At 68.5% G+C, this 42,600-nt stretch carries 34 protein-coding genes and 3 tRNA genes (1 of these 37 cut by a window edge); 15 read left to right on the top strand and 22 right to left on the bottom strand.

All coding sequences use genetic code 11. The features are described 5' to 3' along the window. The 3 genes from PKE75_RS03200 to PKE75_RS03190 all read right to left on the bottom strand — a co-directional run. A partial coding sequence (locus tag PKE75_RS03200; RefSeq protein WP_246685181.1) for a GTP-binding protein occupies positions 1-124 on the bottom strand: 124 nt, incomplete at its 3' end. Positions 125-267: 143 nt separating this feature from the next. Beyond that, positions 268-341, bottom strand: a tRNA-Gly gene (locus PKE75_RS03195). Positions 342-373: 32 nt separating this feature from the next. Continuing rightward, positions 374-458, bottom strand: a tRNA-Tyr gene (locus PKE75_RS03190). A 196-nt stretch (positions 459-654) separates the two neighbouring features. On the opposite strand from PKE75_RS03190, the gene PKE75_RS03185 reads away from it, so the two are divergent. Further along, on the top strand, positions 655-1,515 hold the full coding sequence (locus tag PKE75_RS03185; RefSeq protein ID WP_271167245.1) for a TrmH family RNA methyltransferase: 861 nt from the start codon (positions 655-657) through the stop codon (positions 1,513-1,515). On the opposite strand, the gene PKE75_RS03180 is transcribed toward PKE75_RS03185, so the two are convergent. Continuing rightward, positions 1,478-2,698 (bottom strand): MFS transporter, encoded by a 1,221-nt coding sequence (locus PKE75_RS03180; protein WP_271167244.1) that lies wholly within the window; start codon positions 2,696-2,698, stop codon positions 1,478-1,480. The genes PKE75_RS03185 and PKE75_RS03180 overlap by 38 nt on opposite strands. 736 nt (positions 2,699-3,434) lie before the next feature. On the opposite strand from PKE75_RS03180, the gene PKE75_RS03175 reads away from it, so the two are divergent. The 4 genes from PKE75_RS03175 (at position 3,435) to PKE75_RS03160 (ending at position 7,543) form a co-directional block, all read left to right on the top strand. Beyond that, positions 3,435-5,123 (top strand): MFS transporter, encoded by a 1,689-nt coding sequence (locus PKE75_RS03175; RefSeq protein WP_271167243.1) that lies wholly within the window; start codon positions 3,435-3,437, stop codon positions 5,121-5,123. Between the two features lie 310 nt (positions 5,124-5,433). Further along, positions 5,434-6,861: a mannose-1-phosphate guanylyltransferase/mannose-6-phosphate isomerase gene (locus PKE75_RS03170; protein WP_271167242.1), complete on the top strand. Its 1,428-nt coding sequence runs from the start codon at positions 5,434-5,436 to the stop codon at positions 6,859-6,861. Positions 6,862-6,997: 136 nt separating this feature from the next. Further along, positions 6,998-7,285 (top strand): hypothetical protein, encoded by a 288-nt coding sequence (locus tag PKE75_RS03165; RefSeq protein WP_428979095.1) that lies wholly within the window; start codon positions 6,998-7,000, stop codon positions 7,283-7,285. 183 nt (positions 7,286-7,468) lie between these two features. Beyond that, positions 7,469-7,543: transfer RNA gene (locus PKE75_RS03160), tRNA-Thr, on the top strand. A 36-nt stretch (positions 7,544-7,579) separates the two neighbouring features. Here PKE75_RS03160 and PKE75_RS03155 read toward each other — a convergent pair. Continuing rightward, positions 7,580-8,476, bottom strand: a complete 897-nt coding sequence (locus PKE75_RS03155; protein WP_271167240.1) for an aldose 1-epimerase family protein — start codon at positions 8,474-8,476, stop codon at positions 7,580-7,582. Between the two features lie 377 nt (positions 8,477-8,853). Here PKE75_RS03155 and PKE75_RS03150 point away from each other — a divergent pair, with 377 nt between their 5' ends. Continuing rightward, the gene (locus tag PKE75_RS03150; RefSeq protein WP_271167239.1) at positions 8,854-10,254 is read left to right on the top strand and encodes an ethanolamine ammonia-lyase subunit EutB; all 1,401 of its coding nucleotides are present in this window, start codon (positions 8,854-8,856) and stop codon (positions 10,252-10,254) included. 11 nt (positions 10,255-10,265) lie between these two features. After that, complete coding sequence (eutC, locus tag PKE75_RS03145) at positions 10,266-11,039, top strand: ethanolamine ammonia-lyase subunit EutC (RefSeq protein WP_271167238.1); 774 nt, start codon at positions 10,266-10,268, stop codon at positions 11,037-11,039. A gap of 7 nt (positions 11,040-11,046) precedes the next feature. Here the strand turns inward: eutC and PKE75_RS03140 are convergent, their stop codons facing one another. The 11 genes from PKE75_RS03140 to PKE75_RS03090 all read right to left on the bottom strand — a co-directional run bounded on the left by PKE75_RS03140 (position 11,047) and on the right by PKE75_RS03090 (position 26,426). Beyond that, entirely contained in the window at positions 11,047-11,841 is a 795-nt protein-coding gene (locus PKE75_RS03140; protein WP_271167237.1) for an adenine nucleotide alpha hydrolase family protein, read from the bottom strand. Beyond that, the gene (locus PKE75_RS03135) at positions 11,838-13,025 is read right to left on the bottom strand and encodes an electron transfer flavoprotein subunit alpha/FixB family protein (RefSeq protein ID WP_271167236.1); all 1,188 of its coding nucleotides are present in this window, start codon (positions 13,023-13,025) and stop codon (positions 11,838-11,840) included. The genes PKE75_RS03140 and PKE75_RS03135 overlap by 4 nt, the downstream gene beginning before the upstream one ends. After that, positions 13,022-14,905 carry a DUF3483 domain-containing protein gene (locus PKE75_RS03130; protein WP_271167235.1) on the bottom strand — a complete coding sequence of 628 codons (1,884 nt, stop codon included), beginning with the start codon at positions 14,903-14,905 and terminating at the stop codon, positions 13,022-13,024. The genes PKE75_RS03135 and PKE75_RS03130 overlap by 4 nt, the downstream gene beginning before the upstream one ends. Before the next feature lie 270 nt (positions 14,906-15,175). Beyond that, positions 15,176-17,218: an NADH:flavin oxidoreductase gene (locus tag PKE75_RS03125; RefSeq protein WP_271167234.1), complete on the bottom strand. Its 2,043-nt coding sequence runs from the start codon at positions 17,216-17,218 to the stop codon at positions 15,176-15,178. Then, a complete protein-coding gene (locus PKE75_RS03120; RefSeq protein WP_271167233.1) occupies positions 17,215-18,336 on the bottom strand; it encodes an FAD-binding oxidoreductase in 1,122 nt (373 codons plus the stop codon). Before PKE75_RS03120 ends, PKE75_RS03125 begins: the two co-directional genes overlap by 4 nt. A 4-nt stretch (positions 18,337-18,340) precedes the next feature. After that, entirely contained in the window at positions 18,341-19,600 is a 1,260-nt protein-coding gene (locus PKE75_RS03115) for an aromatic ring-hydroxylating oxygenase subunit alpha (RefSeq protein WP_271167232.1), read from the bottom strand. Positions 19,601-19,809: 209 nt separating this feature from the next. Then, positions 19,810-21,162, bottom strand: coding sequence for an L-serine ammonia-lyase (locus PKE75_RS03110; protein WP_271167231.1), 1,353 nt, complete (start codon positions 21,160-21,162; stop codon positions 19,810-19,812). A gap of 151 nt (positions 21,163-21,313) precedes the next feature. After that, positions 21,314-21,886 carry a sarcosine oxidase subunit gamma gene (locus PKE75_RS03105; RefSeq protein ID WP_271167230.1) on the bottom strand — a complete coding sequence of 191 codons (573 nt, stop codon included), beginning with the start codon at positions 21,884-21,886 and terminating at the stop codon, positions 21,314-21,316. Next, on the bottom strand, positions 21,879-24,863 hold the full coding sequence (locus PKE75_RS03100) for a sarcosine oxidase subunit alpha family protein (protein ID WP_271167229.1): 2,985 nt from the start codon (positions 24,861-24,863) through the stop codon (positions 21,879-21,881). Before PKE75_RS03100 ends, PKE75_RS03105 begins: the two co-directional genes overlap by 8 nt. Continuing rightward, positions 24,863-25,156 (bottom strand): sarcosine oxidase subunit delta, encoded by a 294-nt coding sequence (locus tag PKE75_RS03095; protein ID WP_271167228.1) that lies wholly within the window; start codon positions 25,154-25,156, stop codon positions 24,863-24,865. The genes PKE75_RS03100 and PKE75_RS03095 overlap by 1 nt, the downstream gene beginning before the upstream one ends. Positions 25,157-25,172: 16 nt before the next feature. Further along, positions 25,173-26,426 carry a sarcosine oxidase subunit beta family protein gene (locus PKE75_RS03090; protein WP_271167227.1) on the bottom strand — a complete coding sequence of 418 codons (1,254 nt, stop codon included), beginning with the start codon at positions 26,424-26,426 and terminating at the stop codon, positions 25,173-25,175. Positions 26,427-26,715: 289 nt separating this feature from the next. On the opposite strand from PKE75_RS03090, the gene PKE75_RS03085 reads away from it, so the two are divergent. Further along, positions 26,716-27,681: a GlxA family transcriptional regulator gene (locus tag PKE75_RS03085; RefSeq protein ID WP_271167226.1), complete on the top strand. Its 966-nt coding sequence runs from the start codon at positions 26,716-26,718 to the stop codon at positions 27,679-27,681. 19 nt (positions 27,682-27,700) lie between these two features. Here the strand turns inward: PKE75_RS03085 and PKE75_RS03080 are convergent, their stop codons facing one another. Further along, positions 27,701-28,555, bottom strand: coding sequence for an NAD(P)H-binding protein (locus tag PKE75_RS03080; RefSeq protein ID WP_271167225.1), 855 nt, complete (start codon positions 28,553-28,555; stop codon positions 27,701-27,703). 87 nt (positions 28,556-28,642) lie between these two features. Between PKE75_RS03080 and PKE75_RS03075 the strand changes: the two genes are divergently transcribed. Then, positions 28,643-29,035: a winged helix-turn-helix transcriptional regulator gene (locus PKE75_RS03075; protein WP_271167224.1), complete on the top strand. Its 393-nt coding sequence runs from the start codon at positions 28,643-28,645 to the stop codon at positions 29,033-29,035. Between the two features lie 14 nt (positions 29,036-29,049). Here PKE75_RS03075 and betA read toward each other — a convergent pair whose 3' ends face one another. From betA to PKE75_RS03050, 5 genes are all read right to left on the bottom strand, one after another. Then, positions 29,050-30,753, bottom strand: coding sequence for a choline dehydrogenase (betA, locus tag PKE75_RS03070; protein WP_271167223.1), 1,704 nt, complete (start codon positions 30,751-30,753; stop codon positions 29,050-29,052). Positions 30,754-30,920: 167 nt separating this feature from the next. Further along, on the bottom strand, positions 30,921-32,435 hold the full coding sequence (gene betB / locus PKE75_RS03065) for a betaine-aldehyde dehydrogenase (protein WP_271167222.1): 1,515 nt from the start codon (positions 32,433-32,435) through the stop codon (positions 30,921-30,923). Beyond that, on the bottom strand, positions 32,432-33,598 hold the full coding sequence (gene choV, locus PKE75_RS03060) for a choline ABC transporter ATP-binding protein (RefSeq protein ID WP_271167221.1): 1,167 nt from the start codon (positions 33,596-33,598) through the stop codon (positions 32,432-32,434). The genes betB and choV overlap by 4 nt, the downstream gene beginning before the upstream one ends. Further along, complete coding sequence (choW, locus tag PKE75_RS03055) at positions 33,595-34,452, bottom strand: choline ABC transporter permease subunit (protein WP_271167220.1); 858 nt, start codon at positions 34,450-34,452, stop codon at positions 33,595-33,597. Before choW ends, choV begins: the two co-directional genes overlap by 4 nt. 169 nt (positions 34,453-34,621) lie before the next feature. Beyond that, positions 34,622-35,596, bottom strand: coding sequence for a choline ABC transporter substrate-binding protein (locus tag PKE75_RS03050; RefSeq protein WP_428979094.1), 975 nt, complete (start codon positions 35,594-35,596; stop codon positions 34,622-34,624). Between the two features lie 205 nt (positions 35,597-35,801). On the opposite strand from PKE75_RS03050, the gene betI reads away from it, so the two are divergent. The 6 genes from betI to PKE75_RS03020 form a co-directional block, all read left to right on the top strand. Beyond that, positions 35,802-36,533: a transcriptional regulator BetI gene (betI, locus tag PKE75_RS03045; RefSeq protein ID WP_271167219.1), complete on the top strand. Its 732-nt coding sequence runs from the start codon at positions 35,802-35,804 to the stop codon at positions 36,531-36,533. Between the two features lie 291 nt (positions 36,534-36,824). Further along, positions 36,825-38,324: a phosphomannomutase/phosphoglucomutase gene (locus PKE75_RS03040; RefSeq protein ID WP_271167218.1), complete on the top strand. Its 1,500-nt coding sequence runs from the start codon at positions 36,825-36,827 to the stop codon at positions 38,322-38,324. A gap of 21 nt (positions 38,325-38,345) precedes the next feature. Next, a complete protein-coding gene (locus PKE75_RS03035) occupies positions 38,346-38,918 on the top strand; it encodes a MarR family winged helix-turn-helix transcriptional regulator (protein WP_271167217.1) in 573 nt (190 codons plus the stop codon). 211 nt (positions 38,919-39,129) lie between these two features. After that, complete coding sequence (locus tag PKE75_RS03030; RefSeq protein ID WP_271167216.1) at positions 39,130-40,746, top strand: GMC family oxidoreductase; 1,617 nt, start codon at positions 39,130-39,132, stop codon at positions 40,744-40,746. After that, positions 40,743-42,218, top strand: coding sequence for an aldehyde dehydrogenase family protein (locus tag PKE75_RS03025; RefSeq protein WP_271167215.1), 1,476 nt, complete (start codon positions 40,743-40,745; stop codon positions 42,216-42,218). The genes PKE75_RS03030 and PKE75_RS03025 overlap by 4 nt, the downstream gene beginning before the upstream one ends. A 75-nt stretch (positions 42,219-42,293) precedes the next feature. Further along, positions 42,294-42,600, top strand: partial view of a purine-cytosine permease family protein gene (locus PKE75_RS03020; protein WP_271167214.1) — the 5' end (the start) only. Its footprint extends 1,100 nt past the window's final position; 307 of the gene's 1,407 nt are visible here — the first part of the coding sequence; its start codon is at positions 42,294-42,296; its stop codon lies off the right edge, out of view.

The following is a 42,600-nucleotide window of genomic DNA, read 5'->3' as shown; positions in this document are numbered from 1 at the left end:
CCCCGCCCGTCTCCGCCAAAACCTTCGTGATCGCAGCCGTCAAAGACGTCTTGCCATGGTCAACATGGCCAATCGTCCCGATGTTGCAATGCGGCTTCGTCCGCGCGAACTTTTCCTTGGCCATGGCTTTAAACCGGTTTCCCTGGGGTGTCGCAGAACCGGGCCTTACCGGCGCGGATCAATTACGGATGCGCCGCATACGGCGCCTTTGGCCTGCTTATCAAGCCCGACGCGTCGTGCCGCATCGCTATCGAGGTCGAAGAAGGCTGGAGCGGGTGAAGGGAATCGAACCCTCGTATTCAGCTTGGAAGGCTGCTGCTCTACCATTGAGCTACACCCGCGCGCCGCTGGTTATAGCGCAAGTCAGGCGGGATGGTGGAGGGGGTTGGATTCGAACCAACGTAGGCTGAGCCAACGGATTTACAGTCCGTCCCCTTTAACCACTCGGGCACCCCTCCATGCTGAGGTCCGGACCGGCTCGGCCGGGCTGGATCGGACATCGGCGCATGCGCCGACGACCGCCTTAGCGGGGGGTGCTTTAGGGGCCGCCTTGCCCCGGTGTCAACCGCAAAACCACGCAGGGGTTTGCCAAGCCCTCGGGCGCGTGACAGAACGCGCGCTCCCCGACAGCCTCCGACCACAAGACGCCAGCCGATGCGCCCGCCCCGTCCCCCACGCCCAGCCGGCGGCTCCGACGCAGGCCGATGGAAGCGGCGCGACGCCAAGCCGCGCGGCGGCGACCAGCATCGCGCCTTCCCGCGCGACCATGACGGCCCGGTCGTGCTTTACGGCCATCACAGCGTGGCGGAGGCGCTCGCCAACCCCCGCCGCAAGCTCATCCGCCTGATGGCGACCGAGAACGCCCTGGCGCGCCTCGCCGAAGCCGGCCTCGCCGACCGCATCACGCCCGAAATCGTACGGCCCGGGGCGATCGATCGTCTGCTCACGCCCGACGCCGTCCATCAGGGCCTCTACCTCGAGGCCGAGGCGCTGGACGGCCCGACGCTGGAGACCATTCCGGAGGACGGGCTCGTGCTCGTGCTCGACCAGATCACCGACCCGCACAATGTCGGCGCGATCGTCCGAACCGCCGCCGCCTTCGCGGTCGACGCGATCGTCACCACCGCGCGCCACAGCCCCGAGGCGACTGGGGTGCTGGCGAAGGCCGCGAGCGGCGGGCTCGAACATGCCCCGATCGTGCTGGTCCAGAACCTCGCCCGCGCGCTCGACAAGCTGGGCGAGCGTGGCTTCGTGAGGATCGGGCTCGATTCCGACGGCCCCGCCCCGCTCGACGAAGCCACGCTCGGCAAAGGCGGAGTCGCCCTGGTGCTCGGAGCGGAAGGCAAGGGCCTCCGGCAGCTCACGCGCGAAACCTGCGACCGCCTCGCCAGGCTCGACATGCCCGGCGAGATCCGCAGCCTCAACGTCTCGAACGCTGCGGCGATCGCGCTTTACGTCGCGCGTCGCGCTCGGACGGTCAGCGCGGCCGGCGCCGCGGCCCAAGGGCTGGAGTAAGCGCGAGCATCGCAGCGGCCACGGCCGCCATGAGAAAGATCGCCGGCCGGAAGTCGCCGGCGACGTCCCGAATTGCTCCGACAAGGAGGGGACCCGTCGTCGCGACGAGGTAGCCCACCGTGAGGACGAAGGCGTTCCAGACGTTCGCCTCGTCCACGGTGCGGGTGTTGTCGAGCGGGAGCGTCATGCCGAGGGTGAAGCCGCCCCCCAGTCCGACGGCGCAGATCGGCACGAACAGGAAGGGCGCCGCGCCCGGCCAGATCGCGAGCGGAAGCAGGCCGGCCAGGCTCAGCAGACCGCACAGGGCCAGGAACGGGCGCCGGTCTTCCGAGCGGCTGAGCCAGCCGAAAACCGGATTGGAGCACATGAAGACCGCCGTGAAGCTCGCCAGGATCAGCCCTGCGGTGGTCGCCGAATAGCCGAGCTCCTGATGGATCGGCGAGGTCCAGGACAGGATCGCGTAGAAAAGCCAGTTGTCGCAGGCGAAGAACAGGGCGACCAGCCAGGCCTTGGGGTCCCCCAGCGGCAGCGCCGTCCGCGGTTCGCCCGCGACTTTGACTTCGCCCATCCCGCGCTCACTGGCGACGACGACGCTCCACGCCAGGATCGCGACCACGCCCAGAACGCCCCACATGCCCGAAGCCAGCCTCCAGCCCGAGGCGGAAGCGGCCGCAACGGGGCCCGTAGCCGCCGCCGCGAGAGTGCTGCCCAGCGATAGCGCGGTCGCATAAATCCCCATCATCATCGCCGCCTTGGCGGGAAAGCGCGCCTTGACGAAGCCCGCGATGAGCGCGCCGACGACGGCGATCCCGGCGCCGACGCCGATTGTCGCGCCGAGGAGGGTGAAAGGACCGGCGGCGAAGGCGCGAATGACGATCGAGGCGCAAAGCAGCGCCAACGCCCCCAGAATGACCCTGTCTCGGCCGAAACGGCGCGCAAGCCATGGAGTCGGCAGGGCGAGGAGCCCCATCAGCAGATCGGGGATCGCGACAAGCAGCGCCGCCGCTGCGTGAGACAGACCGAATTCAGCGCTGACCGCGGGCAAAAGCGGCCCGGTGGAGACGATGCCCGGCCGCAGGCTGAGGGCCACCAAGACGACGCCCACGATCGCGAGGGTCGCGCTCGGCGCATCGAACACGGTCCGCGGACGGTCGGCGGCCGCGTCGACCTGCTCATCCAGCATGTTCGATTATCCCCGCAGCCCGCCGCACGACTTATGATTTTTCGCGCCGGCCCCCCGGCGGTCGCCAAAACCTGGCCGGCGAGGCTCCGCCGAGGCCACCGCGTCAGATCGTGATCGGTCTCTACGAAATAAAATGACGCGGGGTCAATGACCTAGCGCGGCGGGAACTGGTTGATCCGGGTCGCTGCGTCGGTACGCACCGTCGGACCGCTCTGGACGATCGGCTCTCGCTGCAGTCCGATTCGAGATCGGCCGAAAGCGTCGAGCGTGTCGGGCCTTCCCGGCACATTGACGCGCCGGCCGTTTGCGCCGTAGCGCGGCGGATCGAGGGGACGGATCGTGGTCTGGGGCGCAGTCACAATTTCGGGAGACCGCCTGCCCCGCCGCGCAGCGCGATCCGGCGCGCCGGCCGGCCGCGTCACGGCGCCGGGGCGTTGATCGCTCGGTTCCGCGATAATTGAGGGCGTGCGGTACTCGGCGCGGGCCGAAACCGCAAAACCAAGCGGGATCAAGGCCGAAGCCGCCAAAAGTCTCATAAACCAACGTCGCATCGCGGCTCCTGTCGACGAGTCGTCGTCCCTGCCTGTATCTATGGACCTGCGACATTCTGCGCCAGCCCTCCCCCGGAGACGGAGCGGCGCCGTCGGTTGCGGAAAGCCGTCCGTACGAGGCGGCGAGACAAGGCGAACGCCGCACTGCGCGGACGAGGCCGGAAGGACGTCGGGGGTAAAAAATTATGGCGGTGGCGAGCACGACTCTGGCGCCCGAGAGGGCGAAGCCGATGACGCGTGAGGAGAAGAAGGTCATCTTCGCCTCGTCGCTCGGCACAGTCTTCGAATGGTACGATTTCTACCTCTACGGGTCGCTCGCCGTGATCATCGGCGCGCAGTTCTTCAGCCAGTATCCGGAATCGACGCGCGGGATCTTCGCGCTGCTCGCCTTCGCTGCGGGCTTCCTCGTGCGCCCGTTCGGCGCCTTGGTGTTCGGCCGCGTCGGCGACCTTGTCGGCCGCAAATACACCTTCCTCGTCACGATCCTGATCATGGGCCTGTCGACCTTCGTCGTCGGCATTCTGCCCAACGCCGCGACGATCGGCATCGCGGCCCCGATCATCCTGATCGCTCTGCGGCTGCTGCAAGGGCTCGCGCTGGGCGGCGAGTACGGCGGAGCCGCGACCTACGTGGCGGAGCACGCTCCCCAGGGCCGCCGCGGCTTCTACACCTCGTGGATCCAGACCACCGCGACGCTCGGACTTTTCCTATCGCTTATCGTCATCCTGACCACCCGCACGATCATCGGCGAGGCGGCGTTCGCCGACTGGGGCTGGCGCGTGCCGTTCTTGATTTCGGTCGTGCTGCTCGGCATCTCGGTGTGGATCCGGATGTCGCTGAGCGAGTCCCCGGCCTTCCAGAAAATGAAGGAGGAAGGCACGCGTTCGAAAGCGCCGCTGACCGAGTCCTTCGGCCAGTGGCGGAACGCGAAGATCGCCCTCATCGCGCTGCTCGGCCTCACCGCCGGCCAAGGCGTCGTGTGGTACACGGGCCAGTTCTATGCGCTGTTCTTCCTGCAATCGATCCTCAAGGTCGACGGTTATACGGCGAACCTGCTGATCGCCTGGTCGCTGCTGCTCGGGACCGGCTTCTTCGTGTTCTTCGGGTGGCTCTCCGACAAAATCGGCCGCAAGCCGATCATCCTCGGCGGCTGCCTGATCGCCGCCCTCAGCTTCTTCCCGATCTTCACCCAGATCACCACGCTGGCGAACCCGACGCTCGAGCGCGCCATCGAGACCATCAAGGTTTCGGTGATCGCCGATCCGGCGGAATGCGGCAGCCTGTTCAACCCGGTCGGCACGCGCAAATACTCTGCGCCGTGCGACCTCGCCCGCGACTTCCTGTCCAAATCGTCGGTGCGGTACGCGACCGAAGCCGGAGCGGCCGGCGAACCGACCAGGGTCCGGATCAACGACCAGGAGATTCCCTACGTCGCGGGCGCCGCGACGGCGGAAACCAACAAGGCGGTGCTCGCAGGTCTCCAGAGCGCGGGCTATCCGAAGGCGGGCGACGCGCAGATCGTGAAGATGGCGCATCCGTTCGACATCTTCCGCGCGCAGACCGGCGGCATCATCGCGATGCTGTTCATCCTCGTGCTGTTCGTGACGATGGTCTACGGCCCGATAGCCGCGGCGCTGGTGGAGCTGTTTCCCACCCGCATCCGCTACACCTCGATGTCCCTGCCCTACCATATCGGCAACGGCTGGTTCGGCGGCCTGCTCCCGGCGACCGCCTTCGCCATGGTGGCCGCCACGGGCGACATCTATTACGGCCTCTGGTACCCAATCGTGTTCGCGCTCATGACGGTCGTCATCGGCCTGATCTTCGTGCCGGAGACCAAGGACCGCGACATCAACACCTACGAGCACGCCTGAACGAACGGGCGGCCGCGCGGCCGCCTGATCACGAAACAAAAGGGCCCTGCGCTTACGGCGTAGGGCCCTTTCATTTCCGCGTTCCGTCCTGACGCGCATATCGCGGGGAGGCCGGGCCGCAGATGGCTGAAACACCTCCCGAAGGGCGGTCAGGCGCCGTTGCGGAGAGATATGCGCTGGCGCTACACCACCGATTTGTCGCTCAAGCCACTTTCCAAGCGCCTCGCCGTAAAGCTCGCCTAAAGTTTCCCGCCGCCATGCTCTGAGACCGGTTCGCCGTCCAGTTCATGAGAAAGCGTCCAGGAGCGAGATGAGCACGTCCCTGATCCATCCGGTCCTCCTGTCGGGGGGCGCAGGCAGCCGTCTCTGGCCGCTGTCCCGCGAGACCTATCCGAAGCAGCTGCTGATGCTGAACGGCGAGGACACCATGCTGCAAGAAGCGGCTGTTCGGGCGACCGACGCCACGCGCTTCGCGCCGCTGGTGGTGGTGGCCAACACCGAACATCGCTTCGTGATCGCCGAGCAGCTTCGCGCAAAGAAGATCAACGACGCCCGCATCGTTCTCGAGCCGGAGGGCCGCAACACCGCGATGGCGACCGCCGTGGCGGCTCTGATCGCAAGCGACAGCGATCCGGACGCCCTCATGCTGCTGATGCCGGCCGATCACATCATCAGCGACCGCGCCGCCTTCCTCAGGGCGGTCGACGCCGGCGCGGCGGCCGCGCGCGCCGGACGCCTCGTTCTGTTCGGCGTGACGCCCACCGAGCCCGCGACCGGCTACGGCTACATCCAGCGCGGCGCAGCGCTCGACGGCGCGCCGGGCGTCGCCGACGTCGCACGTTTCGTCGAGAAGCCAAGCCTCAGCGTCGCGGAGGGCTACCTGCGCGCCGGCGACTATGCCTGGAACAGCGGCATCTTCCTGCTGAACTGCCGAACCTTCATCGCGGAGCTCGAACGCCACGCCCCGGACGTGCTGGCCTCCGCCAGGACGTCGATCGCCGACGCCACCGAGGACATGGACTTTCTGCGCCTGTCGCCCGCGGCCTTCGCCAGCGCGCCGTCGATCTCGATCGACTACGCGGTGATGGAGAAGACCGACAAAGCGGCCGTTGTGGAGGCGGGCTTCGCCTGGACCGACGTCGGCAGCTGGTCGGCGCTGTGGGGCCTAGGCGACAAGGACGCACAGGGCAATGTCCGCGTCGGCGACGCCTATGCGCTCAGCTCCTCCAACTGCTACCTGCGCAGCGAGGGTCCTGCGATCGCGGCCTATGGCGTCGATGACCTCATCGTCATCGCGACGCCTGACGCGGTCCTGGTGCTGCCCAAACATCATGACCAGCAGGTCAAGGCGCTGGTCGACCTTCTGAAGAAGGAAGGCGTCGCCTCGGCCACGCAGACGCCCCGCAACTACCGGCCTTGGGGCTTTTACCAATCGATCGAGGCGGGCGACCGCTTCCAGGTGAAACGCATCACCGTCAATCCGGGCGCGAAGCTCTCGCTGCAGAAGCATTTCCACCGGGCCGAGCACTGGGTGGTGGTCAACGGCACCGCCCTCGTCACCCGCGACGAAGAGAAGATCCTGCTGCGGGAAAACGAGTCCGTGTTCCTTCCGCTCGGCTGCGTGCACCGCCTCGAGAACCCTGGCAAACTGCCGCTCAATCTGATCGAGGTGCAGTCGGGGCCCTATCTCGGGGAAGACGACATCGTCCGCTTCGAGGACGTCTACGCCCGCGTCTGACGACATCGCGAAAGCCAAGCCCCAGCGTTTTGCGTGAGCCCCTCGGCGTCGCATCAAGAGGCGCCGCCTGCCTCCGGAGGATGCTAATCGAGGGCTTCTCCGCGCCGATTCCCGGCGCCAATAGAATGGGCTTGGAATGAAAGTTGGTATGCGCGCGCTTCTCGCCGCACTCGTCGGCGTCGCCGTCTATGTCGGAGCGATGCTCTACGATAAATCTCGCGGAGCTGAATGGGTCGTCTCCCCAGAGCAGATCGAAGCCGCGAAAGCCGAGGGCAAGGCCGGCGTCGAATCCCGGCCGGGCTCCATCACCGTTCTGCCAATCCGGTCGGAGACCGCCGACGCGCTTCCGCTCAAGTGGGCGCTGTGGGGGATCGGCGCGGCGGCCATGATGTTCTACTCGCTCCGGAAGCGGAAAGTGGCCTGACGGACAGACGGGACCCGACGCCAAGAAGGGCCGAGCGCGAGGCTTGACCAAAATGGCCGTTCGGGCGATGAGCGTTCGCCTTCAGCGGCGAGCGGGTAGTCACGAAATACGGCACAGGACAATCGGACTGCGATGTGCTGCATTGCTCCAAGTAGCTGACGCCGCTCGTAAATTAGAAGGTGCGCCGGATTAGCTCAGCGGTAGAGCAGCGGTTTTGTAAACCGAAGGTCGGGGGTTCAATCCCCTCATCCGGCACCAGTCCCGCGCGGGACGCCTGGATCGGGCGCCGCCTTCTCATGGCCGTCCGGCTGGCCCGATAGAAAACCGGATCTCGAACTCCATGGTCGCGCCGGGCTGAAGCCGGACGACGCCGGGCTTGTCCTCGAACGCGCCGTCCCAGCCGATCGGGCTCGCCATGCCGCGCCAGGGCTCGATGCACAGGAAGGACGCGCCGGACGGCTTGGACCAGACGCCGAGGTCGCCATAGCCACGCCAGGATACGGTGAGCGCCCGCACGACGCCGCCCTCCGGCGCCTTCGCCACATAACGGACCGACCGGCTGGCGACGTCGGGCAGCACCAGGGCGTCCTTGGCGAACAGGTCCGGCGAGAGCGCCAGCGTCACGCCGTCGAACGGCAGGGGCTCCTCCGGGCCGAGCAAGCCGTCCTCTACGGAGCGCGCGACGCCCCTCTCCTGGGTCGCGAACTCGAGCGCATGACCGTCTTTCGCAACGCCCTCCGCGAGCGGCCATCGAAAGGCCGGGTGCGCGCCGATGCAGAACGGCAGAGCCTCGGCGCCCGGGTTCGTCACGCGCGAGATCATCGACAGGATCCCTCCTTCGACCGCGTAGACGAGCTCCAGCCGGAAGGCGAACGGATAGGCCGCCCGGGTCGCGGCGCTGTCGGCAAGCGAAAGCGCAACACGGGATTCGGAGCGCTCCGTCCACTCGAACAGGCTGTCTCGGGCGAAGCCATGTTGGGTCATGCGGTAAGCGGCGCCGTCATGGCGCAGCAGGTCTCCCGAGAGTCGTCCGACGATCGGAAACAGGACCGGCGCATGGCGCGGCCATTCCGGGCCCGCCTGCCAGAGCAGCTCCTCGCCTGCGGCGTCTTTCAGGCTGACGAGCTCCGCGCCCTTCGCCGACACCTCGGCGGAGACGCTTGCGGCGCGGATGCGGCAGGTGTCGGTCATCGATGCATCCACATCCAGAAGCGCCAAGCGCCGGGAAACGCTAACGGAGCGCGCGCGGCGCGGCTTGGCAACCGATCTCCGTTCCGCTGACGGCCTTTTGGCTCGACCGCGATGCGCGTTCCAGACGATCCTGAACGCCGTTACGCTCGCAGACGATCGGTCAGCGCGCCAACCTGTGCGAAGCGGTTAGGCAGAGACCGGAACCGGCATGCCTAAAACATTCCCCGGCTGATAGAATTCAGCGATGGCGCCGCATGGCGGTCAAGGCTTGGTCTCGCCCTTGCTTTCGTCACAGGAAAGATCATCGTCTCACGATCTGACCCGGAACCTGCGCCACGCGCCGGCTCCGAACCGACCAGCGACGGAGAACGGCGCCAATGGCTGCTCTGACATGCGATCTCGGCGGCGATCGCTACGTCTTCGACGATCTTAAGGACGTTCTCGCCAAGGCGTCGTCCCGCAAGTCCGGCGATGAACTCGCGGAGATCGCGGCCGAGACCGACGCCGAGCGGATCGCGGCCCGCATGGCGCTCGCCGACCTTCCGCTGAAGACCTTCCTGAGCGAGACGGTCGTGCCTTATGAGGATGATGAGGTCACCCGCCTCATCATCGACAGCCACGACGCCGAGGCGTTCCGGCCGATCTCGCATCTGACGGTCGGCGGTTTGCGCGATTGGCTGCTCAGCCACGAGGCCGACAGCGCGGCGCTCGCCGCCGTCTCCCCCGGCCTCACGCCGGAGATGGCGGCGGCCGTCTCGAAGCTGATGCGGAATCAGGATCTGATCGCGGTCGCGAAGAAGCGACGGGTCGTCACCGCCTTCCGCACCACGCTGGGCCTCGAGGGCAGGCTGGGCTCGCGGCTGCAGCCGAACCATCCGACCGACGACCTGCGCGGCATCGCGGTCTCGGTGCTCGACGGACTGCTCTATGGCGTCGGCGACGCGGTGATCGGGATCAATCCGGCGACCGACAACGTGCCGAACGCAATCTCGCTGATGAAGATGCTCGACGACCTGCGCCTGCATTACGACATCCCCGCGCAGACCTGCGTTCTGACCCACGTCACCAACACCATCGAGATCATGAACCGGGGCGCGCCCGTCGACCTCGTGTTCCAATCGGTTGCGGGTTCGGAAGCCGCCAATAACGGCTTTGGCGTCGATCTCTCGGTCCTCAAGGAGGCCCATCAGGCGGGCCTCTCGCTGAAACGCGGCACGGTCGGCCAGAACGTCATGTATTTCGAAACCGGACAGGGCTCGGCGCTGTCGGCGGAGGCGCATCACGGCGTCGACCAGCAGACGATGGAGGCGCGCGCCTACGGCGTCGCCCGCGCCTACGATCCGATGATCGTCAACACCGTGGTCGGCTTCATCGGCCCGGAATATCTCTATGACGGCAAGCAGATCATCCGCGCAGGCCTGGAGGACCATTTCTGCGGCAAGCTGCTCGGCCTGCCGATGGGCGTCGACGTCTGCTACACGAACCACGCCGAAGCCGACCAGGACGACATGGACAGCCTGATGACGCTGCTCACTGTCGCGGGCTGCACGTTCCTGATCGCGGTGCCGGGCGCCGACGACATCATGCTGAACTACCAGAGCCTGTCGTTCCACGACATGCTGTACCTGCGCGGCGCGCTCGGGGTTAAGGCGGCGCCGGAGTTCGAGGCGTGGCTGGAGCGCATGGACATGGTGACGCCCGAGGGCCGCATCCGGGAGCTTGGCCTGCGCGACCCGCGCGTCGCCCGGCTCGTCGACCAGACCCGGCTGGTGGCCTGATGGCGCGCGACATGGCGAACGACGCGGTCCCCCCGCCCATCGACCTCTGGTCTTCGATGCGGCAGGCGACCAGCGCCCGCATTGGCCTTGGCCGCAGCGGAGACGCGATGCCGCTGAAGGCGGTCCTCGACTTCCAGCTCGCCCACGCCAAGGCGCGCGACGCCGTCCACGCGCCGCTCGACTTCGACGCTCTCGAAGAGCAGCTCGCCCCCTATGAGACCATCCGCGTCGCGAGCCTCGCGCCGGATCGCCCGACCTATCTCCGGCGCCCGGATCTCGGACGACGGCTCGACAAGGAATCCGCCGCAAAGCTCGACGCCGTGCAGCACGGCTACGACATCGTCTTCGTGCTGTCCGACGGGCTGTCGTCGATCGGCGTCCAGATGCACGCCGCTCCGATGATCCGCGCCTGCATGGAGCGGCTCGGCGACCTCAAGGTCGCGCCGATCGTCATCGCCCGTCAGGCCCGCGTCGCGCTCAGCGACGACGTCGGCGAGCGGCTCGGCGCGCGGCTCGCGGTCTCGCTGATCGGGGAGCGTCCGGGCCTCAGCGTGGCGGAGAGCCTTGGCGTCTACCTCACCTACGAGCCGCGGGTCGGTCGGCGCGACTCCGAGCGCAACTGCATCTCGAACGTCCACGGCCTCGGCGGCCTGTCCTACGACCTTGCCGCCGAGAAGCTCGCCTGGCTCGCTCGCACGGCGCTGAAGCTGCAGCTCACCGGCGTGAAGCTGAAGGACGACGTCGCCGCGATCGCTCCGCCGGAGATCGCGGGGGAAATCGGCTGAGGAGCGCTCAAGCCGCCGGCTTGTTCGCGACGGCGGGCGCCAGCACGCCGATGCGCCGCAGATGCTCGAGGATGGCGCGGGCCGCCTCGTCCGGCGTCGGCTGGACCAGGACGTTCGCGCCGGATGAAGCCATCCCCCCAGTCGCCGCCGCCAGCCGTTCGGCGGCGGAGCCGGTGCCCGGCGCGCTGCGCATCAGCTTCGGCCGAGGGCGGTAGGGGCGCTCCTCGACGGCGATCGGATTCGGCTCCGCAGCGGACCCTGCGACTCCCCAGATCGTGTCCACCCGGCCCCGGCGCGCGACGCCATAGGCATAGGCGCCCGGCGCCGGCGCGCCGGGATGCACCGTGACGAGCGCCGGCAGCCGTACGACGAGCCGTCGCCTGGCACCTTTGGGAAGGGCCTGCTCGACGACGAGCGAGCCCGGCGCAGCGCCGGGCGCAAGCGCGACGGCGTCGGCGACGATCGTCACGCCGAGCGCGGCGGCGACTGCATAGGGCGCCAAGCCGGTCTCCTCGCCGCCCTGCCCCCTGCGTCCGGCAAGCACCAGGTCCGGCGTCTCGGCCTTCAGCGCCGCGACGAGCGCGGGGATCGGATCGTCGCCCTCGCGCGTGGCGAGATGGGTCAGAAGCCCAAGACCGTGGCCGAGGGCGTCCGCGGCCGGCGCGGCGGAGGGTCCTGCGTGGAGGCCTGTGGTTTCGCCCAGGGCGAGCGCGAGGCGCAGCGCCTGCGCTTCGAGCCGCGGCAGGACCGGAGCGCTGGAAACCGGATGCGCGCCGGCCGACAGCAGGACGACGATCTTCATGACGCCCTCTCCGATTCGAGGGCTGCGATCAGCGCGGGCATCACGAGCTGCGCGTCCTGCACGATCGCGAGCCCCGCCCGTTCGATCATGGCGGCGTGGAGGTCCGTGTTGACGGCGACCACATGCTCGCAGCCCGCCACGCCCTGCAGGTGCTGCGGCGCGCCTGCGACGCCGAGCGCGAGATAGCATGTGGCGGTCAGCACCGAACCGGAAGCGCCCACCTGCGAGGCCCGCGGCATCAGTCCGGCGTCGCAGAGCACGCGGCTCGCGCCGGGCGTCGCCCCGAGCGCCTCGGCGAGCCGCCGGAAGGCTTCGATATCCGTCACGCCGTTTCCCGCCGACACCACAAAATCGGCGACCGTCAGCGGCGTCGTCGCCGGATCCGCCGGAATGCGCCGCGCGTCGGTGATCGCTGGCGCCGAAACCTCCGCTGTGGGAAGCGGCTCAGATCGCCCCTCACGGGCTGGGCCGCTGTAGGGCGCGACGACATCGGCGCCGAGCGTCATCAGCCGCGCCGGCGCCGCGCGCTGCGCGACGCGCTTGCCACGCGCGGCGCGCGAGACGGACGTCGCGGAAAGCTGCTCGACGTCCGGGAACAGAGGTTCGCCCGTCAGCAGCGCCAGGCGCCGCGCGAGGTCCCCGCCGTCCGGCGTCTCGGGGAACAGCAGATGGCGCGGCGACAACGCCGCGAAGGCCGAGGCGAGCGCTGCGGCGGTGACGTCCGGCGCATAGTTTTGCGTGCTGGCGAGCGCCGCGACCCGATCCGCGCCGATCGCGCCGAGGCCCTCGATCTCGCCCGCGACCAGCGCCGCCACCGCTCCGTGGGCGCCGGCGAGCGTGCGCGCCGCGCCGAACAGCTGCCGGTCGTGCTGGGTGAGGCGACCGCCGGGCGCATCGGGCACGACAGCGACGAGGAAGGCCGGCGCGTCGACCACGATGACATTCGGCGTGGAGGCGGCGGACACGACCTGCGCGACCGCGCCCTCGCCCCGGTGTTGTCGGTCGAAGCGCGGCCGGGCGGCGCCCGTCACGCGCAGCGCAGCGAATTCCGTGCGGGGGTTGCGTCTGGGGCGGCCGGGGCCACCGTCTGCGGCGCGGCCGGCGAGATCGAAACGCGGCCTGTCGAGCGAAGCGATCTGCGCCGCGCGGCGATCCGCACGCGGATCACGCCGTACGCGGGTCATGCGCCCAACTCCATAGATGCCAGAAGGAGTTCTGCGATGTCTTTAACGTCCGGTCTTACGCCTGTGACGCCTTCCAGCATGGCGGTGCAGGTGGGACACGCGACGGCGACGACCGCAGCGCCGGTCTCGATCGCCTGCCCCATCCGGATGTCGGGGATGCGCCTGTCGCCGGCCACGTCGGAGATCGGTGCCCCGCCCCCGCCGCCGCAGCACATCGAGCGCCGGCCCGAGCGCGCCATCTCCACACGCGACGCCCCGATCAGGTCGAGCACCTTGCGGGGCGCCTCCGTCTCACCGTTATAGCGGCCGAGATAGCACGGGTCGTGGTAGGTGACCGACAGTCCACCGAGGACTCCCGGCTTCAGCCGGCCCGCCTCAATCAGCTCCAGCAGCAGCGCTGTGTGGTGCACGACCGTCCACTCGCCCCCGAAGACCCGGTATTCGTTGCGCAACGCGTGCAGCGCATGCGGATCGGCGGTGACGATACGGCCGAAACGGTAGCGGCCGAGCGTCTCGACGTTGGCGCGAGCGAGCTGCTGATAGGTCGCCTCGTCGCCGAGACGCCGCGCGAGATCGCCGGTGTCCCGCTCCTCCGCGCCCAGCACTGCGAAGTCGACGCCAGCGTCCCGCATCAGGCGCACGAGCGCGCGAAGGGTGCGGCCATAGCGCAGGTCGTAGGCGCCCTCGCCCAGCCAGAGCAGGACGTCGGCCTCTCCGCGGGCGGAGATCACCGGCAGATCCAGGCCCGCCGCGAAATCCGTGCGCGCCGAGAGCGCCCGCCCGCCCGGCTCGCCGGCGCCGCGCAGGTCGGACAGGATGTCGGCGGCCTTTTCCGGGGGGCGGGCGAACTCCATCGTCTCGTTGCGGCGCAGCGAGACGATGGCGTCGACGTGCTCGATCATCATCGGGCATTCCTCGACGCAGGCGCGACAGGTGGTGCAGGCCCAGAGCGTGTCGGGGTGGATGCGCGCGTCCGGGCCGATGAGGCGGGCGAGCGGCGCGGCCGGGGGGTCGACCTCCCGGGCGTTCGGATAGGGACTGCCGGCGTAGGGCGGCTCGTCCGCCGTCATGCCGGCCACGAGGTCCTGGATCAGCCGCTTCGGGTTGAGCGGCTGCCCGGCCGCGAAGGCCGGGCATGCCGTCTCGCACCGGCCGCACTGGATGCACGAGTCGTAGCTGAGCAGCCGGTTCCAGGTGAAGTCCGCCGGTGTCTCGGCGCCGAGCCTTGCTGCGTCGAGGTCGAGCGGCGCCAGGGCCGTGTCGAGCCGGCTCCGGAAACGGCCGGGTCTGGGATGGGCGACGAGATGAAGCGCGCCAGCGACGGCATGGCGCATCGGCCCGCGCCGCACCTCGTAGGCGAGGCCGAGGCCGCCGACGCCCGAGAGCGCGAGCGCCGCGATCAGCGCCGGCGTCGAGGCCGCGCCGAGGGCGAGCAGCAGCGCGCCGGCGAGGCCGCCGAGCGCATAGGCCAGCAACAGAAAGGGCAGGATCTGAAAACGCCCGCCCGAGAGCCGTCGGGGCTTCGCCGGGTAGCGCCGCGCCCCGACGAGCAGCGAGCCGGCGGCAGTGACGCCGAAAGCGAGCGCGACGATCGCCCAATAGAGCCGCGAACCGCCGAGCGACGGCAGGATCGCGAGCCCCGCGAGGACCGTCGCCACGATCAGCCCGCCTGCAACCACCGCATGCATGCGCGAGGCGTATGCGTCGCGCGCGACGACGTGGTGGACGTCGACGAGATAGCGCCTGGGAAGCGCGAGCAGCCCTGGCCCCCAGGCGACCTCAGCGGCTGCGCCCTGCCGCCACCATGCTGCGCGCCGCAGCGCCTGAGCCGTCGCGAGCGCGACCATGACGAAGACCAGGACAGGAAGGGCGTAGGTCATGGCGCGCCGTCCGCCTTCAACCCGCAGCCGTCATGGTCCGGCCTGGCCGGACCATCCATGCCGGACGTGGCGCTCGACGCCGGACATGGGTCCTCCGGTCAAGCCGGAGGACGACGGCGAAAGCGGCCCGGACGGCGCGTTCGAGCGTCATGCCCGGCGCAGCCGGGTATCCACGACTTCGGCGTCGAGCGTCCCGACCGCCGGTAAAGGCGTGGATGCCCGCGAAGGCGGGCATGACGGCGGCGGTTCCGCGCCCGCTCGCCACGACGCTCACAGGTCCTTGCAGAGTCGGAGAGCGTCGTAGATCGCGGCGTGGATGTTACGGCCGGCGACAGCGTCACCGACGCGATAGAGCGCATAGCCCGCCGACAGGTCGTAGGGCTGCGGCTCGCCGCGCACGATCGCGCCCTGGTCCAGCACGCCCTTGTTAACCGAGGCGTTCTTGAGCCCGAAGAACAGCGCATCGACAGGCAGCGTTCCGTGTTCGACCACCACCCGGTCGACGACGCGCTCCTCCTCCGCGTCCGTCATGGTGTTGCGGAGCGCCGCCACCAGCCGGTTGCCTTCGGGGTAGATCTCGATCAGCTCCATGTTCGGCGTCATGACCACGCCGAGCTTGTAGAGCTCGCGCAGGTGGACCGGCTGGTTCGTGGCGCCGAGCTCCTCGCCGACCATCCGGTCATGCGTCGCGATCTCCACGAAGCAGCCGCGCTTCGCGAGCAGCTCGGCGGTGGAGGCGGCGTTGTGCTGGCCCATCTCGTCATAGAGCAGCACGGAGCCGGTGGGCTCGACGGCGCCGGTCAGCACGTCCCAGGTCGTGACGGCGTGCGCCTCGGCGCCCTTCGCGGGGCCGCGGCTGGGCAGGCCGCCGGTGGCGACGATCACGACGTCCGGCCGCTCGGCGAGGATCAGGGCCTCGGTCGCGGCGACGCCGAATCGGAGGTCGACGCCGAGCTTCGTGACCTGGCCGACGAGCCACCGCGTGATCCCCGACAGCGCCTCGCGCCAGCCAGCCTTTGCGGCGACGCCGATCTGCCCGCCTGCAAGCGCCTGCTTTTCGAACAGCACGACCTGATGTCCGCGCTCGGCCGCCACCCTCGCCGCCTCGAGCCCGGCCGGTCCGGCGCCGACCACGACCACCTTCCGCCGCACGTCCCCCTTGGCGATCACGTGCGGCATGGTCGCCTCGCGGCCGGTCGCGGCGTTCTGGATGCAGAGCGCGTCGCCGCCGACATAGATGCGGTCGATGCAGTAGCCGGCGCCGACGCATTGGCGGATGTCGTCCGCGCGGCCCTCGGAAAGCTTCTTCACCAGATGTGGGTCGGCGATGTGGGCGCGGGTCATCGCGACCATGTCGACATGGCCGTCGTGGACGGCCCGGGCGGCGGTCGCGAGGTCGGTCACGCGCTGGGCGTGGAAGACCGGCACGTCCACCTCGCGCTTAATCGCGGAGGGCAGGAACAGGAACGGCGCGACCGGGAAGCTCATGTTCGGCAGCGAGATCGCGTGGGCGATGTGGTCGCGCGCCTGGCCGCCGAGGATGTTGAGGAAATCGACCAGCCCACGACGGGCGTATTCCGACGCGATCGCGAGGCAGTCGTCATGCGAGAGCCCGTCGGCGATCATCTCGTCGCCGGACATGCGGATGCCGATGACGTAGTCGTCGCCGACTTCCGCGCGCATCGCCTCAAGGGCTTCGATACCGAAACGCATGCGGTTCTCGAGACTGCCGCCGTATCTGTCCGTGCGCTGGTTCACCCCGGGCGACCAGAACTGGTCGATCAGATGACCATGGGCCGCCGAGACCTCGCAGCCGTCGAGACCGCCCTGCTTGCAGCGCCGCGCGGCGGCTGCGAAATCGCGGACGACGCGGTCGATGTCCTCCTGCTCCATCTCCTTCGGGATGGTGCGCGAGGCCGGCTCTCGGCGAGGCGAGGCGGAGAGCGTCGGGAACCAGTTCTCGGTGTCGTATTTGGTGCGCCGGCCCATGTGGGTGAGCTGGATCATCAGCTTGGCGCCGTGCTTGTGCACGCGGTCCGAGAACTCCCGGAAGAACGGCACCACGCTGTCGTCGGCGACCGAGACCTGGTTCCAGGGCGCGGCCGGGCTGTCGAGCGCCACCGAGGACGAGCCGCCGAACATCGTGAGCCCGATGCCGCCCTTGGCCTTTTCCTCGTGATAGAGCTGATAGCGCTCCTGCGGCTTGCCGTCCTTGCCGTAGCCGGGCGCATGGCTCGTCGACATCACGCGGTTGCGGATCGTCAGGCCCTTGATTGTGAGCGGCTTCAGAAGCGCGTCGGCGTTTGCGATCATCGGTCGACCACGAGGTCGCTGGTGGGCTTCGAGCAGCACAGCAGCGCCATGCCGGCGTCGATCTCACGCTGGCGGATGCCGCCGCCATGGCTCATGTCGACCGTGCCAGAGACCAGCTTCGACTTGCAGGTGCCGCACAGACCCTTCGAGCAGGATGACGGCAGACGCACGCCGGCCCTACGCGCCGCGGCGAGCACCGTGGTGTCCTCCCCACACTCGATCACGCGCTTCGTCTTGGCGAACTCGACCTTGTAGGTCCGCACGGTCGGCCGAGAGTCCAGCTCCGCCTCGGCGACCACCGCGGCTTCCGTATCCTGCGCGGAGAGCGCGTCGAAATCGAAGCTCTCCTCATGGCGCCGCGCCATGTCGAAGCCGAGCTCGACCAGCATCGACTCGACCGCGGCCATATACGGCGCGGGTCCGCACACGAAAACCTCGCGGTCGCGTAAGTCGGGGACGAGGAGCTTCAGCGCCGGGCGGCTGAGCCTGCCCCGCACGCCCGGCCAGCGCTCGGCGGGACCGTCGGTCTTGCAGATCGCCGAAAACCGGAAGTCGGGGTTGTGGCGCGCCATCAGCTCGAGCTCGTCGCGAAACACGATGTCGGCCGGGGTGCGGGCGGAATGCACGAAGGCGACGTCGCGCGCCTCGCCCAGGTCGTGGAAGGTGCGCGCCATCGCCATCATCGGCGTGACCCCGCTCCCACCCGAAAGAAACAGATACTTTTCCGCCGGATGCCGGAAGCAGGTGAACTCGCCCATCGGGCCCATCGCGCGAACGACCGAGCCCGGCTTCATCGTGTCGTGCAGCCAGTTCGACACCGGGCCGCCGGGAACGCGCTTCACCGTGATCGCCACCGTATCCGGCGTCGTCGGCGCGGAGGCGATCGTGTAGCAGCGGTTGATGGTCTCGCCGCCGATCTCGAAGGCGAAGGTCAGGAACTGGCCGGGCTGGTGCGCGAAACGACGGGGACTTTTCGCCGAGAACACGAAGGTGCGGACGTCGTGCGTCTCCTCCCTCACGGTGCGGCAGATCAGTTCGTCGTCCGCGTCGGCGTCCCATGGCCGCGGATTCGCGAGCCGGGCCTCCGCGGGCTCCATTGGGCCGACGATCGCATCCATCGCGTCAGCGGCCGATGTGCTCGGCCATGCGGCCGGCGTACCAGTTGACGAACTTGTCGACGAGCATCTCGGTGTTCGGCGAGTACGGCCCTGGCCGGTAGGCCGGGCTGCGGGCCCCCTGCTGGCATAGGCCGACGAGCTCGCTGTCCTGGTCGTTGGTCGCGAGCCAGACGCTGGTCAGGTTCTCGAGGTCGTAGTCGACCCCTTCGACCGCGTCCTTGTGGACGAGCCATTTCGTGCGCAGCAGCGAGCGCTCCGCGTCGAGCGGCAGCACCGAGAAGGTCACGATGTGGTCGGCCAGGAAGTGGTGCCACGAGTTCGGCTGCGTCCAGAACGACAGGCCGCCGAGCTTCGCGCTCGTGAGGTCGCCAAGCAGCTTCCCGCAGGCGGCCTTGGTGTCGAGCGTGTGGGACTCGCCGTCGCCGTCGAGCGGCAGGCGCTCGGTGCGGAAGCCCGTCACCATCGTGTCGAGCTCGTCGATCTCGCGCGACGGCAGACCCTCGGCCTCCCAGTCCGCGTGGTTCTTCGCGATCAGGCAGCCGTAGCGCTCGGCGTTGGCGCGGTCGAACTCGTCCATCTCCTCCGGCGCGAAGCCGAATCCATAGGCGAACAGCGGAACCGTCAGCTCCGGATGGTTGGCGCCGCAGTGATAGCACTCACGATTGTTCTCCATCGTGAGCTTCCAGTTGCCGGGCTCGATGATGTCGCTCTGGAAGGCGACCTTGGTGTTCCGCACATTGTGGGGCGCGATGTAGGGACCCATGCGCTTCGCCATCTCGTCGAAGTCCGTTGGCGGCTCGTCGGCGAGGCAGACGAACAGCAGACCTTCGAGAGAGCGGACGTGGACCGGCTTCAGGCCGTGGCAGGAGCGATCGAACGCCGGGCCCATATGCTCGGCGTGGATCAGGTCGCCGCCGAGGTTGTAGGTCCAGGAGTGGTAGCGGCAGACGAGGTTGCCGACGGTGGTCTTCTCGTCGGTGACGAGCCGCGCGCCGCGATGGCGGCAGACGTTGTGAAAGGCGCGGACCTCGTTGTCGTCGTCGCGGACCACCGCGATCGACGCCTTGCCGATGTCGAAGATCGCGACGTCGCCCGGCTCCGGAACGTCGGGCTCGACGCCGACATAGATCCAGTGCTTGCCGAAAATGTGCTCCATGTCGGCCTCGAAGACGTCGGGGCTGAGATAGAACGCCGCCGGCAGGCTGTGCCCGGACTGACGCTGCCGCAGCAGGCTCCGGAGCGGCGTGGTCAGGACGTCGAGCATCGGGATCCTCCGAGGCCATCGCGGCGCGAGCGGCGCTGTCTGGAAGGATTATGATCGCGGGCCGCATGACCGCTGTTCCGCGAGCGACATTGTCTGAGGGAAACGCGACTTGGATCGCTCAGACGCTGCTGGGAACCAAGCCCGGGACCCGCGTTTGCTGCCTTGCTCGTAGCTGACCGCTCTGTGTCAGAGCCTTTCGGCCCAAGCCCTCAGCAGGCCGCGACGTTGACCGCGAGACCGCCCTGGGAGGTCTCCTTGTATTTCGCCTGCATGTCCGCGCCGGTCTGCTTCATCGTCTCGATCACCTCGTCGAGGGTCACGCGATGGATGCCGTCGCCGCGGAGCGACAGGGAGGCGGCGACGATCGCCTTGTTGGCGCCGAAGGCGTTGCGCTCGATGCACGGGATCTGCACCAGCCCGCCGATCGGGTCGCAGGTCATGCCGAGATGGTGCTCGATCGCGATCTCGGCGGCGTTCTCGATCTGCTCGGCGGTGCCCCCAAGCGCCGACGTCAGGCCCGCCGCGGCCATCGCGGCAGCCGAACCGACCTCGCCCTGACATCCGACCTCCGCGCCGGAGATCGACGCGCGGCGCTTGATCAGGCCGCCGATCGCGGCGGCGACCAGCAGGAACTCGCGGCCGCGCTCGGGCGTCCAGCCGGGACAGAAATCGCGGAGGTAGCGCAACACGGCGGGCACGATGCCAGCGGCCCCGTTGGTCGGCGCGGTCACGACCCGGCCGCCGGACGCGTTCTCCTCGTTCACGGCGAGAGCGAACAGGCTGACCCAGTCGACGATCTCATGCGGAGGTCGGCTGTTGATCAGGCTGCGCTCGTTCAGCGCCGCATGCATGCGCTTGGCGCGGCGGCGGACCTTCAGGCCGCCCGGCAGCATTCCGTCCTGCACCATGCCGCGGTCGATGCAGTCGAACATCGCCTGGATGATGGCGTCGAGGCCGTCATCGACTTCGGCCTGAGAGCGCGTCGCGAGCTCGTTGACGAGTTGGATTTCGGGGATGGTGCGGCCGGTCTCGGCGCAGAGCGTGAGAAGATCCTCGCCGCTGCCGAAGGGAAGCGGATAGGCGATCGGGTCCGCCGCGGCCGCATCCTGCTCGGTGACGACGAAGCCGCCACCGATCGAGTAGCAGACGTATTCGTCCAGCATTTCGCCGCAGCCGCCGTAGCTGCGGAAGCGCATGCCGTTGGTGTGCAGCGGCAGCATCTCGGTCCGATTGAAGACGAGGTCGGTCGCGGGGTCGAAGGAGACGCCAACGAGCATTCCTTCGAGCCGACGGGATTCCCTCAGCGCCGCGACATAACCCTCCATCGCATCGGGATCGACCGTCGCGGGCTCGTGCCCGAGCAGACCGAGGCACAAAGCGGCGTCGGTTCCATGCCCCTTCCCCGTCCAGGCGAGAGACCCGAAGATCTCGGCCGTGATCCGGGCCAGGCCGTCGAAGCCGGCCGCCCGCGCACGATAATCCCGTGCGGCGATCATCGGGCCGACAGTGTGGGAGCTCGACGGGCCGACGCCGATCTTGAAGAGGTCGAATGCGCTGATCATGAAATGCTTATGAGCAAGTGCGAGGCCAAGCGGCGCAGATGATCCGAACCGCCGCCGATCGTGAGGAATGACAGTCGCGAAGCGATCCGGCGCGCCATCTGATGAGACGGCCGTCTCTTCCGTGCGCCGCTTAGCGTCAGGCTTAAGACTCTCAGACGGCGACGGTGGAGTCCGCCGCTTCGACGAGGAAGCCGTGCACGTAAGCCGCGAAGGAACGCCAGCAGTCAACGCGATAGACCGGAGCGTCGGATGGACGCAGGAGCACGATCTCGACCTTGCCGAGCAGTGTGCGGGCGGCCGAGCCGGCGGGGAACGCGGCGTCGCCCAGATCAAGCGGGCAACCGGCGTTGAGCGCCTGGGCCGCGGCCGCGCCCGAGATTTCGAAGCCCACATCGCGATGCGAGACGTCGACCAGCGAATGGAAACAGCCCTCGAGCGCCTGCTCGATCTCGCCCTGAATCAGCTCGTTGTCGGCCTCGGGGGCGCCGGTGAGCCATTCGTCGGGACCAAGCCGGGCGCACCACCGCTCGCCGGTTCCGACCATGCGGTTGATCGCGAGGTCGAGGCCCGCAAGCTTGGGCTGCGCGTCGCCCAATCGGACACGGAAAGAAAGCCGGGTGGCTGGTCCAAGCGCACGAACCTCGACGCCGGAAGACGGCGACACGGCGCGCGCGGCCGTATCCAGCGCCCCGACGCGGCGGGCTAGGAAGCGGCTCTCAAGCATTGACGCGGCTCCCGTCGGGATCGAAGAACACTGGCTCTCTCACGGTGACTGCGGTGAAACCGTCCGGCGTCGTGACGTGGAGCGTCCGCCCGGTCAGCGCGCGGCCGTCTGCGACGAGCGCCATCGCGATCGAGCGGCCGCAGCTCGGGCTGAAGTAGCTCGACGTGACGTGCCCGAGCATCGTCATCGGGATCGGTTGGTTCGGATCGGCGACGATCTGCGCGCCCTCGTCGAGCACCAGCGACGGGTCACTTGTGGCGAGCCCCACGAGTTGCTTGCGGCCCGCCGCCAGGAGATCGGGCCTCGCCAATGAACGTTTGCCGACGAAGTCGGGCTTGGCCCTGGCGATCATGCCCGCGAGGCCGACGTCGTCCGGCGTCACGGTGCCGTCCGTCTCCTGGCCGACGATGATGTAGCCCTTCTCGGCGCGCAGCACGTGCATGGTCTCGGTGCCGTAGGGCGTGATCCCGAACGGCGCGCCGGCTTCGACCACCGCCTCCCAGACCGCGCGGCCGTAGTCGGACGGCACGTTGATCTCGTAGCCGAGGTCGCCCGTGAAGGAGACGCGGAACAGCCGGCACGGCGCGCCGCAGATGTGCCCCTCGCGCACCGACATGTGCGGGAAGGCCTCGTTCGAGAGGTCGATCCCGGCCACCAGCCCCGCGATCGTCTCGCGCGCCTTCGGGCCCTGGACGGCGATCACCGCCCACTGCTCGGTGGTGGAGGTCAGGAAGACGTCGAGCTCCGGCCACTCCGTCTGGAGGTAGTCCTCCATATGCGCCAGAACCCGCGGCGCGCGGCCGGTCGTGGTCGTGACGTGGAAGCGGTCGTCCGCGAGCCGTGCGACGACGCCGTCGTCGAGAATGTAGCCGTCCTCCTTCAGCATCAGCCCGTAGCGGCAACGGCCGACGCCGAGCTTGATCCACGCGTTGACGTAGAGCCGGTTCATGAACTCGGCGGCGTCGGGCCCGACGACCTCGATCTTGCCGAGCGTCGAGCCGTCGAACACGCCGACGCCCTCCCGCACAGCCCTGCATTCGCGCGCGACCGCGGTCTGCCGGTCCTCACCGGGGCGCGGAAAATACCAGGCGCGCCGCCAGAGGGCGACGTTCTCGAACGTCGCGCCATGCTCGGCGGCCCACTCGTGGATCGGCGTGGTGCGGATCGGATCGAACAGCGCGTGGCGAGCGGGACCGACCAGCGCGCCGAAGGTGACCGGCGTATAGGGCGGCCGGAACGTCGTCGTGCCGACCGACGGCAGCGGCCGGCCAAGCCCCTCGGCCACGATGCCGAGCGCGTTCATGTTCGACGTCTTGCCCTGATCCGTCGCCATGCCGGTCGTGGTGTAACGCTTCACATGCTCGATCGACTCGAAGCCCTCGCGCATGGCGAGCTTGAGGTCCTTCGCCGTCACGTCGTTCTGGAAGTCCACGAAGGCGCGGACCTTGGCCGGATTGGCGTCGGTCGGCAGCGCGCGCGCCGGCTTGAAGCCGATCCGGGTCTCGCTCGCGGCGAACGTCCGGCGCGCCGACGAGCCCGCCGCCCGCGTCCCGGCCGTGAAGCCGCTGTCGAGGCAGGCGGCGAGATCGTAGATCCCGCTCGCCGCGCCGGCGGAGCGCTCGGCCTGAGCCGAGACGCCCGGAACGAAAGCGTCGAGCGCGGCGTCGAAGGCGAGCTTCCCGCGGGACTGGGAGAACAGGTGAACGGCCGGGGTCCAGCCGCCGGACATGCCGACGCAGTCGCAGGCGATCACGCGCCGCGCGCCGACCCCGCCGTTGGAGAGGGGCGCGACGACGAGGCCCTCGACGCGTTTGCGGCCCTGCGTCCCAACGATCGTATGTCCGGTCAGCACGTCGACGCCCGCGGCGCGGAGCCAGGCCGCTTCCGGCCCGCATTCCCGCTCCTCACGGATGTCGACCAGCGCGACGTCGATCCCTGCGGCCTTTGCGTCCGCCGCCGCCACATAGGCCGATGCGCCGCTGGTGGCGAACACGGTCCTCCGGCCCGGCGCGACGCCATAGCGGTTGATGAACACGCGCACGCTCTCGGCCAGCATCACGCCCGGTCGGTCGTTGTCGGCGAACACAAGCGGGCGCTCGTGACTGCCGGTCGCGAGCACGACCTCGGCGGCCCGCACCTGCCACAGCCGTTCGCGCGGCGTCCCGGCGGGCGCGTCGGAGCGGTGGTCAGCGACGCGCTCCACCATCGCGACGTGATTGTGGTTGTAGTAGCCGAACACGGTGGTGCGCGGCAGCAGCACCACGTTCTCGCGCGCGTCGAGCTCGCCGATCGCAGCGGCGCGCCATGCTTCGGCGCCGCGACCGTCGATCAAGGCGTCCGGCTGATGCAGCAGCGCGCCGCCGGGCTCGGCCTGCTCGTCGGCGACGATCACCCGCTTGCCCGTCTCGGCGGCGGCCAGCGCCGCAGCGAGGCCGGCGGGTCCGGCGCCGACGACCAGCACGTCGCAATGGGCGTGGCGGTTGGCGTAGCGGTCCGGGTCGGCGACCTGTGGCGCGACGCCGAGGCCCGCGGCCGCGCGGATCACGGGCTCGTAGACCTTGTCCCAGAAGGAGCGCGGCCACATGAAGGTCTTGTAGTAGAAGCCCGCGACGAACACCGGCGACAGCAGGTCGTTCACCGCGCCGACATCGAAGGCGAGCGACGGCCAGCGGTTCTGCGAAACGATCTTCAGCCCGTCGCGCGCCTCGACGACGCTCGCGCGGTTGTTGGGGTCGACGCGCCCCGGCCCGCGATCGACCGACAGCAGCGCGCTCGGCTCGTCCGAGCCATGGCTCAGAATTCCGCGCGGCCGGTGATACTTGAACGAGCGGCCGACGAGGTGGACGCCGTTCGCGAGCAGCGCGGAGGCGACGGTGTCGCCGGTGAAGCCGTCGATCATGCGGCCGTCGAAGGTGAAGCGGATCGGTTTCGACCGGTCGATACGGCCGCCCATGGGGAGTCGGAACGCCTGCGCCATCACGCCCTCGTCTCGGTCAGCGGATGCTTCGGCTGTTCGCCGGCCTTGTAGGTCTCGACGAAGCGGTCGGTGTAGGTGTCACGCAGCGCGTTGAACCATTGGCCGCAGCCGTGGAGATGCCGCCAGCGCTCGGCGTGCAGACCGCGCGGGTTCTTCCGCACGAACAGGTGCTCGGCCCAGATCGCATCGTCCACCTGCGCGGGATCTGCGGGCCGCGCGATATGGGCCTCGCCGCCGCAGTGGAACTCGACCTCGGGGCGCTTTCCGCAGAACGGGCAGTCGATCAGCAGCATGGCCTCGGCCCCTCGTTCAGTGCGCGACGGCGGCGGCCGCCGCTTCGTCGATCAGGCGGCCCGTCCGGAAGCGGTCGAGCGTGAACGGCGCGTTGATCGGGTGCGGCTGTCCCGTCGCGAGCGTGTGCGCGAACACATGGCCGGAGCCCGGCGTCGCCTTGAAGCCGCCGGTGCCCCATCCACAGTTTACGAATAGGTTGTCCACAGGCGTCCGGCCGATGATCGGCGAGCGGTCCGGCGTCACGTCCACGATGCCGCCCCAGGAGCGCAGCATCCGCATGCGCGTGAACTGCGGGAAGATCTCGCAGATCGCGTCGAGCGTATGGGTGGTGATATGGAGGCCGCCCTGCTGGCTGTATGAGGTGTATTGGTCGGTGCCGGCGCCGATCACCAGTTCGCCCTTGTCAGACTGCGAGATGTAGGCGTGGACCGCGTTCGACATGACCACGCAGGGGAACACCGGCTTCACCGGCTCCGACACCAGCGCCTGAAGCGGATAGCTTTCGAGCGGCATGCGCACGTCCGCCATCGCCATGACCCGCGAGGTGTTGCCGGCCGCGACCACGCCGATGCGCCCCGCCCTGATGAAGCCGCGCGTGGTCTCGACGCCCGTCGCCGCGCCCGACGCGTCGCGGCGGACGCCGGTGACCTCGCAGTTCTGGATGATGTCGACGCCGCGCGCGTCCGCGCCGCGGGCGTAGCCCCAGGCGACCGCGTCGTGGCGCGCGGTGCCGGCCCGGCGCTGCAGCGCGCCGCCGACGACGGGGTAGCGGACGTCAGGCGAGATATCGAGCGGCGGGCAGAACGCCTTGCACTCCTCGGCCGACAGCCATTCATTGTCGATTCCGTTCAGCCGGTTGGCGTAGACGTGCCGCTTGAAGCTCTGAACGTCGTGGGCGTTATGCGCAAGCATCAGCACGCCGCGCTGCGAGAACATCACGTTGTAGTTCAGCTCCTGGGACAGGCCCTCCCAGAGCTTCAGCGCGTGCTCGTAAAGATGCGCGCTTTCGTCGTAGAGGTAATTCGAACGGATGATCGTGGTGTTGCGGCCGGTGTTGCCGCCGCCGATCCAGCCCTTCTCCAGCACCGCGACGTTGGTGATCCCGTGCACGGTCGCGAGATAGTAGGCGGTCGCGAGCCCGTGTCCGCCGCCGCCGACGATGACGACGTCATAGGCCGGCTTCGGATCGGGGGCGCGCCACTGCCGGCCCCACCCCTGATGACCGTCGACGGCTTCTTTCAGAAGGGACGCAAGTGAGAAGCGGCGCATTGGTCGACCTCTGAGGACGGCAGGATCGTGCCGTTGCGTGCGCCTGCAGGCTTGACCGACGGCGACCGCGATTTGGGGTTTTGCGACGGCGCGGCGAAGCAGGCTCCGATCCTTCATCTCATCGGCAATGAGGGACTCGGCGCGCCATCTTTTAACCGCTCCAATCCGCGATTGACCTCGTCGCCGCGGCTGCGAAAATAGATGCCGCATAGCGGCGCCCGAGGGCACGCGCGAGAGCCTGGACATGGACGCGACGACTGCTGCGAACCGCTCCGTCCCGGAGCGTCCGATGACCATCGGATTCATGCTGGTCGAGCGGTTCTCGATGATCGCCTTCGCCTCGGCCATCGAGCCGCTTCGGCTCGCAAACCGCGAGGCCGGGCGTGAGCTTTATGCGGTCTCGATCTATTCGGAGACGGGCGGCCCGTGCGCCGCCTCGAATGGCGTCGCCGTCGGCGTGGAGCGCAGCTTCGCTCAGGCGCCGGATCTCGACATGGCGCTCGTCTGCGGCGGGATCGACGTCCACCGCATCGACCATGGCGCGCTCACCACGGTCCTGCGTCGCCTGGCGTCCCGCGGCCGCGCGCTCGGCGCCCTCTGCACCGGGCCTTACGTGCTCGCACGCGCCGGCTTGCTCGACGGCTACCGCGCCACCATCCACTGGGAGAACATCCCGAGCCTGGCCTCCGAACACCCCGAGACCGAGGTCGAATCGGAGCTGTTCGAGATCGACCGCGATCGACTGACCTGCGGCGGGGGCTTCGCGGCGGCCGACATGATGCTGGCGCTGATAAGCCGCGATCACGGCAATGCGCTGGCGTCTGAAGTCGCCGAGCAGTTACTGCATCCGCGCATACGCGAGGCCGGGGAGCGCCAGCGGATGGACCTCCGCATGCGCCTTGGCGTGTCGCATCCGAAGCTGCTGAAGGTCGTCGCTCTGATGGAGAAGACCATCGAGGATCCGCTCAGCAGCCAGGAATTGGCTGACTCCGTTCGGCTCTCGACGCGTCAGCTGGAGCGACTGTTCTTTAAATATCTCGGCCAGTCGCCGGCCAAGCATTATCTGCGGATACGCCTCGAGCGCGCGCGCACGCTGATCCGCCAGACGTCGATGCCGATCCTCTCGGTCGCGCTTGAATGCGGGTTCTCCTCCGCCTCGCACTTCTCGCGCGCCTATCTCGACGGCTTCGGAAAGCCGCCGAGCGCGGAACGGAAAGCCCCGGTTCCGCAGGCAGCCGCGCGCGCCGCGGAGTGAGCGCGCGGCCTGAGCAGGGTCAGCCCTTCAGCGCCTGGGCGACGCTGTCTGCAAGCGGCGTCGACGCACGGCCGATCAGCCGGCGGAGATCGTCGCCGGAGCCGTCGAGCGCGCCCTTCGCCGCAGCGGCGTCGCTGTCGGCCAGCAGCCGCGCGACCGGCTCGGGGAGCCCGGCCTGCAGCAGCGCCGCGGCGTAGTCCGCCTCGCTCAGGTCGCGGTAGGGGATCGTCCGTCCGGTCTGGCGGCTGAGCTCGGCGGCGAAGTCCGCCAGCGTCCAGCTCGGCGCGCCGGCGAGCTCCCAGACCGCCCCGGCCTGGTCGTCCCGCGTCAGCACGGCGGCCGCGGCCGCCGCGTAATCCACGCGGGCGGCGCCGGCGATGCGGCCCTCGCCGGCCGCGCCGAAGACGGCGCCGTGCGCCAGCGCCGCCGGGACGCTCGCGAGATAGTTCTCGGCGTACCAGCCGTTGCGGAGCAGGGCGTGGGCGAGGCCCGATGCGCCGAGCGCCGCCTCGGTACGGCGGTGCTCCTCGGCGAGGCCGAGCTGCGAGGTGGGCGCGCGCAGGACGCTGGTGTAGGCGACGAAGCCGACGCCGGCCGCGCGGGCGGCGTCGATCGCGGCCTGATGCTGGGCGACGCGCCGGCCGATCTCGCTCGACGAGATCAGCAGCAGCTTTTCGACGCCTGCGAAGGCCGCGGCCAGGGTTTCGGGACGGTCGTAGTCGGCCTCGCGCACGACGACGCCCCGAGCGGCCAGATCCGCGGCCTTGGACGACGTGCGCACGGCGGCGACGATGCGTTCGGCGGGGATGGTGTTGGTCAGCGCGTCGATGACGAGGCGGCCGAGCTGGCCGGTGGCTCCGGTGATGGCGAACATGGCGGGTCCTTCCGTGGTTTGCCGTTGTGTTCGCTTAGGTACGGCATTAGCTTACTTTTCGTAAGTACGCACACAAAGGTAAGCGTCATGGCGACGGATCCCCTGACCGCGGGCGCGCCGCTCGAGGAGCGCATGGCGCGTGGCGACGTGTTTTCCCCGCGCTGCCCGTCGCGCAAGATCATGCAGCACGTGACGAGCCGTTGGGGGGTGCTGGCGCTGGTCGCGCTCCGGTCCGGAACGCTGCGCTTCAGCGCGTTGCGCCGCCGGGTGAACGGCGTCAGCGAGCGCATGCTCGCGCAGACGCTGAAGGCGCTGGAGGAGGACGGGCTGGTGGAGCGCCGCGCCCTGCCGGTGGTGCCGCCGCACGTGGAGTACAGCCTGACGCCGCTCGGCCGCGCGGCCGCCGAGAAGGTCAACGCGCTTGCGGACTGGATCGAGACCAACCTGTCGGAGATCCTCGCCGAGCGCGCGGGCCGCTGAACGACGCGTCGCCGTCAGGCCGCCCGCTGCGCCGGGCGCTTCGCCGGCGCGTCGCCGGCGACGAAGTAGGGCGCGTCGCTGCGGGGAAGGGGCGTCCGGCCGCGGATCCGGTCGGCGATCTTCTCCGCCATCATGATCGTCGTGGCGTTGAGGTTGCCGGTGATGATCAGCGGCATGATCGAGGCGTCGACCACGCGTAGACCGTCGATCCCGCGCACCCTGCCCTCGCCGTCCACCACCGCCATCTCGTCCTCGCCCATCTTGCAGGAGCAGGAGGGATGATAGGCGGTCTCGGCGTGAGAGCGCACGAAGCCGTCGAGATCGGCGTCGGTCTGCAGGTCGTCGCCTGGTCCGATCTCGCGGCCCCGATACGGGTCGAGGGCGGGCTGACGCATGATTTCGCGGGTGATGCGGATCGCGTCCCGGAACTCGCGCCAGTCCTGCGGCTCGCTCATGTAGTTGAACAGAATCGAAGGGTGCTCGCGCGGGTCCTTCGACTTGAGAGCGATCCGCCCGCGGCTCGGCGAGCGCATCGAACCGACATGCGCTTGAAAACCGTGCCCTTCGAAGGCGTTGGTCCCGTTGTAGCTGATCGCGACAGGCAGGAAATGGAACTGAATGTTCGGCCAGGCGAACTCGGAGCTCGACCGAATGAAACCGCCGGCCTCGAACTGGTTTGAGGCTCCGAGCCCGGTTCCCAGGAACATCCACTCCGCGCCGATTTTCGGCTGGTTCCACCACTTGAGCGCCGGCGCCAGCGAGACCGGCTTCTCGCACTCGTACTGCAGGTACATCTCGAGATGATCCTGCAAATTCCGCCCGACGCCGGGCAGGTCGAGCACGAGCTCGACGCCGACGTCGCGCAGCAGGTCGGCGGGGCCGACGCCCGAACGCTGAAGGATCTGCGGCGAGGCGATCGCTCCGGCGGACAGCAACACCTCACGCGTCGCATGAGCAGTCGCCGGCTCGTCGCTGGACCCGTGGAGATAGGCGACCCCGATCGCGCGCTTGCCAGAGAACAGGATCCTGTCGGTCGTCGCATGTGTGACGATGGTGAGGTTCGGGCGCGCCTTCGCAGGATCGAGATAGCCGCGGGCGGTCGAGGAACGGCGGCCTTTCGGCGTCACCGTCCTGTCCATCGGACCAAAGCCCTCCTGCTGGTAGCCGTTCAGGTCGTCGGTCCGCGGATAGCCGGCCTGCACGCCCGCGGATACCATCGCCTCGAACAGCTCGTTGTTGCCGGGCTTCGGCGTCGCCACGCTCACGGGTCCGTCGCCGCCGTGGTAGTCGTTCGCGCCGGCGTCTCGCGTTTCGGCCTTGCGGAAGTAAGGCAGGCAATCGGCGTAGGACCAGTTGCTGAGGCCCGGCGCCTGCGCCCACCCGTCGAAGTCCATGGCGTTGCCGCGGATGTAGCACATGCCGTTGATGAGCGAGGAGCCGCCCAGTCCCTTGCCGCGCCCGCACTCCATGCGGCGGCCGTCCATATGCGGCTCGGGATCGGTGTAATAGGCCCAGTTATAGCGTCGGCCTTGCAGCGGATAGGCGAGCGCCGCCGGCATCTGCGTGCGAAAGTCGAGCCGATAGTCCGGGCCGCCGGCCTCGAGCAGCAGGACGGAGACGTGCGGATCCTCGCTCAGCCGCGCGGCCAAGACAGCGCCCGCGGAGCCGGCGCCGATGACGATGTAGTCGTAGTCCTTGCGCTTATCGTTCTGGGCCATGCGGCTGGTCCGTTCGACGTTGGCCGGCGTGACGGCTGAGATGGCCTGCGCGCTTCGAGGCGGCCCAATGGGGCTTCTCAGCATAAGGCCCGTTGCGGAACTCCACGGCCTTTGCCGGGGAGCCTGCTTCAGCGGGCGTCTCGAAACACGCGCCGCTGCTCCGCCGCTCAAAACACCGGGGTGAAGTCGCCGAGCTCGACTTGGACTGACTTGGTCTGGGTGTAGCGCTCCAGCGTCTCGACGCCGTTCTCGCGGCCCACGCCGGAGTGCTTGTAGCCGCCGACCGGCATCTCGGCCGGCGACTCGCCCCAGGTGTTGATCCAGCAGATGCCGGCTTCGAGCTGGTGGATGACACGGTGGGCGCGGGCGACGTCGCGGGTCACGACGCCCGCCGCCAGGCCGTAGCTCGTGGCGTTGGCGCGAGCGACCGCCTCGTCCTCGCTGTCGTACGGCAGGATGCTCATGACGGGTCCGAAGATCTCGTCGCGCACGATCGCCATGTCGTCGGTGCAGTCGCTGAAGACCGTCGGGGCTACGTAGGAACCGAGGCCGAGAGCGCCTTCGGTCAGCCGCGAGCCGCCTGTCAGCAGCCGCGCGCCCTGCGCCTTGCCGCGTTCGATGTAGCCGAGCACCTTCTCCATATGGGGGATGCTCGAGAGCGGACCGAAATTGACGGTCTCGTCGAGCGGATCGCCGATCCGGATGCGCCGCGCACGCTCGACGATCCTGGCCTCGAAGCCCGCGAGCAGGGCTCGGGGGACGAAGACACGGGTGCCGTTGGTGCAGACCTGACCGTTGGAGAAGAAGTTCGCGGCGGCGGCGATGTCGGCTGCGCGTTCGAGGTCGGCGTCGTCGAAGATGATCAGCGGCGACTTGCCGCCGAGCTCCATCGTGACCTCCTTGAGCGTGGAGCCGGAAGCGCTCGCGATCACCTTCTTTCCAGTCACCGTTCCGCCGGTGAACGACACCTTGGCGATGCCGGGATGTTCGGTGAGCAGGGCGCCGACCGCTCCGCCGACGCCGTTGACGACATTGAACACGCCCGCCGGAAGGCCGGCCTCGGCGTAGATCTCGGCGAGCTTCAGCGCCGTGAGCGGAGTCACCTCGCTCGGCTTGAAGATCATCGCGTTGCCGGCGGCGAGCGCGGGCGCCGATTTCCATAGCGCGATCTGGATCGGGTAGTTCCACGCGCCGATGCCTGCGACCACGCCGAGCGGCTCGCGTCGCGTGTAGACGAAGGAGGTCTCGCGCAACGGCATGGAGCGGCCCTCGAGCCCCGGGATCAGGCCGGCGTAGTATTCGAGCACGTCCGCGCCGGTGACGACGTCGACCAGCCGCGTCTCGGAGAACGCCTTGCCGGTGTCCATCGTCTCGAGCCGGGACAGCTCGTCGTTCCTCTCGCGCAGGATGTCGACCGCGCGACGCAGGATGCGGGAGCGCGCCATCGCGGTCATCGAGGCCCAGACCTTCTGGGCTTCGGTCGCCGCCGCGACCGCACGGTCGACGTCGGCGGCGGACGCCTGCTGAACCTCGGCCAGAACCTCTCCGTTCGCGGGGTTCAGCGTGAGGAAGGTCTCGCCGCTCGTCGCGGCCACATAGGCTCCCCCGATGTGAAGCTTCTGCAGGCCGAAAAGCGAGGCGGGCGCCGTTTCGCGCTGGGCGTGCGATGCGGAGGCGGTCATGTCTTCTGCAGCAGTCCCTTGTAGATCTCGGAGTGGTCGCAAAGCCCGGCCAGACGGCCGAGCTGGTCGACCAGCGCGATCGGGTAGTCGGTGCCGCGGCGGACGTCGATCGCGGTCTTCAGCGGCAGCTCGGCGGGCGCGACCATGAGGTCTCCCGGCGACGAACAGGCTCCGTCGAGGCCGATCTGGCCGATCGGCGCATCGCGGCCGTCGATGCTGAGGCTGAGCGGCTTGCCGGCGCTGTCGAGCGTCAGGCGGGCCGAGCCGCCGTTCAGCACGACCTCGCCCCGGTCGCGGCGGAGATCTGCGAGCGGCGTCATGACGGCGTCGGCGCAGAGCACCTCGAGCGGGTTCATGCGCTTCACGAACTCGGCGACATAGGCGTCGGCCGGCCGCAGCATGATGTCGGCTGCGGTGCCGAACTGCACGACCCGGCCGCCCTCCATGATCGCGATCCGGTTGCCGAGCTTCAGCGCCTCGGAAAGGTCGTGGCTGACGAACACGATCGTTTTCTTCAGCCGCTGCTGCAGGCTGAGCAGGTCGTCCTGCAGCTTGTCGCGGATCAGCGGGTCGAGCGCGGAAAACGGCTCGTCCATCAGCAGGATGTCCGCGTCGGTCGCGAAGGCGCGCGCGAGGCCGACGCGCTGCTGCATGCCGCCGGACAGCTCCTGCACCTGTTTGTCGGCCCAACGGTCGAGGCCGACCATCGCGAGCTTTTCGTCGACGATGCGGGTGCGCTCGGCGACGGGCATGCCGCGTATCTCGAGCCCGAAGCCGACATTGTCGCGGACCGTGCGCCACGGCAGCAGGCCGAACTGCTGGAAGACCATCGACACCGTCGTGAGGCGGATCTCGCGCAGCGTCGCCGCATTGCAGGAGGCGACGTCGACCTGTTTGTCGCCGTGCCGCACGAGCACCTTGCCGCGAGCGGTCTTGTTGAGCCCGTTGATCGCGCGCAGCACGGTCGACTTGCCCGAGCCCGACAGCCCCATCAGCACGCAGATCTCGCCTTGCTTGATGTCGAGATCGACCTTGTAGGCGCCGAGGATCGCGCCGGTCTGATCGCGGATGGCGTCCCGGTCCCCGCCGGCGTCGGCGACGGCGAGCGCGGCCTTCGCCCTGCCGAAGACGATGGCGAGGTCCTGAAGCTCGACCGCGTTCATGCCGACCTCCTCCGGGCGCGCGCCTCGGGCCGCTTGCAGACGCGGTCGAGGATGATGGCGAGCACCACGATCGCGATGCCGGCCTCGAAGCCCATGGAGATGTTGACCGAGTTCAGCGCGCGCACGACCGGCTTGCCGAGCCCGTCCGCGCCGACCAGCGCGGCGATCACCACCATCGAGAGGCTGAGCATGATGCACTGGGTGACGCCCGCGAGGATGGTCGGCATCGCGCTCGGCAGCTCCACCTTGAAGAGCAGCTGACGCTTCGTCGCGCCGTAGGCGAGCGCCGCTTCCCTCAGGCTCTCCGGAACCGAAGAAATGCCGAGCTGCGTCAGGCGGATCGGAGCGGGGAGCGCGAAGATGACGGTCGAAATCACGCCGGGCACCGTTCCGAGGCCGAACAGCACCAGCGTCGGGATCAGATACACGAAGGTCGGGATCGTCTGCATCAGGTCGAGCACGGGACGGATGGCCTGGTAGAGCCAGGGCCTGTGCGCCGCCATGATGCCGACGGGCACGCCGATGACGATGCAGGTGGCCGTCGCCCAGATGATCAGCGAGAGCGTCTGCACCGTCGCTTCCCAGTAACCGAGGTTGATCACCAGGAGCAGCGACAGGACGATGAAGACGACAAGCCCGATTGACCTGTGCAGAAACCATGCGCCGGCGGCGAAGACGGCGATCAGCGCGAGCGGCGGGATGAAGAGCAGAAACGCGGTCAGACCGTCGATCATCGTCGACAGCGCGACCGAGATCAGGTCGAAGAAAGCCTGACCGTGATCGGTCAGCCATTCGATCCCGGTCGCAAGGACGGGTCCGAGCGGGATTTTGTGGGCCACCAGCCAGTCGTACATATGCCCTTGCCTCGATGCTGGAGTGACGGCACGGGCGAAGGCCGGGGCGCGCCGACCGTCGCGGATCGCTTGCGGACCTGAGGTCCCCTCGCCCGCCGCGGCGCGGACATGGCGGCAGCGGGACGCAGTGCGGGATGACGGCGGAGCGGGTCGCGCCCCGGCGGCCTGCTCAGTTCACTCCAAGGCTCTTCTGCACGACCGGCAGCGCCGGCTGCCCGTCGAGCGTCGTGACCCCGTCGAGCCAGCCCTTCCATTCCTCGGGCTCGGCCTTCAGCCACTTCTCGGCGGCCTTGTCGGCCTCCATCCCGTCGAACAGGATGTAGCCCATCACCTTGTTCTCGGTGTCGAGCTTGAACTTGAGGCCCGTGAAGAACGCTCCGAGGTTCGGGCATTCCTTGGCGTAGCCGGCGCGCAGATTGGTGAAGATCTCGGCGCCGCCGAAGTTCGCGCCGAACACGTCGTCGCCGCCGGCCAGGTACTTGATCGAATACTTGGTGTTCATCGGATGCGGCTCCCAGCCAAGGAACACGATCGGCTCCTTGCGCCGCTGAGCGCGATCGACCTGGGCCAGCATGCCCTGCTCGCTGGACTCGACGAGATCGAAGCCGGAGAGCCCGAACTTGCCGTCCTTGATCATGCCGAGGATCAGGCGGTTACCGTCGTTCCCGGGCTCGATGCCGTAGATCTTGTCCTTGAGCTTATCCTTGAACTTCGCAATGTCGGCGAAGCTCTTCAGGCCCTCGTCATAGAGCGTGGTCGGCACCGCGAGCGTGTATTTCGCGCCGGTGAGGTTCGGACCGACGACCTCGATCTGGCCGGCGTCCAGATAGGGCTTCCGGTCCGCCTCCATCGTCGGCATCCAGTTGCCGAGGAAGACGTCGATGTCCTTGCTCTTCAGCGAGGCGTAGGTCACCGGCACCGACAGAACCTGCGTCTTCGGCTCGTAACCGAGCGCAGACAGGATGCGGGAGGCGATCGCCGTCGTCGACGTGATGTCGGTCCAGCCGACGTCGGCGAAGCGAACGGGCTTGCAGGCGGCGGGCTCGGCGGCCGCAGCGGGACCGGCGGCGCCGAGCAGCGCAGCGAGAATAGCCGAAAAACCGATTGAACGCTTCACGGACAACCTCCAACACCGGGGCTTCATCTGGGCGCATCTGAGTCCATAGATCGCGTTGAATGAGTGTTCAATAGCAAAAATTAAGCTGTTGCGCTGCAAATTAGGCATCTTACTGATTTCATTGACGACAGTTCGGTAATTATTTGTGCAACGCACCTGCTTTTTGATCCCGTCGTGGAGCGCGCCACGATAGCGGTTGAACGCGCATTCAATAGCGAACTAATGTGAGGCGATGAACGCTCCTGAGCCCATCCAAACCTTCGAGGCGGCGCGGCGCCGCCAGTTGATCGAAGCGACGATCGAGACCGTTTCCGAAGTCGGCTTCCGAGCAGCTTCGCTCGGCGAGATCGCCCGGCGAGCCAACGTCTCTCCGGGTCTGTTCGCGCATTATTTCGGAGACAAGGACGGTCTGCTCGAAGCCACGCTCCGCTTTATGGCGGCCCGCCTCTCGCGCGCGACGGCGGCGCGGATGCGCGCGGCGCCCTCGCCGCTCGAACGGGTGATGGCGGTCCACGAGTCGGCGCTCGCCGAGGAGGAGTTCGAACCGCGGACAAGCGCCGTATGGCTCGCGTTCTGGGGGCAGATCATGCATTCGGAGCCCTATCGGCGCGTCCAGTCGATCTACCAGCGCCGCATGCGGTCAAACCTCCGTCACGGCCTGCGCAGCCTCGTGGCCGCCGACAAGGTCGCGAGCCATGCGGTGCTGATCGCGGCCACGATCGACGGGCTATGGCTGCAATCGCATGCGAGCCGCCGAACGCGCGACGACGGCAGCCGAGCCCGCGCCGCCGTCCGAAGCTTGATCGTCATCCTGGTGGGCGATCGTGACGAGGCGGACATCCGTATCTCGGCGGAGATCGAACGGGCGCAGATCACGAATGACGTCACCGGCGCTCTTCGCGACCAGCGGCGGGCGCTGGCCAGGCTCGAAGCAGCCGCGCGACGCCTCGCCGGCGGCGATTGACGCCGAGCGGCCCATGAGGGCCGACATCGGCAAGGCTCCGGCGATCCCGATCATCGCCGCCTTGCACGCCGGCGCGGGGCTGCGACCGGGAGGGCCGCGCAAGACGCCAGCTGCGTCGCGATCGTCGCGGAACGGAACGTGTTCCACGCGCGACCGGAGCTTCCTCATCGCTGCGTTGCACACGAGCATTTCTGCGCCCAAACTCAGAGATCCCGAGCGGTCGCCAGACTCGCCGCCGGCTTCACGTCCCCTCCCCGGCGGCCGCTTCTCCGCTTGTCGATCGAGCCATTGATGTTCCCCAAGCCGCACGCGTCCCTCAAGCCGAACACCTACGAATTCGAATCCGCGCCGATGGTGCGCCACACCGGCTTCCGGGAGTACGACGCGCGCTGGCTGTTCCCTGACGAGATCAACCTGATGGGCGTCCAGGCGCTCGGCATGGGTCTCGGGACGCTGATCCATAGGCTCGGCGTCGCGCCCGAGATCGTCGTGGGCCACGATTTCCGGAGCTATTCCTCCCAGATCAAGATGGCGCTGACGACCGGCCTGATGGCCGCGGGACTTAAGGTGCGCGACATCGGGCTTGCGTTGTCGCCGATGGCCTATTTCGCGCAGTTCGAGCTCGACACCCCGTGCGTCGCGATGGTCACCGCGTCGCACAACGACAATGGCTGGACCGGCGTGAAGATGGGTGTGCAGCGGCCGCTCACATTCGGACCGGAGGAGATGGGCCGCCTGAAGGAGATCGTGCTCGACGCCGACTTCGACCTGAGGGGCGGCGGCTCGTTCGAGTTCATCGAGAACTTCCCCGACCGCTATCTCGCCCGGCTGCTCGACCGCCCTAAGCTGACGCGCAAGATCAAGGTCGTGGCGGCATGCGGCAACGGCACGGCGGGCGCCTTCGCGCCGCGGGCGTTGGAGATGCTGGGCTGCGAGGTGATCCCGCTCGACGCCGAGCTCGACCACAGCTTCCCGAAATACAATCCGAACCCCGAAGACATGCATATGCTGCACGCGATCCGCGATGCGGTGCTGGAGCATGGCGCCGACGTCGGTCTCGGCTTCGACGGCGACGGCGACCGCTGCGGAGTGGTCGATGACGAGGGCGACGAGATCTTCGCCGACAAGGTCGGCGTGATGCTCGCCCGCGACCTGTCGGCGGTTCATCCGAATGCGCGGTTCGTGGTCGACGTGAAGTCGACGGGGCTGTTTGCGACCGACCCGGTGCTGATCGCGAACGGCGCGAAGACCGACTACTGGAAGACCGGCCACTCCTACATCAAGCGCCGCGTCAGCGAGCTCAACGCGCTGGTCGGCTTCGAGAAATCCGGACACTACTTCTTCAACGCGCCGATCGGCTACGGCTATGACGACGGCCTCGTCTCGGCGTTCGCGGTCTGCGACATGCTCGACCGCAACCCGGGGAAGTCCATGGCGGACCTCAAGCGCGCGCTGCCCAAGACCTGGGGCTCTCCCACCATGTCGCCGCATTGCGCGGACGAGGTGAAATATGACGTCGTCGCCGAGGTCACCGCGGCCTTCGAGACGCTTCAGGCGGAGGGCCGGACGATCGCGGGCCAGCCGATCCGCGACATCGTCACCGTCAACGGGGTGCGCGTCACCTGCGAGGACGGGACCTGGGGTCTCGTGCGGGCGTCGTCGAACAAGCCGGAGCTCGTCGTCGTGGTCGAGAGCCCGGTGTCGGAGGCCCGTCTGCGCGAGATGTTCAAGGCGGTCGACGAGACGCTCCGGCGCCGCCCCGAGGTCGGGGCCTATAACCAGACCATCTGAACGGGGGATAGTCTTCGGCCCATGACGAGCGGATCGAAAGCACACGACGTCATAACCAAGGCGACGAAGGCGTCGGGAGCCAGGGCCAAGCGGGCCACCGCCGCCGAGACCGACCGCCACGGCCCCGACCTCGAGTGGCGGCTGCGCGAATTGCAGGACCGGCCGGGCTTTCTGATCCGTCGTCTCCACCAGATCCACGTCGCGCTGTTCCTCGAGGAATGCGCGGCGGAGGGCGTGACGCCAGTGCAGTACAGCGTGCTGACCGCGCTCGACCAGATGGGCGGCGCGGAGCAGGTGGCGTTGTCGCTAGCGGTCGGGCTCGACCGGACCAACATCGCCGACGTCCTGAAACGGCTGGAGCAGCGCGCCCTCGTGGCCCGGCGTGTCGCGCCCGAGGATCGCCGCATGAAGATCGCGACCCTCACCGACGCCGGACGGGAGCTGCTCGGCCGCGTCGAGGCCGGCGCTGCGCGGGCGCATGACCGGACCATCGCCGCCCTGCCGCCGGCTGAGCAGGAACAGTTTCTCGGCCAGATGCGGATCCTGGTGCGAGCCTATGGCGAGCTCAGCCGCTCGCCGGTCAGCTTCGCTTAAGTTCCGGCTGGTGCCCGCGAAACCGGCAGACGGCGCCCATTCATCCAGCGTCGGGCCCTTGGGGGCGGCCGGCCGAAGCGGCTTCGCGTCGCGAGCGGCTCCAAATCCAACGCCTTCGCTCGCGCCTCAGCTCTGGCACGGAACGTGAATTGAATTGGGGGGCATGCTGACGAATTAGCGAGTCGGCGCACGCGAGAGAGAGGGTCGATCAGTGCAAGAGGCGTCGTTCGATCCGGCCGGGCGCTACGACGTCGTCGTCTGCGGCGGCGGAACCGCCGGCTGCGTGGTCGCCGGCAGGCTCGCCGCTGATCCTCATTTGAACGTCCTGCTTCTCGAAGCCGGCGGTTCCGACGACGTCGAGGACGTTCGGATCGCGAAGGTCTGGATGCGCAACATCGGCTCCGAGCGCGACTGGCGGTTCCAGTCCGAGCCCTGCGCGGCGCTCAACCGCCGCCGCGCGCCGCTGCCGATGGGGCGCGTGCTCGGCGGCGGGTCGAGCATCAACGGGCTGGTCTGGGCGCGCGGCCACAAATCCGACTTCGACCTCTGGGAGCGCGAGACGGGCGACGCCGGCTGGGGTTACGAAGCGGCGGTCGAGATCTACAAGCGGGTCGAGGACTGGGACGGGCCGTTCTCCGCGATGCGCGGCCGCGGCGGCCCGATGCGGATCACCCTGCCCCGCGATCCCGTTCCGGTGACTGAGGCGCTGCTGGAGGCGACCGCGTCGCTCGGCGTGCCTCGCGTCGAAGATCATAACGCCGAGGCGATGGCGGGCGACGGCTGCTGCGCGATCACCAACGTGAACGTCGCCGGCGATGGCTCGCGGATCTCCACCGCCACCGCCTATCTCGCTCCGCTTTCCGGCCAGCCCAACCTGACGATCGTCACCGGCGCGCATGTCCGCCGCGTCGTGATCGAGGCCGGTCGAGCGACGGCGGTCGAATTCGAACGGAACGGCCGGATCGAGACCGTCGCGGCCCGCCACGAGATCGTGCTGTCGCTTGGAGCGATCCACACGCCGAAGACGCTGATGCTGTCGGGCCTCGGGCCGGAGGCCGAACTCAAGCGCCATCGCCTCCCCGTCCTCGGCTGCCTGCCGGGCGTGGGCCAGAACTTCCAGGATCACATCCTCGTCGGCGGGTGCGTGTTCGAGTACCGCGAACCGGAGGCGCCGCGGAACAACTCGGCCGAGTTCACCTTCTTCGCGAAGAGCGATCCGAGCCTCCCGGCCCCGGACCTCCAGCCGATGCTGGAGGAATGCGCCTTCGGCTCCGAGGTCACCGGCCCCGCCTACAACCTGCCCGTCGATCCGTCGTGCGCTTTCACGCTGGCGCCCGGCCTGATCAGGCCCGAGAGCCGCGGCCATATCGAGCTGACCGGCGGGCGGCCGGAGGACCCTGTCCGGATTCACGCCAATTTCCTGAGCGCCGCGGCCGACGTGACCGCCTTGCTCCGCTGCGTCGAGATGTGCCGCGAGATCGGCCATTCCGAACCGCTACGCCCCTTCGTCAAGCGCGAGCTGATGCCGGGGCCGCTCGATCGCGAAGCGATGACGCGCTTCCTGCGCGACGCCGCCGGCACCTATTTCCACGAGACCTGCACGGCGAAGATGGGCCGCGACGCGATGTCGGTCGTCGACGGCTCGCTCAAGGTCTACGGCGTCGAGAACCTGCGGATCGCAGACGGCTCGGTGATGCCGGCGATCGCGGGCGGCAACACCATGGCGCCCTGCGTGCTGATCGGCGAGCGGGCGGCCGACATGATCGCCCGCGACCTCGGCGCCAGGACTTCCCTTCGCGAGCCGCAACTCCAGGAAGCAGCAGCATGAATCCCGCGTCCTACGACGTCGTCGACGGCGTCCGCACCTACAAGCTCTTCATCGGCGGCGCGTGGACGAGCTCCTCGCGCAACATCGTCGCCGACAGCCTGAACCCGGCCGACGGCGCCGTGTTCGCCCGCATCCAGCAGGCCGGCGCCGATGAGGTGCTGGAGGCGATCGGCGCCGCGCATGCGGCGTTCGGCAAATGGGGCTCGTCGCTCGCGAGCGAGCGGGAGATGATCCTGCTCAAGACCGCCGACGTCATCGAGCGCCGCACCGACGAGATCCGCGACATGCTGATCGACGAATGCGGCTCGGTCTTCAACAAGGCGTTGTGGGAGATCTCCTACGTCACCGACTGCCTGAGGAGCGCGGCGGGCGACGTCCGTCACGTCATGGGCGAGACCATGCCGGTGACGCAGCCCGGCCAGATCTCGATGTCGGTGCGCCGTCCGCTCGGCGTGGTGGCCGGCATCGCGCCGTTCAACTCGCCTTTCCTGCTGTCGATGAAGAAGATCGCCTTCGCGCTCGCGGCTGGAAACACCTTCGTGCTGAAGCCGTCCGAGGAGACGCCGATCTCCGGCGCGCTGATCGCCGACATCTTTGACGAGGCCGGCCTGCCGGCGGGCGTGCTGAACGTCGTCCCCGGCGTTCCGGCGGAAGTCGGCGACCTCATCATGGCCGATCCGCGGGTGCGGCTCGTCACCTTCACGGGCTCGACCCGAACGGGGCGCAAGCTCGCGGTCGAGGCGGCCAGACATCTCAAGAAGTTCACGCTGGAGATGGGCGGCAAGAGCCCGCTGATCGTGCTGAAGGACGCCGACCTCGACTATGCGGTCGACGCCGCGGCTTTCGGCGTGTTCCTGCACCAGGGCCAGGTCTGTATGGCGAACTCCAAGATCATCCTGGAGGCGCCGATCTTCGACGCGTTCTGCGAGCGCTTCGTCGCCAAGGCGAAGACCATTCCCGTCGGCCACCCGCGCGAGGCGACCAGCGTGATCGGCCCGCTGATCCGCGACAGCCAGTGCGCCTTCATCGACGCGCAGCTGGCGGAGGCGACCGACAAGGGTGCAACGATCGTGACAGGCGGCAAGCATGAGGGCCGCTACTTCCAGCCGACGGTGCTGACCGGCGTCACCCGCGACATGCGCATCTATCACGAGGAGAGCTTCGGGCCCGTCGTCTCGCTGATCCGCGTCGAGGACGCTGAAGAGGCGCTCGAAGTCGCGAACGACACCGAATACGGGCTCTCCGCCGCGGTGATCACCAACGATCTGCAGAAGGCGATGGACCTGTCGCTCCGGCTCGAGTCCGGCATGGTCCACGTCAACGACTGCACGATCACCGACGAGCCGCACGTGCCCTTCGGCGGCGTGAAGAACAGCGGCTTCGGCCGCGAGGGCGGGCGCTCGTCGTGGGAGGAACTGACCGAGCAGAAGTGGATCACGATCCAGCTCGGGAAGCGTGAGTTCCCGTTCTGAGCGGCGGACGGCGATGGAATTGATGGACCGATCGGCGCGCAGCTCGCGCGCCTTGGGCAAATGACGGGGGTCAAAATGTCGGGAACGGAACTACGCCTGGACGATCACGCGATCGAACCAATTCCTGATGCGGATCGGGACTCGACCGGGCCGCAGCAGATGTGGATATGGGCGGGCGCCAACATCGCGCCCATCAACTGGGCGCTCGGCGCCCTCGGCATCATTCTGAAGCTCGGCATCTGGGATACGATCGCGGTGATCGTGCTCGGCAACCTTGTGGGCTGCGCGCTCTTCGCATCCTTCACGGTCATGGGGCACAAGACCGGCGTCAACCAGATGGTGCTGAGCCGCGCGGCCTTCGGCCGGCGCGGCGCCTATCTGC

Source organism: Hansschlegelia plantiphila (assembly GCF_027922265.1).
Taxonomy (GTDB): domain Bacteria; phylum Pseudomonadota; class Alphaproteobacteria; order Rhizobiales; family Methylopilaceae; genus Methylopila; species Methylopila plantiphila.
The sequence above is the reverse complement of the archived record's forward strand: the minus strand, read 5'-3'. Positions and strand labels throughout refer to the sequence as shown.

Bases quoted from the DNA above. Each gene is read 5' to 3' on its own strand.
- PKE75_RS03170 (WP_271167242.1), top strand. From the start codon at position 5,434: ATGAGCACGTCCCTGATCCATCCGGTCCTCCTGTCGGGGGGCGCAGGC.
- betA (WP_271167223.1), bottom strand. From the start codon at position 30,753: ATGGCCCAGAACGATAAGCGCAAGGACTACGACTACATCGTCATCGGC.
- PKE75_RS03130 (WP_271167235.1), bottom strand. From the start codon at position 14,905: ATGACCTACGCCCTTCCTGTCCTGGTCTTCGTCATGGTCGCGCTCGCG.
- PKE75_RS03165 (WP_428979095.1), top strand. From the start codon at position 6,998: ATGAAAGTTGGTATGCGCGCGCTTCTCGCCGCACTCGTCGGCGTCGCC.
- PKE75_RS03050 (WP_428979094.1), bottom strand. From the start codon at position 35,596: ATGAAGCCCCGGTGTTGGAGGTTGTCCGTGAAGCGTTCAATCGGTTTT.
- PKE75_RS03115 (WP_271167232.1), bottom strand. From the start codon at position 19,600: ATGCTCGACGTCCTGACCACGCCGCTCCGGAGCCTGCTGCGGCAGCGT.
- choW (WP_271167220.1), bottom strand. From the start codon at position 34,452: ATGTACGACTGGCTGGTGGCCCACAAAATCCCGCTCGGACCCGTCCTT.
- PKE75_RS03105 (WP_271167230.1), bottom strand. From the start codon at position 21,886: ATGCTTGAGAGCCGCTTCCTAGCCCGCCGCGTCGGGGCGCTGGATACG.
- PKE75_RS03025 (WP_271167215.1), top strand. From the start codon at position 40,743: ATGAATCCCGCGTCCTACGACGTCGTCGACGGCGTCCGCACCTACAAG.
- PKE75_RS03155 (WP_271167240.1), bottom strand. From the start codon at position 8,476: ATGACCGACACCTGCCGCATCCGCGCCGCAAGCGTCTCCGCCGAGGTG.
- choV (WP_271167221.1), bottom strand. From the start codon at position 33,598: ATGAACGCGGTCGAGCTTCAGGACCTCGCCATCGTCTTCGGCAGGGCG.
- PKE75_RS03035 (WP_271167217.1), top strand. From the start codon at position 38,346: ATGACGAGCGGATCGAAAGCACACGACGTCATAACCAAGGCGACGAAG.
- PKE75_RS03180 (WP_271167244.1), bottom strand. From the start codon at position 2,698: ATGCTGGATGAGCAGGTCGACGCGGCCGCCGACCGTCCGCGGACCGTG.
- betB (WP_271167222.1), bottom strand. From the start codon at position 32,435: ATGACCGCCTCCGCATCGCACGCCCAGCGCGAAACGGCGCCCGCCTCG.
- PKE75_RS03040 (WP_271167218.1), top strand. From the start codon at position 36,825: ATGTTCCCCAAGCCGCACGCGTCCCTCAAGCCGAACACCTACGAATTC.
- eutC (WP_271167238.1), top strand. From the start codon at position 10,266: ATGGCGAACGACGCGGTCCCCCCGCCCATCGACCTCTGGTCTTCGATG.
- PKE75_RS03110 (WP_271167231.1), bottom strand. From the start codon at position 21,162: ATGATCAGCGCATTCGACCTCTTCAAGATCGGCGTCGGCCCGTCGAGC.
- PKE75_RS03175 (WP_271167243.1), top strand. From the start codon at position 3,435: ATGGCGGTGGCGAGCACGACTCTGGCGCCCGAGAGGGCGAAGCCGATG.
- PKE75_RS03150 (WP_271167239.1), top strand. From the start codon at position 8,854: ATGGCTGCTCTGACATGCGATCTCGGCGGCGATCGCTACGTCTTCGAC.
- PKE75_RS03100 (WP_271167229.1), bottom strand. From the start codon at position 24,863: ATGGCGCAGGCGTTCCGACTCCCCATGGGCGGCCGTATCGACCGGTCG.
- PKE75_RS03085 (WP_271167226.1), top strand. From the start codon at position 26,716: ATGACCATCGGATTCATGCTGGTCGAGCGGTTCTCGATGATCGCCTTC.
- PKE75_RS03080 (WP_271167225.1), bottom strand. From the start codon at position 28,555: ATGTTCGCCATCACCGGAGCCACCGGCCAGCTCGGCCGCCTCGTCATC.
- PKE75_RS03140 (WP_271167237.1), bottom strand. From the start codon at position 11,841: ATGAAGATCGTCGTCCTGCTGTCGGCCGGCGCGCATCCGGTTTCCAGC.
- betI (WP_271167219.1), top strand. From the start codon at position 35,802: ATGAACGCTCCTGAGCCCATCCAAACCTTCGAGGCGGCGCGGCGCCGC.
- PKE75_RS03075 (WP_271167224.1), top strand. From the start codon at position 28,643: ATGGCGACGGATCCCCTGACCGCGGGCGCGCCGCTCGAGGAGCGCATG.
- PKE75_RS03095 (WP_271167228.1), bottom strand. From the start codon at position 25,156: ATGCTGCTGATCGACTGCCCGTTCTGCGGAAAGCGCCCCGAGGTCGAG.
- PKE75_RS03135 (WP_271167236.1), bottom strand. From the start codon at position 13,025: ATGACCCGCGTACGGCGTGATCCGCGTGCGGATCGCCGCGCGGCGCAG.
- PKE75_RS03125 (WP_271167234.1), bottom strand. From the start codon at position 17,218: ATGATCGCAAACGCCGACGCGCTTCTGAAGCCGCTCACAATCAAGGGC.
- PKE75_RS03185 (WP_271167245.1), top strand. From the start codon at position 655: ATGCGCCCGCCCCGTCCCCCACGCCCAGCCGGCGGCTCCGACGCAGGC.
- PKE75_RS03090 (WP_271167227.1), bottom strand. From the start codon at position 26,426: ATGCGCCGCTTCTCACTTGCGTCCCTTCTGAAAGAAGCCGTCGACGGT.
- PKE75_RS03120 (WP_271167233.1), bottom strand. From the start codon at position 18,336: ATGGATGCGATCGTCGGCCCAATGGAGCCCGCGGAGGCCCGGCTCGCG.